Origin of the sequence: Streptococcus sp. 20925_1_44, assembly GCF_041432435.1 — a bacterium.
Lineage (GTDB): Bacteria > Bacillota > Bacilli > Lactobacillales > Streptococcaceae > Streptococcus > Streptococcus infantis.
This window is the reverse complement of sequence record NZ_JAPVZQ010000004.1, coordinates 1-57000: the sequence shown is the minus strand read 5'-3', so window position 1 is coordinate 57000 and position 57000 is coordinate 1. Positions and strand designations below refer to the sequence as shown.

The window sequence follows — 57000 nt, the reverse complement described above, 5'->3', positions numbered from 1 at the left end:
TCCACATGGAGATAAACCACTAAAAAGTCAGCCTCACCAGAAATTTTCTCAACTGTTAGCTCTCTGGCTCCACCACCACGTTTGACAATAGATGGATAGGCTTGGTTTGCTTGTTCGAGTAGCTCTGCTTTCTGACTCAAAATAGCCTGACATGCTTTATCCCTATCTGGAACCTGATAAAGAGCTACTTGACCAATCATTTGACGTTGATGAACCTGAGCAGTAAAACCACCCGCACGTTTAATAATCTTACTAGCAAAACTAGCTGCAGCAACGACAGATGGCTCTTCGGTCACATAAGGAACTGTGTACTCTTGACCGTTTACCAACACTTCTGGAACTACAGAGTATGGAAGTGAGAAGGTCCCCACTACATTTTCACTCAGTTGGTCCGCAACTGCTATACTAAGATTTTCATTTTGCTCAAGACTTTCTTGGGCTTCCATAGAAGTAAGCGCCTGAGACTTAACGAACTCAAGGCGCTCTTGAATTGATTTTTTAGCAAATCCATTCCAATTTTTTTTCATTATTTTTCAACCTTGCTGTAGCGACGTTGGTGTTCTACAATCTCAACCAGAGCATAGTCCTGTCCTTCATAGCCTGACATGGTTGCAGAACCTGACTCATCCAAGTTTGCTTCCTCAAAGAAGATTCGTTCATAATCAGCTACGCTCAATGCTTGACGCTGGTCTAGCAATTCTAAGCGATTTTTCTGCAATTGCTGTTCATAGCCTTCAACCAATTCCACACTGAAGAACTCAGATACAGCACCGCTTCCGTAGCTATAGAGAGCTAGCTTGTCCCCTGCTTTGAGACTATCAGAGTTTTCAAGAAGAGACAAGAGTCCTAAAAAGAGTGAACCTGTATAGATATTCCCAACTTTTTGGCTGTAAATAATGGACTCATCAAAGTGTTTTTGAAGTAAATCCTTTTTCTCTTGAGGTAGAGATTTATCAAGAATTTTTTTCAATCCCTTGAGAGCTAGCTTTGGATATGGCAAATGGAAACAAATAGCTTCAAAATCATTCAAGTCGCAATCATAACGCTTTTGGTACTCTTCCCAAGTCGTTTTTAAGCTATCCAAATACTGCTGTGTTGAGTAGACTCCATTTACAAATGGGGTCGTTGAATAATTTGGACGCCAAAAGTCCATGATATCACGAGTCTGCGCAACGTTATCGTTGTTGAAGACCATAACACGTGGATTTTGACTAATCAACATGGCAACACAACCTGCTCCTTGAGTTGGTTCCCCAGGAGTTTCGACACCATATTTTGCAATATCACTAGCTAGTACCAAAACTTTTGATTTAGGAGAATTTTCTACGTGTAACTTAGCATAGTGAAGGGCCGCAGTTGCACCATAGCAAGCTTCTTTGATTTCAAAACTACGAGCAAAAGGTTGAATTCCAAGTAGACCGTGTACAAAAACCGCAGCCGCCTTACTTTGATCGACTCCAGATTCTGTCGCTACGATAACCATATCAATCTCTTGCTTCTCTTCTTCAGTCAGGATAGAATTTCCTGCACTGGCAGCCAAGGTCACAATATCCTCTGTTAAAGGAGCAATACTCAATTCTTTTAAAAGGAGTCCTTTACTCAATTTTTCAGGATCAGTTCCTCGAGCTTCTGCTAAATCTTGTAATTTCAAAACGTATTGACTGGTCGCAAAACCAATCTTATCAATACCGATTTTCATATTTACCTCTATTTTTATCATTCATTGTAAAAATTCGTTCACCTCTATTTTATCATAATTGAGGTCAAATGAGCGAAAAAAGACTTGATTCCCCAAATCAAGTTCATTTCTATCGTCGTACTCATGTTCTTTCAACCACTCTACCAACGAAAAAATCGAGTTTTAGCTAGCTCGATTCTTTTTGAGATAATAATACAACTTGAGTATGACTGTCCCACTTGCCATTCCTATTGAAATAACAAGGGCCAACATCATCACCAACATTGCACTGGCAATGGCGTTTCTATAGTCACCTGTTACAAAAAATGAAGTCGTCCGATAAGAGAGATAACCTGGTACCAGCGGAGCTAAAATCGCCAAAGCAAACACAACGGCTGGTGTTTTGTAGATAATACTCATAATCTGACTGATACAAGAACCAATTACAGCGGCAATAAAGGTCGCCAAAATAACATTAGTTGGTTCCTTGAGTATTAGATAGAGAAGCCAGATTGACATTCCCAAAACTCCACCAGGAATGAGCATAGAACGTTGGACGTTTAAAACGATTAAAAAAGTGATAATAGCTAGCAGACTAGCTAAAGCCTGCAATAAAAATGTTGTTAGAGTCATATTAGTTCATGAGTAGGAGGGCGACAGAGGTGCCTGCCCCTAAGGCAAGGGTAACCAGCAAGGATTCAAACATCTTGCTCATACCAGAGTTAATGTGATTGGTCATAATATCTCGAACAGCATTGGTCAGGGCAATTCCCGGTACAAAAGGCATGACCGCACCTGCAATGACCAAATCAGCTGTCGAAGGAAAGCCAGAATAGCGCGCCCAAAATTGTGCAATCAAACCAAAAACAAGAGCACCTGCAAAAGCTGTCATAAAGGGAATACGAATAAATTTTTCTACGTAAAGAGAACAGGTGAAAGCAAATATGGTTGCCACTCCTGCACCAATGGCATCGTAGACATTCCCCCCGAACATGATAGAGAAGAAGGGAGCACTAAGGGTCGCTGCAGCAGTTAGCTGAACATTGGTGTAGGGAGATGCCTTAGCATTTAATTGCTTAAGTTGAATAAAGGCTGTCTCCAAATCAAGCTGTCCTGATACAAGCTGCCGTGAAATCTGGTTGACATCACACACCTTCTCAATATTATAAGCAGAGGAGGTTACTCGTTTCATTCGAGAGATATTTGTATTTTCAATGGAGAAAAAAATAGCTGCAGGCATGGCCAAAACATTACAATCCATGATGCCTTGTGAATGAGCAATTCGAATCATGGTGTCTTCGACACGATAGATTTCAGATCCATTGCGAAGCAGAATTGTTCCTGCTAACATAATGACATCAATGACTGCATTCAGTTTTTTTGATTCGTCCATGTTCCCCTCCTTTTTAAACTCTTTTTATTTTATCATAAATTTTAAGGAAAAAAAATCTTTGTCACAAAAACTGTGACAAAGATTGATTAGTTCTCACCATTATGGTTCTCTGAAGGAACATTAGATGATGGAGCTGTAGTAGTCTGTGGTTCTCTAATCTGTGGTGTTGTCTCTCCACGATATGGATTTCCTTGTGAAGGATTTGTTGTCGTTGTTGTTGTTTTCGGTTTGTAGATAGAAATCTTGATACGAGTTGTATTCAAATCTACACCTTCACCTGGTTTTGGACTCTGACTAACCACAGTATCCTCAATAGTCCCTTCTGGTGCTGTAGAAACCTCTACCACTTCAATATTCGCCTCTTTAACACCGACTATCTGAATCAAATTATTCTTGGTAAATTCAAGGCTTGATCCAATATAACTTGGCATAGGAACGCTAGTTATCTTCTTGGCTACTGTCAAGGTAATCTCTGTCGCCTTACTAAGATCATAAGTGGTTCCTTCTGGCAAGCTCTGTTTCATAACAAGACCTGCCTCTGTTTCACTTGATTCTTCTTCTACAACCTTGATGAGATTTTTAGGAACTTTTTTCCCTTTCAACTCTGCAATGACGTCTGTAGAATTGCGTCCAATATAATTTCCAATCTTAAATGATTGCTGACCTGAAGAGATAATGAGATTGACTTTAATACCTTCTTTACGAGACGAACCAGCATCTGGATCCGTTCGAATCACTCGGCCTTCTTCTACCGTATCACTAGCTTCAGACTTTTCCTCGCCAATTTCAAAATTAGCTTTTTTAAGTTTTTCCTTAGCTTCTGCTACAGTTTGTCCTGCAACATTTGGAATTTCAACAGTTGCTGGTGTTTTGGATACTATCCAAAAGAGAGAAGCCAAAACAAGTATAAAGCTAGCCAAAAGCACTAAATACCTCGCTTTAAAACGACGCTTCTTGACTGGTTTTGCAACAGTTTCTTTACTAGTTGCCTTTTGAGTCGGCTTTTGGCTCTGAGGACTTTCTTCCTTTGGTTGCACTTTAGGAATCGCTGTTAAAGTAGATTGTGAAATTTTCGGTAAGGTTTTTGTGTCAACTTTACTTGTATCTTCAAATACCAGCTTTGGTTCATTTCGACGGTTATAAGAAAGACTGCTCAATAAGTCAACATACATCTCTGAGACAGTTTGATAACGGTCTGTCAACTTTTTAGCTGTCGCTTTTATAACAACGTTTTCCAAGGATTGTGGTACTGATGGGTTTTCTGCAATGACCGAAGGAAGTGGTTTTTGGAAATGCTGAAGTGCAATCGTAACAGCACTATCTCCATCATATGGAATATGACCCGTTAACATTTCAAAGAAAATAATTCCCATTGCATAAATATCACTCTGTATGGTCGCCTTAGAACCACGCGCCTGCTCAGGTGATAGATAGTGAACAGAACCCAACATGGAGTTGGTCTGTGTCAAACTGGTTTCTGCAAAGGCCACTGCAATCCCAAAGTCAGTAACTTTTGCGGTTCCATCAGGAGTCAAGAGTATATTTTGAGGTTTTAAATCACGGTGAATAATCCCCTTTGCATGCGCCAAACGCATAGCCAAGAGAATTTGACCCATGATACGAACAGCTTCCTCGTTTGATAGAGGGTAGTGTTCTTTGATATAACGTTTGAGGTCAAGCCCAGCTACATATTCCATAGCTAGATATTGTTGACCGTCTTCTTCACCGATATCCGTAATTCGAACGATATGAGGATGATCTAGGTCCGCCATCGCACGTGCTTCACGCTGAAAACGTGCAACAGCGATTGGATCCGTTTGGTAGTTGGTCCTCAGGACCTTCACCGCTACCTCTTCCCCATCCAGAATCAAATCTTTGGCCAGGTAGACATCTGCCATCCCGCCACGGCCAATTTGTTTGATAATCCGATATCGTCCGGCAAATATCTTGCCGATCTGGATCATTCTGATTCCTCCTCAATCGCAATCAAGGCAACAGTAATGTTATCAAGCCCTCCGGCATTGTTTGCAAAACGTACTAAGGTTGCCGCCTTGTCTTCAAGTGAAATATCACTTGTCACGATGTCATAGATTTCACTTCCTGAAATCATATTCGTGAGACCATCACTGTTCATAACGATATAGTCACCAGGTTCCAAGCTCACAATTCCTAAATCAGGTTGAATCTCATCTTTTTGTCCAATAGACTGGGTGATGATATTTTTTTGCGGATGCGCTTCAGCTTCTTCAGGTGTTAATTGACCTGCCTTGAGTAACTCATTGACTAATGAATGATCACTCGTTAATTGGTGGTACTCTTCTCCACGAACCAAGCCGATACGAGAATCACCAATATGAGCATAGATGGCTTGGTTATCAATGATTGCAAGGGCTTCTAGAGTTGTACCCATACCTTTATATGCTTCATCACGCCCCAATTGATAAATCTTTTGATTTTCAATTTCTAGGTGTTCTGCAAACCATTCACGAACTTCATTCACGGTATCGATCTGAGTATCTACCCAGGCAACACCTAAATCCGTTACTGCCATCTCACTGGCAATATTACCTGCTCGGTGTCCTCCCATCCCGTCAGCCAAGATAATCATCGTACGACCGGCACGGTTGACAAAAAGATTGACATAGTCTTGATTATTTGTACGTTTCTGACCCACATCTGTTAATAATGAAATCTCCATTGTGTCAGTTCCTTCCTAATTGGATATCTTACGAAATTGGCTGATAAAGAATCCATCACTTCCATATAATTCTGGAGTGATGAGGATGCAGCCATCTTTTAGGATATCCTTGCATTCGTGTTCTAGTTTAACCTGCTCGAACTCTGGATGACTTTCTAAAAATGCTTGAACCACTTGAAAGTTCTCCTCAGAGACAATAGTGCAGGTACTATAAGTTATTATACCACCTTTACGTAGCGTTTGACAAACACTACCTAATATTTCCAACTGAATTTCCTGTAATGACGCGAAATCAGCAGTGTCTTTGTTGTATTTGATATCTGGTTTCCGACGCAATAGACCAATTCCTGAGCAAGGGGCATCAACAAGAATCTTATCAAATTGATCCTTACCAAAAAACTCGTGAACCTTTCGGGCATCCAATTTTTGTGTTTGAACACGGTCTGCTACGCCTAAACGCTGGGCATTCTCTTGAATCAAAGTGAGTTTATGGTCGTAGAGATCCAGAGCTGTTACCCGACCTGTCGTGAGATAAGAGGCCATATGGGCTGTTTTCCCACCTGGAGCTGCACAAGCATCCAAAACCTGCTCCTCTCCTTGTAAATCAAGAGTTGGAGCAACCAGTTGACTAGACTCATCCTGAATGGTAATAGCCCCCTCTGCAAACAAGTCATGACCCGCAAAATGCCCCTGCTCTTTAACCAGACCAGAAGCTGATAAAGCAGAATCACTTGCATCAATCAGAGCTTTAATTTCCTCTTTTCGGCTCAAATCTGTCACCCGGATACTGGCTTTATTACGTTTTAATAGACTTTCAAAAATCGCTTGCGCCCGTTCTTCCCCGTACTCTTCCTTGAGCTTAGAAACTAACCACACTGGCAAAGAGTAGGCGATAGAATCACGCTTGTTCTTACGCTTGATACTAGCAATATCTGGCAAACCTTCTCGCAAGATACGGCGAAGGACTGCATTGACCAGTTTTTCGCTACCTTTTTTACGAAGTTTAGCCAGTTCCACCGCTTCATTGACCACTGCATGATCAGGAAGCTTATCCAAGTATTGGAGTTGATAGACGCTCATGAGAAGCAAAACATAGAGCCAGCTGTCTAGCTTGTCTCTATCCTCAATAAAGTGAGACAAATACCATTCTAAAGTTAGTTTACGGGTTACAGTCCCGTAAACAAGCTCTGTCACCAAACCTTTGTCAGTTGCTGACAGTTGACTTCCCTTGAGGTGTTTATTTAAGGCGATATTGGAGTATGCTTGATTGATAAAAACATCCTCTAACACTACTAGAGATAGATTTCTAGCCGTTTCTACTTTAGTCACCAAATCGTTCTCCTACAGCCAATGTCCGTCCAACTCCGTTGAGGAAGGAAGCAATGTCCATTTTAGGTTTTCCTGCTGGTTGAACCTGTTTGAGAGATAGAGCTCCTTCTGCCGTTGCGACAATCAATTCTTTCTTACCGATGGAGAGTATCTCACCCGGATTCCCCTGACCTTCTACAGGCAAAGCTTCATAGATTTTGAAGCGTTCTCCCTTGAGGAAGGTATGAGCAACTGGCCATGGATTCATCCCACGGATTTGGTTGAAAAGTTGACGGTTGGTCTTGTTCCAGTCCAATTTTTCTTCCTCTGGTTTAATATTTGGTGAGAAAGTTACTTGGTTTGGATCTTGCGGTTGAGGCTGAATTTCACCAGCTATATAATCAGGTAGAGTATCCAAAAGCAAATCACGCCCAACAATGGCCAATTTTTCGAACAAGGTACCAACATTGTCCTCGTCAGTAATGGGAATACTGCGACGAGAAATCATGTCCCCTGCATCCATCTCCTTGACCATTTCCATAATGGTTACTCCTGCTTCTTCATCACCTTGAATCAAGGCATAATGGATAGGAGCTCCACCACGGTGCTTTGGAAGAAGCGAAGCATGAACGTTGACTGCAAAATCCATGCTATCAAGGAGTTTACTTGGGAGAAATTGTCCAAAAGCTGCAGTCACAATCCCGTCAGCTCCCAAATTCATGATAGCTTCCATTTCTGGACTACCTGATAATTTTTCTGGTTGGTAGATAGGTAGGCCTGCCTCTTTGGCAGCTTGTTTCACTGGGGTTTCCTGGATAACTTTTTTACGGCCGACAGCACGATCTGGCTGAGTTACAACCGCTACAATCTCGTAGCGGTCATCTGACAAAAGCCCCTTTAAAACAGTTGCTGAAAAATTGGGAGTTCCCATAAAGATTAGTTTTGTCATCTTTTCTCCTTCTATAAAAATTGTTGCGGTTCGTGGTCAATACTGAGACGAAGTTCGCTATTTTCACGTTCTTGAGTTAGAGCTAAGACCTGATTAAGGGTAGAAGCCAACTCATCTTCTAAACGGTATTTAATCAAAATTTGGTAGTGGTAGAGGTTATGAGTACGAGCGATAGGTTTTGGCGTCGGACCTAGAATTACACTAGCATCCGATAAACCTGACCGCAAAATCTCCATGACTTGATAAGCACGTCTAAGAACCTCTTCTTCTTTTTTATGAGATAAGGTGATTCCAATAGTAAAATAATAAGGTGGATAACCCAACTGACGTCTAATGCCCATTTCATAGGCATAGAAACCTTCGTAGTCCTGATCCTTGGCGAACCGAATGGCATAATGCTGAGGATTATAGGACTGAATCAAAACCTGACCTGCCTTTTCAGCACGACCGGCGCGACCTGCCACCTGGGTCAAGAGTTGGAAGGTTCTCTCAGAAGAACGGAAATCAGGCAGGTTCAAGGCTGTGTCCGCATTGAGAACACCAACCAAGGTCACATTTGGAAAATCCAAGCCCTTGGCAATCATCTGGGTTCCTAGCAATATGTCCGCTTCACCATTGCCAAATTGTTCAAGTAAAGCTTGGTGACTGCCCTTTTTACGAGTTGTATCCACATCCATGCGTAGAATGCGTGCCTCTGGAAAGAGTTCCGCTAGCTCATCATAAGCCTTCTGTGTCCCCGTTCCATAATAGCGAATGCTACGACTCTGACAGTTTGGACAGACATGTGGAATTTCCTTCGTAAAACCACAATAATGACAGTTCATAGTCTTAGTATCCATATGCAGCGTCAAGGAAATATCGCAGTTTGGACAGGTATCCACGGTCCCACATTCCCGGCACATGACAAAGCTAGAATAACCACGACGATTGAGCATGAGAACAACCTGCTCTTTTTTATCCAGTCGATCTTGAATTGCCTCAATCAGTGGTGGTGTAAAATTTGATGTTTCATTCTGCCCGATGTAATCACGGAAATCAATCAGTTGAACCTCAGGAATACTTGCTAAAGGATTGGCCCGTTGAGTCAGACGTAGATGTTGATAAACACCCTTACCAGCACGCGCACGGCTTTCTAGACTTGGTGTTGCAGAACCAAGGACTAGGGCAGCTTGATTGTACTGGGCACGTAAAAGAGCCACATCTCTAGCATGATAACGCGGATTACTATCTTGCTTGTAGCTAGCCTCATGCTCTTCATCGATAATGATAACACCTAGATTTTTCAAAGGTGCAAAAATAGCAGACCTGGCCCCAACAACTACCTGAGCATCTCCACGCTCCACCTTGCGCCACTCATCATACTTTTCACCATTGGACAAGCCTGAGTGTAGGATGGCAACTTGCTCACCAAAACGAGCAATAAAGCGCTCTGTCATTTGAGGTGTCAGAGAGATCTCTGGAACTAGAACGATCGCTGTTTTTCCCATGTCCAAGGCACCTTGGATAATCTGCAAGTAAACCTCGGTTTTCCCACTTCCAGTGATTCCTTGTAGAAGAAATGGAGGATGTTGCTTCCCAATCGCTCCAACAACCGCCTCACAGGCTTGTTTTTGCTCTGGGTTTAACTCTAAGGCTTGATTTGACTCGATTCCTTCAAAGTAGGTAGCTGAACGTTGAACTTCCTTTTGAAGAATCGTCAAAGCTCCCTGTTCCACAAAGAAGTTAACTTGTTCCCGTGAGTAATGTTCTAACAAAGCAGCCAAAGGAGTACTTTCTGGATGTGCTAATAAATAATCTCGCAGTTCCAATTTCTTCTTGGCACGGTTTGAGATTTCTAGCTTTTCTAATTTGTCAAGATTCACTTGAATCCAAGACTGTGTTTTAACCTTCTTCTGGTCTATAGCCTGATACTCTAACTTCAAAAGTCCTTTGCGAGTCAATCGCATCATCTCGGCCTGCTTTTCTAAGTCTAGAGATGAAAATGCTAAGGACTCTTGCGATCCAAACAAACGGTCTCTGTCTTTCTGACTCAAGCCTTCCAGAGGATAGAGGATTTTATCATAGCTAGAATTCAAAAATCCCGGAAGCATAGCTTTTAGAATAGAAATCTTGTATGAAAAAACTGACTTACGTAGTTCTTCGGCTAGCCAGAGTTGTTCCTCCGTTAAGACAGGAGAAAAGTCCAGCACCTCAGCAATTTCTTTCAAGTCCTCATCTGCCACATCTACATCAGATTCTTGTTCCATTCCAAGAACAATTCCCTGAATCAAGCGATTGGCCTTCCCAAAAGGCACATGAACCCGCATACCAACTTCCAGCATGTCTACAAATTCCTCAGGGACCTTATAACTGTATGGTTGGTCCGTCTGCATCAAGGGAACATCCACAATGATTTTTGCAATAGCCATATCCTCACCTCCTTCTCTACTTAAATTCTTTTAATTGATTGAGTATTCTTGCAATAGAAAAAATAAGATTGAGTCCCCCCAACCTTAAATTTTTTCACCTTCTTCTTTTTCTTTCGCGATTTGCTCTTTGATTTTCTTTTCTTCTTCTTCTCTCAAGCGTCTTTCTTCTTCGATACGACGACGAACAGCTTCGCGTTTTCCTTCTGGATCTGGATGGATAATGACATTTCCAGATTCAATTTCTTCTAAAGCACGGAGAGTAGCTTTTTCAGATTTGAATTCTTGAGTTGGAGGTGCTCCAGCTTCCAATTCGTGAGCACGTTTTGCTTCCAAGATTACGAGTGAATATTTTGATGGCACCTTATCAAGCAAGGTATCAATAGAGGGTTTAAGCATCATTTGTTTGTACCTGTTTTCTATAGTTTATCGAATAGTCGGAGACTTTGGTAGCATATCCTGATAATGACCGATAACACGATCCACACGGAAATGTTCAGCTTCAATCACACGTTTGACACGTTCTGCAGCAAGAGGAACATGGTCATTGACAATGGCATAGTCATACTCACGCATCAAAGCAATTTCTTCTTTGGCTTTTTCGATACGCTGGGCGATCACTTCTGCACTATCTGTACCACGGCCTACGAGACGGTCTTGCAATTCTTCCAAATCTGGTGGTGTCAAAAAGATAAAGACAGCATCTGGAACTTTTTTCTTGACCTGGAGAGCTCCCTGAACTTCGATTTCAAGGAAAACATCAATGCCCTTATCAAGGGTTTCATTGACATAAGTCAGAGGAGTACCGTAGTAGTTGCCCACATACTCTGCATACTCTAACATCTGTCCTTGACGGATCAATTCTTCGAATTCTTCACGCGTACGGAAGAAATAGTCAACTCCGTCTACTTCACCTGGACGTTGCGCCCGTGTTGTCATAGATACAGAATATTGGAATTGGTTTTCAGAACTCTCAAAAATTTCTCGTCTAACCGTTCCTTTTCCAACTCCTGAAGGACCTGAAAAAACGATTAGTAAGCCACGGTCTGCCATGATGTCTCCTTTGGATAGTTTGTGAAATGCTTTGGAAATTCATTCAGAATTCTCTTTGTGAAGGCATTTCTGCTTACTACAATCTTTCTATCTAGTGTAACAAAAAAGCAGTAATTTTTCAACTGCTCTTTCTTATTTATTTTGCATAATCAACTGCACGAAGTTCACGAATCACGGTTACCTTGATATTTCCTGGGTAATCGAGGTTGCTTTCGATTTTCTCACGAACTTTGTGAGCTAAGATTGTGACCTTATCGTCCTTGATTTGACCTGGATTTACCATGATTCGGATTTCACGACCAGCTTGAAGGGCAAAGCTATTTTGAACTCCTTCAAAGCTATTTGCAATCTCCTCTAAGTCATGGAGACGTTTGATGTAGCTTTCAAGTGATTCGCTACGAGCTCCTGGACGGGCTGCACTTAAGGCGTCCGCTGCAGCAACGAGAACTGCGATTACACTTTCAGGCTCTACATCACCATGGTGACTAGCAATGGTATTGATCACAACTGGGTGTTCCTTATACTTGCGAGCCAATTCTGTACCAATCTCAACGTGGCTACCTTCTACCTCACGGTCAATGGCTTTACCAATATCGTGAAGGAATCCTGCACGGCGGGCAAGAGCTGCATTTTCACCAAGTTCGCTAGCCATAATACCAGCCAACTTAGCCACTTCGATTGAGTGACGCAAGACATTTTGTCCGTATGAAGTACGGAACTGCAGGCGACCCATGATCTTCATCAAATCAGGGTGAAGGTTTGGTGCACCGATTTCGTAGGCTGCAGCTTCACCATATTCACGAATTCTGTTATCAATTTCTTGACGGTTTTTCTCAACCAACTCTTCGATACGAGCTGGGTGAATTCGTCCATCCTTGAGCAAGGTTTCCATCGTCATACGGGCAATCTCACGGCGGATAGGATCAAAACCTGACAAGGTTACCACTTCTGGCGTATCATCAATGATGACATCAACCCCTGTCAAACTTTCAAAGGTACGGATATTGCGACCTTCACGACCGATGATACGACCTTTCATAGTATCATCAGGCAGATGAACTGTCGAGTTGGTAGACTCAGCTACATACTCACCAGCAATTCTCTGCATGGCTTGGGACAGGATATCCTTAGCAAGCTTATCTGAACGTTCCTTGACTTCTTGCTCCGCCTCACGAATGCGGCTAGCAATTTCCTTGGTCAAGTCTTCTTCTGTTTGAGCTAAGATGATATCTTTTGCCTCTGACTGAGTCAGACTTCCGACACGCTCTAGTTCTGCTTGCTTTTGCTTTTCAATTTCCTCTAGTTGCTCTTCACGTGCATCAAGGTTTTTTGCTCTATCAGAAATACTTTGTTCTTTTTGTTCAAGTGTTTTTTCTTTGTTCGTCAAATTATCGTCTTTACGGTCAAGGCTCGTAGCTCTCTCCGTCAAACGACTTTCGATTTGCTTGAGTTCTTGACGCTCCGACTTAAATTCAGCGTCCACTTCTTCGCGGTATTTTCTGGCTTCCTCTTTAGCCTCCAATAGTGCTTCTTTTTTAAGGGATTTGCTTTCGCTCTTGGCTTCATTTAGTAATAAATCCGCTTCGCGCTCAGCTTGTCCTCGTAAATTAGTTGCTTCTTGTTCAGCATTTAAAAGCATCAACTCTGCAGCCTCTTGTGATGATTTCATCTTGACTGAGATGCTGACATATCCAATGACTAAACCAATGATGACGGCAAAAACAACTATAACAATTGTCATAATTTCCATGTTTTTACCTCAATTTATTTGTTTATCTGAATGACATACATTCTTATACATTTTACCACAAAAAAATATTTTTAACAAACCTTAAATGGAAGTTGTTATAGTTATTTTTAGGAGCATTATCTTCATTTTCCTTAGTAAAATAAGCTTCTTAAACCTAACTATTTTTTTAAAGAAATTTTTTATAAAAAATAAGAAAAAAGTCTACCTTTCAGTAGACTTAGTTAGTTTCAATTCTGATTGGCACTCGGCCGAAATTCTGTTCTGCTATACTAGGGTGTCCCAGTTGATAGATTTGGTCTGCCTTTTGGGTTATGGCATCCCAGGGTTCTTTACCGATTCGGCTGACGAGATTGACCTGCTCCCTGAGAGCTTTAAGGTGTTGTCTGCCTTTTTCGGTAAAACCAAGGACGTGAATACCTTCTGGCCAGTCACTTTCTCTAGCCTGCACCAAGATATAGGCCAAGAGGCGTCGCACACGCGCCTTGGTGTAGCGTTTGGTAGCCACTAACTCAACCAATTCCTCAATAGATTTTGCTATTTTGATGGCTTCCTTAATACGTACAGCCATCTCTTGATTGACCTGATAAATAGTACTTAAATCTGGATTTGACAAGATTTGATAGCGTAAAAGTGAAAAATAATCTTCCCAGCTCACCTTACTAGCATTTTCAAAGAGATTAACAGAAGGCATAAAGCGTTCTAAGAAACCTTGATCTGTTTGGTGCTGACGGATGGCTGTCGCCGAAGCAAAGTCCACATCCTTGTCCACAGAATGATATCCTGCTCCCTGACGTTGAATTGGATGAAGTTTGATATTTCTTCCAGCAACTGCCTTGGCGTAGGCAAGAGCTAAGACATGATTGGGCGTATCACCCGAAAAATCAAGACCTGCAAATTCCTTCCACATGGCTTGGGTTTTCTGAGGGTAGGAGAGTGAATCAGGTAGATTGTCCACAAAATTCTCCATCTCTTGACTACGCTCTGCATATAAGTTAGCAATTTTCTGGTAATCTAGAACTTCCTCTGTCCCAAAAGCTAGGCTGTCAATTCCCAAACGAGCCAAGAGTTCAACAGCACCTTGACCGAAAAAATCTGCCGCCTGAACACTGACTAAAAATGGCAATTCTACTACCAAGTCTGCTCCATTCTCTAGTGCCATTTGAGCCCTTGTCCACTTGTCCACGATAGCAGGCTCTCCACGCTGCATGAAATTCCCAGACATGGCAACGATTTTCAGCCCATCCGCCTGTTCTAGCAGGTATTTATGGCCATTATGAAAAGGATTGAACTCCGCTATAATACCTGTAATGGTCATGATGTTCTCCCTTTCTAATGACGAAATCTACGATACCACTCAGGCAATCTCCCTCTCCAGTTAAGCCATTGTTTTTCTCCTACTGGAAGGATTTCTGCTAGTTGTTCATTACTATAATTCTTTTGCAGTTCAGGATAAGCTATCAACATCGTTGGTCTATGGCATCCGGCAACCGTCATTGGCCATGTTCCATACATTAGCATATGTCGGATATCATCCTCCGATTTTATTTCATTTACTAACATATCAAAAAGTTTCTTAGACATATCGTAAACAACTAACTCTGAAAATACGGTTCCTTCTTCCTGAACATAAAAATATTGCCCATCTTTTTCCCAAAGCGTTCCATTTTGACGGATACGATTAAACTGCGATACTTCTTCCCAAGAATATTTTGATCGAACCATATCAACCTCCTACTTCTGTGCCACAAAAAACCAACGAGTACTGGTTTCTGTAGGCTCCTTATCCTCAAAGTCAGCATAAAGCTTGAAGGACTTAAAACCAGCTTGTTCTAGCAAAATATCATAGGTCAAGACTTCGTATGTTCGCTCCTCATGCACTTCATCGTGACGACTAAAAGAACCATCCGCTTCCTTGATAAAAAAGGTCAACTCATGCACGATAGAATGTGGTGCTGCATCCTCGTAGGTATCCCAAAGCATGGCAAAGTCTTCTGCATTTTCATGGTAAGAATAGCCTGGAAAAACTTCATCTGTCTGGTAAGTCGAATGCACATCAAAGATAAAGACCCCGTCCTCATTGAGAGCATTATAGACTTCTTTAAAGACATCCCCTACTTCCACCTCATCCTGCATGTAGCAGATAGAATCGGAATAACAGGTCACAAAGTCGTATTTACCAGCCTTGGACAAATCCAGCATATTGCCTTCCATAAAACCAATCTTTTGCTTGGCTGATGCCGCTCTCTTCTCAGCAATCTTCAACATGTCCGCGCTCAAGTCCAGTCCAGTCACTTCAAAACCAGCCTGAGAAAAGCGCACTGACTGGATGCCTGTCCCACAAGCCAGCTCCAAGAGTTTCTTTCTCTCCTTAGTCTTGGGCAAATGACGGAGGGAAAAATCCGTCCATTTATCGTATAAACTATCATCCATCACAGCATCGTAAACAGCCGCAAAGGTTTCGTAAGTTGCCATAATCATGATACCAAGAGCCTCCATGGCAAACACCACTCGCCCTATACCTTTCTATCTTTTTTTCTAAAATAAGCAAAGAAACCCAGTTGACTGCAACTGAGTTCAATTGTAACACTATAGTCTTTTCGTTTGCTTTTAGTACTAGGCAACGAATTGCAGGCATAACTAGAGTTAGGCAAAATGAGTTAACGCCGTAATAAAAGATAAAGGAAAAGACTATAAGGTTTCAGATAAATCTACTGATTCTGCCTCATGCCATAGTTTTTCTAGGTTATAGTGGGCACGCATTTCTTCTGAGAAGATATGCACAACGACTCCACCAAGGTCTAGCAAGACCCAGCCTCCAGCTGCATCACCTTCAACATGGCTACCTTTAAAGCCAGCTTGAGCTACTTTTTCACGGATATTTTCAGCGATAGCATCCAACTGACGGCTATTCATTGAGCTCGTGATGACAAAGTAATCTGTCACACTGGTCAATTCTTGTACGTCAAGTGCGAGGATGTCCTCGGCACGTTTCTCATCAGCCGCTTTCACGACTAGTTCTAGTAATTCTTTTTCGTTCATTTAGTCCTCTTTCAAATAGTGCACATAGGCGTTATAGGTTTCAAGGGTTTGGGGATAGATAGGCAATCCCTGGCGAGCCAAATGTTCCACAGTGCGAGCTGTTTCATAGGCTACTGCCTTATTGAGTGACAAACTTGCAATCTCACGCGCCTGGTCCACCCCTGGAAAAGCACGATTATGCTCGATGTAGTCTGCGACGTAGATAACCTTATCAAGGTCCGTCATCTGGCCAGCTCCAACTGTATGAATTTCAATAGCTCGCAGGATTTCAGAATCTTGTAAATCCAAATCTTCCTGAATCTTGTAGATACCGACCATGCCATGCCAGACATTATTGCCCCAGTTTTTAAGATCAGGGTCCATCTGATAACGGTCTATCAAGTCTAAAAACTCTTGATCTGATAGCTTTTTAGCATAGTCATGAAGGAGACCTGCCAAACCAGCTTTCTCAACATCCACACCAAAGCGCTGAGCCAATTCTATGGCTGCACGCTCTACACCCAGACAATGGGTTAGACGTTTCTCGGGTAGAAGCTCTGCCATTTTTCCCAACAATTCTTCACGCGAACAGTTGATATAGTCTTGGTATGCCAATCAGTAAAGCCCTTCTTTCTCGATATAGTCTAGCACTGGTTTGGGTAGGAGAAAGTTAGGGGTGCGACCTTGAGCGATGAAATCACGTACCATACTGGATGAAATATCCATGAGAGGCACATCCACCCAGATGACTGGATAAGAAGTCCCAGCCTTGTATCGTGGTCGCTGAACTCCTACAAACTGAACGAGGTCGACCAGTTCATCAATTCTATACCATTTGGGTAAATAGTCTACCATGTCAGCACCGATGATAAAGTAATAATCTGTATCTGGATTCTTCTCTGTCAGAATCTTCATGGTGTCGTAGGTGTAGGAAATTCCCTTACGCTCCAGCTCGATTTTCTCAATAGCTAAACCTTCGATTCCATCGATAGCCAATTCAAGCATCTTGAGGCGGTGGTGTTCAGAAATGGTTTCCTTTTTGTCTACGTGAGGTGGTTGGTATTCAGGCATAAGCAGAACTTGATCCAATCCCAACTGTTGGCGCACTTGGTCTGCGACGATAAGGTGGGCATTGTGAACAGGGTTAAAATTTCCCCCTAAGATTCCAACTTGCTTACGTTTTTTATCCTTGATTTCTGGCTCTAACTCCACTTTTGTAAAGGGAGTTAATAATTCGATTGCCATAGGCTAATCTCCTTTAGTCTTCTGTAAAAACAGTTTTTTGGAGTATATTTTTAGATTTCTTTAACTTTTTTTGAAATCTTACGATTTTCTTTCTTGCTTGATTGTTTATACAAAATCAAGATACGCCCAATTTTTTGTACTGTATCCACACCGATTTCTTCTTCCAAGATTTCAGCTACTTCGTGGATGTTTTCATCTGTGTTTTGCAAGAGAGTAACCTTGATCAATTCGCGGGCATCAAGTGCCTGACGAACGCTAGTTTTGATTTGGTCGTTGAGTCCATTTTTCCCGATTTGAATAATGGGTTTGAGGGTGTGTGCCTGGCTGTTGAGGAAGGCACGTTGTTTCGATGTTAATGACATAATTTCTTCCTTTTTGATAGTTATTTTAGGTGGTGGGGGACGGTCGGAACTAATTTCCAAAGATTTCATCTTTGAAAAATGGATTTCCTGACCTCACAATTGAGCCTAGGTCTCAATTGCGCCCCTTGCCAATCTATAGATTGGCAATCACACCACGGCAATAACTATCTCTACATGAGCTCACTTTGTTCGCTCAGTGATTTTATTTTAAATAATTGCTTTTCGTGTGACGACGGCGACGCCTTCTGGTGCCCATACGGCTACTTTGGCAGTTCCTGTTACACGAATCCAGCCTAGTCCTGAGATAACTAAGTCTGTCTTGTCTTTGATATTAAAGACATGCTCTACAAGTTTTGGAAAATCTTCTTTTTCCTTGCTATTTGGTGGTGTAAGGAGGGTTCCAAGGTGCTTTTCGTAAAAGTCACTCGCTCCTTCAAGCTTGGTACGATGAAGTTTGAGTTCATTGTCAAAGAAAGCTGTGAAACCTTGCTTTTCTCCTGCAATGAAATCAAAACGTCCCAAACCACCTAAAAAGAGAGTTTGCTCAGGATTGAGCTGGTAGGTTTTAGGTTTGATTTCCTTTTTAGGACTGACATACTTGAGGTTTTTGGCTGTCAAGTAGTGGGCCATCTGATGACGATGGATAATTCCCGGTGTATCATAGATATAAGAACCATCATCAAGTGGGATCTCAATCTTATCTAAGGTTGTCCCTGGGAAACGTGATGTTGTGATGACATTCTGGTCACCCGTAATTTCCTGGATAATGGCATTGATAAGAGTTGATTTTCCAACATTGGTAACCCCAACTACATAGACGTCACGACCCTTACGATAGTGCTCAATTTTATCAATGACTTCCTTGATAGCATACTTGTTTTGGGCTGAAGTCAGAACGACGTCAACAGGACGTAGACCTTCTTCATGGGCACGTTCCATGAGCCATTGACTAATCTTACCAGCCTTAACAGACTTAGGAAGGATGTCTTTTTTATTTCCAACCAAGAGAACATCGTTGCCTGATACAAAGCGAGGCAATCCTGGGATAACAGAACCATTAAAGTCAAAGATATCAATCACATTGACCACCAAGGCATCACTGTCTCCTACCTCGTGCAAGAGTTTTAGGAAATCATCATCCGTCAACTGGACATCTGTGATTTCATTGTAATGACGAAGACGGAAACAACGTTGGCAATAAACTTCACCAGTTTCCAAACCTTTTTTGAGTGCTGACTGAGGTGTAAAACCAAGACCAGTCTTATCTGTCGTCTGAATGGTTGCTCCACAGCCAATACAGAGAATTTCTTCCATAGTTAGATTCCTTTTTTATATGTGATAGGACCGTACTTTTCAGTGATTTTTTTCATGACACGGCGCTCACGAGCTCTGTTAATCTGTGTTTTGATAGAGTCGTGCTGCACCAAGGGCTTGACCAAAATCGAACGAATCCCTGCTCGGTGAGCAGCTCGAATATCCGTCATGAGTTGATCCCCAACCATGACCACTTCGTTTTTCTCATAGTGGAATTCCTTCATGGCGCGGTCAATCCCGAAAGTAAAGGGCTTCAAAGCCCAATAAACATAGTCAATCCCAAATTTTTCAACTGCACGTTGAACCCTTTTTTTAGAGTTATTGGACACCACGATGATACGAATACCTGCATCACGAAGGTCATGTAACCACTGTTTCATTTCTGGAGTCCCATCAGGATTATTCCAAGCAATCAGAGTGTTGTCCAAATCCACCAAAACAGCTTTGATCCCTTGGTTTTTCAGGCTTTGGACTGTCAAATCATAAACTGCTTCCACAGCAAAATCTGGCATGTAATTTTCAATCGCCATTCTGGCTCCTTCTCTTTTATTTTCTAGTAATTTTCTTCAGCCATTGAGATAAGGCCGCCCATAAAATCAAGCTAGCCATTAGGATATAAATCCAAGCATTTGGCTCTTCTGTAAATGGTAGAGGAACATTCATTCCGAAGAAACCTGTAATAACCGCAAGTACTGCTAGTAAGACGGAGATAATAGTCAAAACTGTCAAACTATCATTCAGGTTATTGTTTAGGATGTTGTTGTAAGAAGATGAGAGTTGTTGCAAGACTTGAGAAATCAAGTCTGTCATAGACACCAACTGATGGGCTTCAATCATTGCATCATCAAACTGCTCTCGTTCGACTTCATTAAATCTCCGATAAAGAGCATGGCCCTGGATATGTTCCAAGAGGAGTCGATTTTGTTTTGCCGCTGCTGTTAAGTAAACCATACCAGTCTCCAAGTCAGAAAGAGCAAAGAGGTTTTTCTTGGTTGTTCTCTGACGAAGTAAGCTGTTGACTTCATCTTTACTCTTATCCATCTTTTCAATGATTGGATAATAGGCGTTACTAATGATTTCTAGACTAGCAAAAAGAAATTTGTAAATAGAAAGCGACTCATGGCTATCTAGATAAGCTAACATCTGATCAATGACATAAGCATTCTTATGGTTGCTGATGGTAATCATTCGTTTGTTTTCAACGATAAAGGTCATGGGAATCGCTTCATAGTAATCCTTGTCCTTTTCTAAGTCCAGAACATTGTAGATAAAGGTCACAGTCCCATTCTCACGGTTGTAATCCATGTGGGCACGTTCATTTTTATCCAGCGCATATTCGATGGTTTCCTTATCCAATCCGTAGATTTCAGATAAATCTTCAAGATTTTTAATTTTTTCTACATCTAGATTAATCCAAACACAACCATTTCCTAATTGCTCATCTAAAAACATCGTTTCTCCTTTACCAAACTCCCTCTATTGTACCACAAATCAAGTAAAATTTCAGTTCAATTCGTCTCTTGAAAAATTGCTAACCACAGTAATATTACGGTTGGGAACAAAGTGGAGAGCCTGGTCTTCACCTCTTAGTTGAGTGGTTCGAATTCCGACACTAACTACTTTTCCCGATACAGTAATGGGACCATTTGTCAAAACAACTTCATCTCCTACATCCAACTGGCGTTCAAAGAGAATAAAGAAGCCATTGATAACATCTGATAAGAAGCCCTGCGCCCCCATACCAATTGCAACTCCGGCAATCCCAGCACCAGCTAGTAAACTGGATACAGGAAGTCCTAGGATAGACAAAATGCAGTAAACTAAAAAGAAATAAAGGGTGTAATTAAAAATATTTTCTAATAAACGCGAGATTGTCTTTTGTCGTCCTGCATCACGATTTGAATACTTAAGTGAAGGCTTGACAATTTTCTTGACAGCTGCGTGGAGAAGCTGTTTAGCTATGTAAAATAGCACAAATAAAATTAAAAGAGAAATCACTTTCGTTAAAAGATTCTCAAATACCGTTGTTAAATCTAGCTTATTAAAATAACTTTTAAAAAATTCTTGCATGTAAAACTCCTTTCTAATTATTATACCACAAAACGAAGTTGTGTCTGGCTTCATAAATATTCATTCTGCCTATACTATTATTAGATTCACTTGATTTCAAAACATATTTATACTATAATCAAACCACTACATGGAGAACAAATTATTTTCTCAATAACTCTCTTGGAATAGACCTTTCTACCTCACCTACTACTATAACTTTAAAGCATTTATCTCAAGGAAAGTATTCTATGTCTATCACACAACGCACTCTTAAACTAGTCCTAGCAACTTGTTTTGCTTGTTTACTAGCCTACTTTTTTGATTTGTCATCAGCTGTTTCAGCTGGTATCATTGCTATCTTGAGTCTTTCTGATACTCGAAGAAGCACGATCAAGCTAGCCCGCAATCGTCTTTTTTCAACTCTTCTAGCTCTCTTAGTTGGTGTTATTGCCTTTCAACTAACTGGTTATCATATCTGGAGCTTTGGACTTTACTTAGCAATCTATGTTCCTCTAGCCTATAAACTGGGTTGGGAAATTGGAATCACTCCTAGTAGCGTTCTGGTCAGCCATCTCTTAATCCAACAATCAACAACACCAGCACTTTTACTGAATGAGCTCTTACTCTTCCTAATCGGTACTGGATTTGCACTTCTGGTCAATCTCTACATGCCTTCACGTGAAAAAGAAATTCAACATTATCATACGCTTGTTGAAGAAAAACTCAGAGATGTTCTTCTACGGCTTTCTTACTATCTGAAAAGAGGAGATGGCCGTAATCAGGCTCAACTTGTAAATGAACTTGATCAATTGCTTGAGGATGCTCTTAAGCTAGTTTACCTCGATCACTCTGACCATCTCTTTCACCAGACAGATTATCATATCCACTACTTTGAGATGCGACAAAGACAAACGCGTATCTTAAGAAATATGGCTCAACAAATCAACACATGCCAACTAGCAGCTAGTGAGAGTTTGATTGTCGCTCAGCTCTTTTCAAAAACAGCTAGCCAATTGAGTCAAACAAATCCAGCCTATAACTTATTGAATGATATTGAGAGCTACCTAGAGGTGTTTCGCAAGCGATCTCTCCCTAAAACTAGAGAAGAGTTTGAGACACGGGCAACCCTATTACAACTCTTTCGTGAATTAGAACATTTTATCCAGATAAAAGTAGATTTCTACAACCGTTATTCTGACAAAAACAGTAACAAATAAAAACTTCTATCGGCAACTGAGTTGCTGATAGAAGTTTTTTGTTATGAATAGATTTAATTTTCGCGCTTCTTTCGAATCGACATGAGACTGATATCTCTCAAACTAAAGTAAGTAAGAGCCAGCATTCCCAATGTAATAAAGATTTCTGCTGGAAGTTGGAAAATCTGTAGGGCAGACAAGAGCAACAAGATTACGAGGGCAACAAGTCCAAAGACTAATATTACAACGTTGACCGTCCCCTTGATACTTTGAGGTGTCGCAAATACATAGAGTAGTAATAAGAGTATCCCTATGATTAAATAGACCATCTTTATCTCTTTCTAGCTCTTATTCAGCTGATTTTTTCTTTTTGTTTGCTTTCTCACGCTCTGCCTTGTTGAGGATTTGCTTACGCAAACGGATAGATTCAGGTGTTACTTCCATGTATTCATCATCGTTCAAGAACTCAAGTGATTCTTCAAGTGTCAAGATACGAGGAGTTTTGATAACCGCTGTTTGGTCCTTAGTAGCAGAACGAACGTTAGTCATTTGTTTTGCCTTCGTGATATTAACAGTCAAGTCATTTTCACGAGAGTTTTCACCGATGATCATTCCTTCGTAAACCTCAGTACCTGGGTTGACAAAGATAGTACCACGTTCTTCGATAGACATGATAGAGTAGGTTGTAGCCTTACCAGCATCGATCGAAACAAGGGCACCACGGTGACGTCCGCCAATTTCCCCTGGAATCAATGGCAAGTATTGATCGAAGGTATGGTTCATAATCCCGTAACCACGAGTCATTGACAAGAACTCAGTTGAGTATCCAATCAAACCACGCGCAGGAACTAGGAAGACCAAACGAGTTTGACCATTACCAGTTGAAATCATATCCAACATTTCACCCTTACGTTCAGAAAGGCTTTGGATAACAGATCCTTGGTATTCTTCTGGTGTGTCGATTTGCACGCGCTCAAATGGCTCACACTTCACACCATCGATTTCTTTGACGATAACTTCTGGACGAGATACTTGAAGCTCGTAACCTTCACGACGCATAGTCTCGATGAGGATTGACAAGTGCAATTCCCCACGTCCTGAAACTGTCCACTTATCTGGTGAGTCTGTTGGATCTACACGAAGAGATACGTCTGTTTGCAATTCTGCTTGAAGACGCTCTTCAACCTTACGAGAAGTCACCCATTTTCCTTCACGACCAGCAAATGGTGAGTTGTTAACCAAGAAGGTCATTTGAAGAGTAGGTTCGTCGATGTGAAGAACTGGAAGAGCTTCAACTGCATCTGTTGGAGTGATTGTTTCCCCAACGAAGATATCTTCCATACCTGATACGGCAATCAAGTCACCAGCCTTAGCTTCTTGGATTTCACGACGTTCCAAACCAAAGAAACCAAAGAGTTTTGTAACACGGAAGTTCTTGGTTGTACCATCCAATTTAGAAAGAGTAACTTGGTCTCCGACCTTAACAGTACCACGGAAGACACGTCCGATACCGATACGACCAACGAAATCATTGTAGTCCAAGAGTGACACTTGGAATTGAAGTGGCTCATCTGAGTTATCGATTGGAGCTGGAATGTGGTCAATAATGGTATCAAAGATTGGCGCCATAGTCTTTTCTTGGTCTGCTGGATCATCTGACAATGAAGATGTTCCGTTGATTGCTGAAGCATAGACTACTGGGAAGTCAAGCTGATCATCATCTGCACCAAGCTCGATGAAGAGTTCCAAAACTTCATCCACTACTTCTGCTGGACGAGCTGATGGTTTGTCAATTTTATTGATAACGACGATTGGGACAAGGTCTTGTTCCAAAGCTTTTTTCAATACGAAACGAGTTTGAGGCATAGTACCTTCGTAAGAATCCACTACTAAGACTACACCATCAACCATTTTCATGATACGTTCAACTTCTCCACCGAAGTCCGCGTGTCCTGGTGTGTCCATGATATTGATACGAGTTCCGTTGTAGGCAACTGCTGTATTCTTCGCAAGGATGGTAATTCCACGCTCTTTTTCAATATCGTTTGAGTCCATTGCACGTTCAGCTAATTCTGTACGCGCATCAAGAGTTTCAGATTGTTTTAATAATTCGTCAACGAGGGTCGTTTTCCCGTGGTCGACGTGGGCGATAATCGCGATGTTACGGATATCTTCTCTTAATTTTGTCATGATTTCCTCTGTTATATTCAAAAATTTATTTTCTAACTGAGCAATTATACCACAATTTTAAGCAAATGACTTAACTCAAGTAAGTGTAAATGTTTTCAAAAGAAAATTCATGACTTATCTTTTCTTTTCAAAAATCCCGACTTGTGATAAGATAGGCTGGTATGCGTTTAGATAATTTATTAGCCCAGGAAAAAATCAGTCGAAAAGCCATGAAACAGGCTCTCCTAAAAAAAGAAATTTTAGTTGATGGACTCCCTGCTAGTTCCCTTGCACAGAATGTTGATACGGGATTACAAGAGTTGATTTTTCAGGGTAGAAAAATCCAAGGATATGAGCACACCTATCTCATGCTTCACAAACCAAATTGTGTCGTGACAGCAAGCAAAGACAAGAAGCTCCCCACGGTTATGGATTTACTACCTCAATACCTCCAATCAGACCAACTCTATGCTATCGGTCGGCTAGATCGAGATACGACGGGGCTCCTCCTCTTAACGGATAATGGCCCTCTAGGTTTTCAACTTCTCCACCCTCAATATCATGTCGATAAAACTTATCAAGTTGAGGTGAACGGCTTGCTCACACCAGATCACATCCAGCAGTTCAAAAACGGGATTGTCTTTCTTGATGGAACTATTTGTAAACCTGCTCAGCTTGAGATTCTATCTTCAAGCCCTAGTCTCAGCCGAGCCACCATCACCATCTCTGAAGGGAAATTTCATCAGGTCAAGAAAATGTTCCTCTCAGTTGGTGTCAAGGTCACTGCCCTCAAACGAGTTCAGTTCGGAGATTTTCTATTAGATCCTGATCTAGCAGAAGGTCAATACAGACACTTGAATAAAGAGAAATTGAAAATTATTAAAAACTACTTAGAGAAAAGTGGATAAAACAAAAAAAGCTTTAAAACTAAAGCTTTTTTAGATTCTTGCTAAGCTATAAAATAAAGCGATGTCCACAATCCAGCTAAGGACAGAAACTACGATCCCCACGATACTTAGGATTCTTTCTCTTTTAAAGTCTAGACCAGATTCTTTTTGACTTGAATTAGCTATGACTAGTCCAACGATACCTAGAATCAGTCCTACTATTGGAGATGGCAATCCAAGGACGATAGATAGGATACCTAAAACAAGTGATGCTTTTTTCTTTTCTTGTGTATTCATATTATAAAACTCCTTAAATTTATTACAGATGCATTATACCATACAAAGCGATTTTATCTATTGTGAAATCAATTTTGTAGTATGAAAACTTCCCCCTGAGTCAAGAAGCATTAGAAATGATTCCTACCTATTTCGAGAAGATTGAATCAAACAAAAAAAGCTTTAAACATAAAGCTTTTTTGTTTTTGATTAGCCAAAAATCATTACGAGGGCTGCAATCCAGTTAAGTACAGAAATGACAATACCTACGATATTGAGAATTTTTTCTGTTTTATACACTAGTCCAGATTGTTTTTCGTGCGAATTAGCCAAAACAAGTCCAATGATACCCAAAATAAGACCTACGATTGGAGATAACAAACCAAGGACGATAGATAGGATACCTAAAACAAGTGATGCTTTTTTCTTTTCTTGCATAATAAAAACTCCTTAAATTTAATACAAATTAATTATATCATAAAAAGCTAGATTTATCTACAATTCAATAACTTTTTACAGAATATTAGCTAGTCTTAACCTTGCCTGTCCAAGAATCCAATCCGTAAGAAAGGATATAGATTTCTGAGAAACCTTGTTTTTTCAAGAAAAGTGCTGCATTGGTTACACGTTGCGCACGTTGGTTTTCATATAGAAGGACAGGTTTATCCTTGCGAAGAGCTGCAAGACTTGTCTTCAATTGATTTGAAGGAATATTACGAGCCCCGAGGATATGTTTTCTGTGGAAGTCAGCTGGCTCACGCAAGTCAATTAGCTGACCTGTACGAATCAAAGATTCAAACTCTGCATTGTCTACAATTTTTGCTGCACGGCGAATACGAAGATAGTTGTATCCCATCCATGCCAACATCGCCACTACAAGTCCCCATAATACCCAAGTTACCATAATATCTAATCTCCATTTTTTTCTAAATAGTCTAATTCTAGTTTGTGCTCTCTGCGAAGAACAGCCTCCGCTTCTAGATAATCCAGTTTATCCATCAAACCAGCATCATAGATTCGAGATAGTTCAATCTTCATTAATTCAATGTCATAAAGACGTTTGCCCATATAGACAAGAATACCGAACTGTTTGAGAAATTGTTGCACATCGTAGAGTGTTTTCATAGCTTTCATTTTAGCAAAAAATCAGAGTTTTTTCAATAGTTCCCTTGGAGGATTGCTCTTTTTACTATTATCTAGTTTTCTTCACACTATGACAAAGAAGAAAGCCTACTGTCATACCAACGATATTTTGCACAAGATTTGGGACGATTTCTGGTATGGCTGCTCCCCAACCATTCATCCAAGCCGATGCAAAAGCGTAACCTGCTACCATGATGATGGTTGCCAAGACTAATCCTAGCCACTGCCATTTCCCTTTAACACCTGCCAAATATCCCTGTGAACCATGGAAAATCAAGCTGAAGAACATCCACTGAGGGTAACCTGAAATCAGGTCAATTAGAAATCCCGCTAATCCTCCGACAACAGCTCCTTCGCGACTCCCAAAGTAAAAGGCCGTAAAGAATATTCCTGCATCCAAAAGTGTTAGAAATCCTGTTGGTGTTGGGATTTTTACGAAATAGCCCAAAACTACGGATAGAGCTGCTAGGATGGATACTAGGGCGATTTTACTTGTTTTGGTTTGCTTCATATTGTCTTACTCCATACTGATCTGCTTGTGCAATGGCACGGTAAACAAAGGCTTTGGAACTTTCAATTGCTGGTAAGAGCTCCTCTCCCTTGACTAACTGGCTGGCAATGCTCGATGCAAAGGTACAACCAGCACCAGCATTTTGTCCTTCTAAGACTGGATTCTCAAAAATGGTAAAATTCACTCCATCATAAAAGACATCCACAGCCTTATCCTGACTGAGACGATTTCCACCCTTAATAATCACTGCTGGCGCACCCAAGTCATGTAATTTCTGCGCTGCAGACTTCATATCTTCTAAGGTTTCAATCTTTTGACCTGCTAGCAATTCTGCCTCAGGAAGATTGGGTGTAATGACAGTCACATAAGGGAAAAAGCGAATCAACTCTTGACAAAGCTCGCTGACAGCAACATCATGCGTTTCCTTACAAACGAGAACTGGATCCAATACCACTGGAACTCCTGCGCGTTCCTTGATAAAGTTAAGAGCTTTCTCAGCAACACCAACAGTCGGTAAGAGACCAATCTTAATCCCTCCAAAGTCTACGCTCTTGAGACTATCCAACTGTTGTTGGAAAATAGTCTCATCTGTCGGAAAGACCTCAAATCCATTTTCTGTCAAAGCAGTTAAGCAAGTCATAGCTACAAAACCATGCAAACCATTCAAGGTATAGGTCGCAAGGTCAGCAGCTAGTCCACCACCACTAAAAATATCATTTCCTGAAAGTGCCAAAATACGATTATTCTTCATAACGAATCTCCTTCAAATACAAACCATTGGGTGCTGCAGTTGGACCTGCCAACTGTCTGTCTTTTTTCTCCAAAATCAGGTCAATCTGCTCTATCGGCATTCTGTTATTACCAATTTTCAGCAAGGTCCCGACCATATTTCGAATCTGCTTATAGAGGAAGCCATTGCCAGAGAAAGTAAAGGTCAAAAATTGACCGGTCTCGTCAACCCTAAGACTGGCTTCCGTGATTGTTCTTACCTTGTCCTCCACACTTGTTCCGGCAGCAGTAAAACCGGTGAAATCATAGGTTCCTTCTAATTTCTTCACAGCCTTTTGCATGCGTTCCACATCTAGTGGATAGGGATAGTGGGTGGCATAATGACGTCTCATAGGATTTTTAGGACGCCCTCTATCCACGATAAACTCGTAGGTCTTGCTATGCTTGGCATAACGGCAATGAAAATCATCAGTCACGATCTCAATCGAAATCACATCGATGTCTTCAGGACTTTGGGTATCAAGAGCAAAGCGAAGTTTTTCCTCATCCATCTGATAGGGGAGATCAAAGTGGATGACCTGCCCTAGAGCATGAACACCACTATCCGTTCGCCCTGCACCATGGATGGTAATGGCCTGCCCTTTATTTAATTTGGTTAAAGTTTTTTCAATTTCCTCTTGGACACTACGCGCGTGTGGTTGCCGTTGAAAGCCAGCAAAGGCGTAGCCATCATAGGAAATGATTGCTTTATATCTAGTCATGTATCTATTTTATCAAGAAAATTTCTCTGCAACAAGTTTGAAAACCAAAAATTGTACGGGTGCAGTTTTAGATATCAACTAGTCCTTACCTCGATTTTCTCATTATATATTTTCGTACAGGTACTTCAACCATTTGAACGATTTCAAAACCTTCTTTTTGGTAAAGATTGTGAGCTGTTTGATTTGCCTCGTAGACATTTAGAGAAATAGTATCTATGTCTTCATTTTCAAAGGCCAAACTAACAAATTTCCTTAAAGCCTGGCTACCTAATCCCTGCCCCTGTTTCTGAGGATTGATAAAAAATCTCCCGATATGAAGATTCCTGTCTTCTAGCCTGATTTTCTGGATAAGCCCCACAAACTCTTGTCCATCAAATATTGAAAAAATTCCTTCCAAATCTTGCAAGACTTGAATTGTCAAGGGAAAAGGAATCATTGGTCCCATCCATTGCTTCTGAAAACTTTCTCCCAAAGCATTAGACCAGCGACAAATGAGTTGGGCATTTTCTATCTGAAGTCCTTTTTCAAAGTGAATTTTCATATTTGCTCCTAAAATTTCTCCTTTATCCAACTATTATACTCTTTCTCTTATTTTTTCCGAATAAATAAGTATGATTCATCTTTACTTTTTTCTTGTTGGAGCTATTATTGCTTCCTTTCTAGGTCTTGTCATTGACCGCTTTCCTGAGCAGTCTATTATCTTTCCTGCTAGTCACTGCGATTCTTGTCAGACTCGTTTGAGACCACTGGATTTGATTCCATTTCTCTCACAGGTATTCAATCGCTTTCGCTGTCGCTATTGCAAGTCAAGCAATCCTGTCTGGTATGCCTTCTTTGAGTTATCTTTGGGACTGCTCTTTCTAGCTGAGTCTGTGGGATTTTTAACTTTGGGGCAAGTCATCTTGATAACTGCCGGCTTGACTTTGGGCATCTACGACTTTCGTCATCAGGAATATCCCTTGCTCGTCTGGCTGATTTTTCACTTATTCCTCATGTTTTTCTGTAGTTGGAATCTGGTCATGGCTTTCTTATTGATTCTTGGAATCATTGCTCACTTCATCGATATCCGCATAGGTGCAGGGGATTTTCTCTTTCTGGCCTCCTGTGCTCTTGTTTTTAGTCTTACTGAAATGCTGATTTTAATTCAATTCGCTTCCACAACCGGCATTCTAGCCTTTCTCCTACTAAAGAAAAAGAAAAGACTACCTTTTGTGCCTTTCCTCTTGCTGGCTGCTTGTATGATTATTCTTGGTAAGCTACTGCTTCTCGGATAAAGTCAGCGATTTCTGCTACTTGTCCTTCATGTAGAGCCTTAACAATCTCGGAACCGACGATGACGCCGTCTGATACTGCATTAAATCGTTCGACATCATCCTGTGTGGATACACCAAATCCTGTCAAGACTGGAATATCTGCCACTTGATGCAGTTGAGACAAGTGCTTGTCCAAGTCATCTCGGTAATTTCCTGATTTCCCTGTCACCCCGTTAATAGCAACAGCATAGACAAAACCTTCAGCCCCTTCAATGAGTTCCTTTTGACGCTCCATTCCTGTCGTCAAGCTGACAAGTGGAATCAAAGCAATGTCTGTATTCACCAAAAAGGGCTCTACAAAGTTAGCGTGCTCATGAGGCAGGTCTGGAATAATCAATCCCTTAACCGCTGTATCAGCAAGATCTCTGACAAATTTCTCCACACCGTACTGAAAGAGGGGGTTAAAGTAGGTCATGATAACAAGTGGAACTTCTGTTTCAATAGTCTTCAAAGTTTCAACTAGAGCCTGTGTAGAAGTACCATTAGCTAGACTGCGCAAGCCTGCTTCTTCGATAACTGGACCATCTGCAACTGGGTCTGAGAAAGGAACTCCCACTTCAATAGCAGACACACCCAAGTCTTCTAAAAAGTGGATTGTTTCAGCAAGTCCATCCAAACCTTTTTCATGGTCTCCAGCCATGATATAGGGAACAAAAATTCCCTTTTTTGCTGCTTTAAGAGTTGTCAGTTTTTCTGTTAAAGTCTTAGGCATGAGCTTCTCCCTTCTTTGCTGCATCTGCTTCCAAGCGGTCTTTAACTTGAACTACATCCTTGTCCCCACGACCTGATAGGCAGACAATCATAGACTTGTCTGGGCCAAGTTCTTTGGCCAATTTCACCGCAAAGGCGATGGCATGGCTAGATTCCAAAGCTGGGATAATTCCTTCTACACGAGACAAGAGTTGGAATCCTTCCAAGGCTTCCTCGTCTGTCACTGGTACATAGGTCGCACGTTTGATATCGTGGTAATGAGAATGTTCTGGACCGATACCAGGATAGTCCAAACCTGCTGAGATTGAGAAAGCTTCTAAGATTTGACCATGAGCATCTTGTAGCACATCCATAAGCGAACCGTGAAGAACACCTGGACGACCCTTGGTCAAGGTAGCTGCGTGGTGCTCTGTATCCACACCGAGTCCTGCTGCTTCAGCACCATACATAGCTACTGTCTCATCTTCCACAAATGGATGGAAGAGCCCGATGGCATTCGAACCACCACCAACACAGGCTACTAGGGCATCTGGCAGATTTTCACCTGTCAAATCACGGTACTGTTGCTTGGCTTCTCGTCCGATCACACTTTGGAAGTCACGAACAATTTCTGGGAAAGGATGAGGTCCCAAGGCAGAACCAAGGATATAGTGGGTATCATCGATATTTGCCACCCAAGAACGAAGGGCTGCATTGACTGCATCCTTGAGCACGCGAGATCCATCTGTCACAGCCTCTACCTTAGCTCCTAAAAGCTCCATGCGGAAAACGTTGAGGGCTTGGCGTTTGACATCTTCCTCGCCCATGTAGATGGTACATTCCATGTTAAAGAGTGCCGCAGCTGTTGCAGTTGCCACACCATGCTGACCGGCTCCTGTTTCAGCGATAATTTTCTTCTTGCCCATGCGTTTAGCCAGTAAAACTTGTCCTAAGGCATTGTTAATCTTGTGGGCGCCTGTATGGTTGAGGTCTTCACGTTTAAGGTAAATCTTGGCTCCGCCGATATGCTGGGTCAAGTTTTTTGCGTAGTAAAGAGGAGTTTCACGACCTACATACTGGCGCAAAAGTTGGTTTAACTCTTCTTGGAAACTTGGATCTGCCTGACTTTCACGATAAGCCTCTTCCAATTCCAATACTGCTGTCATCAATGTTTCTGGGACAAAACGTCCACCGAATTTTCCGTAAAATCCATCTTTATTTGGTTCTTGATATGCCATTCTTTACCCTCTCTATAAATCTTCTAATCTTTTCATGATCTTTTTGTCCGTCTGTTTCTACCCCACTTGATACATCTACTGCATAGGGAGTAAAGTGTTGAATTGCTTCTTCTACATTATCTTCGTTTAGCCCGCCTGCGATGAAGAAAGGCTGGGCTAGTTCTGTCGTATCCAGTCGACCCCAGTCAAAGGTTTGTCCACTCCCTGCGACAGGAGCATCAAAGAGTAGATAATCTGCCTGAGAATTGGGTACATGCCCCCTTTCATCGACCTGAACAGCCTGAATGCTGCCACAAGGTAAATTTTCAAATAGTTTATCTACTACCTGACCATGAACCTGCACCAAGTCTAAGCCAACCTTTTCAATCGCTTCTAGTAAGTCCGCCCGACTGGGTGAAACAAATACACCAACTTTTTGAATATGGCTAGGAATAAACTTAGCCAGCTCTATGGCTTGTTCTACGGTCACCTGTCTTTTGCTAGGAGCAAAGACAAAACCAATGTAGTCTGCTCCAGCCGACACAGCGGTTTTTACGGCTTCTTTGGTCGATAGTCCACAAATCTTAACCTTTGTCAATCTGCAACTCCTTGATTCTCTGGGCTACATCTTCTGCTTGCATGAGGGCTGTTCCTACTAAAATTCCGTTAAAGTATGGTGCTACTCGTTTTGCATCCTCCCCTGTAAAAATAGCAGATTCGGAAATGTAGAAGCAATCATCCTTAAAGTGTTTGGCCAAGTCTACGCTGGTCTGTAAGTCGACTTCAAAGGTTGTTAAATTGCGATTGTTGACACCAATAATTTGAGCTCCAAGTCTATGAGCCACTTCCAGTTCAACAAGATTATGAGTTTCCACCAAAACTTCTAGACCAAGATCTGTCGCGTAGTCGTAAAGCTCCTTCAGTCGTTTTTCAGATAAGGCCGCTACGATGAGCAATATGACGGTCGCACCTGCATTGCGAGCACGGATGATTTGCTTTTCATTGATGATAAAGTCCTTGTTCAGTGTCGGGATCTGTACCTGACTGGAAATCTCTCGCAGATAATTCAAATGTCCTTTAAAGAAAACCTCATCTGTCAGAACAGAAATCATAACCGCGCCGTTAGCCTCGTAAGTCTGGGCCTGTTGTACGATATCCACATCGAGATTGATATCACCTAGACTTGGACTTGCCTTTTTGACCTCAGCAATGATTTGCAAACGGTCTTGATGATTTTTTAAATATTCACTCAACCGATAAGTTTGACGCAAGGATTGAAGCTCCTCTCGCTCCATCTTTTCAACTTCACGCATCTTTTGCTCTAGGATACGTGATAAAAATTCCTGACTCATCTTTGATACTCCTGTAATAGTCTGAGTTTTTCAAGGGCCTTACCACTGGCAATTACTTGACGTGCCAATTCAACTCCGTCCTTGATACTGTCTGCTTTACCATTGGCGTAGAATCCTAGACCTGCATTTAAGACTGTTGTTTCCAAGAATGGACTTGGTTCGTTATTAAGAACACTGACAAGAATTGCTGCATTCTCATGAGCATTTCCTCCACGAATGTCTTCAATAGCAATGCGTTCCATTCCCAAATCTTCTGGAGTAAAGGTTGATAAAGTAATTTCACCATTTTCAAGAAGGGCAATGCTGGTAGTTCCATTCAACCCAGCTTCATCCAACCCTTCTGGACCAGCTACTACAATAGCACGTTTGCGACCCATGTTTTTCAAAACCTGAGCAGTACTTTCCAGAAGTTCAGGACGACTGATTCCTAGAAGCTGTGTTTCCAAGACCATTGGATGGATGAGCGGTCCTGTCAAATTCATGATGGTTGGAATTCCCAACTCCAAACGAGCTGGCATGATGTATTTCATGGCTGGGTGCATGTTTTTGGCAAAGAGAAAAACGATTCCTGTTTGGTCAAATACCTTACCCAATTGTGATGGTTTAAGGTCAATATTGATTCCCAAAGCTTGCAAGACATCTGCTGACCCAGATTTAGAGGAAATTGAACGATTACCATGTTTGGCCATGTGGATTCCTCCACCTGCCAAGACAAAAGCTGCAGTTGTAGAAATGTTGAAGCTAAATGACTTATCTCCACCTGTACCGCAGTTATCCATAGCATCTTGAATATTTGTTGGAATGTGTTGAGCATGTCCTCTCATAACTTGAGCGAGGGCTGTTCTTTCTTCAGGTGTTTCTCCCTTCATTTTAAGAGCTAAAAGTAGTGAAGCGATTTGTGCTTCTGTCACTCGCCCTGTCACGATGCGTTCGATCACATCTGTCATTTCAACACTTGATAGGTCTTCAAAGTTTGCTAATTTTTCAATAATTTCTTTCATTTTGTGTTCCTCACTTTACAACTTTCTCGATAAAATTCTGAATAGAAGATAGACCATCTGGCGTTCCAATACTTTCTGGATGATACTGCAAGCCATAAATCGGCAAGGTTTTGTGTTGAATCCCCATAATAGCTTGGTCATCTGTCGAACGAGCTGTCACTTCAAACTCTTCTGGCATCTCTTCAATTAAAATACTGTGGTAACGCATTACTGGACGACCATCCTCAATACCTTGATAGAGAACTGATGGAGTCTCAAATCGAATCTGGCTTTGTTTACCGTGCATAACTTTAGGAGCCAAGCCCAACTTACCACCAAAGACTTCTGCGATGGCTTGGTGCCCCAAACAAATCCCTAGAATAGGTTTCTTACCTGCAAAATCACGAATCATTTCTTCCATTTTCCCAGCATCAGCTGGCCAACCTGGACCGGGAGAAAAGACCAGTCCATCTGCCTTTTCAGCATGTTCATAAAGATGTGGGTCATCATTTCTCAAAACTTCAACAGGAGCGAAATTCCCGATATATTGAGCCAAGTTATAGGTAAATGAATCGTAATTGTCAATCAATAAGATCATGGTCTTAGTTCTCCAATTCTAGTCATAGATTTAGCTTTGTTAATCGTTTCTTGGTATTCGTTCTGAGCGATGGAATCATAAACAATTCCTGCACCAGCCTGTACGTAGGCTATTTTATTTTTAAGAATCATGGTTCGAATAGCAATGGCGAAATCCATATCTCCAGTTGCTGATAAGTAACCGATAGCTCCTGCATATATGCCTCGCTTCTCTGTTTCTAGTTCATAGATGCGTTTCATGGCCCGAATCTTTGGTGCTCCCGATACTGTTCCTGCCGGAAGTGTCGCCTTCAAGGCATCCATGGCAGTCAGTTCTGGTAATAAACGTCCTTTAACCACGCTGGTCAAATGCATGACATAGCGGAAAAGTTCGACTTCCATATACTTAGTTACTTGGACACTTGCTGTTTCAGCAATTCTACCGATATCATTTCGTCCCAAGTCCACCAACATTCGGTGTTCTGCCGTTTCCTTTTCATCAGAAAGTAGATCATTTGCAAGTGCTGCATCTTCCTCGTCATTAGTGCCTCTAGGTCGCGTACCTGCAATTGGATTGGTTGTCACGATACCATTCTTGACGGAAACCAAGCTCTCAGGACTGGCACCTATGATTTGATAATCTCCAAAGTCGTAAAAGTAGAGGTAATTTGATGGATTGGTCACTCGAAGATTTCTGTAGAAGTCAAAAGAATTTCCAGTTACCTCTGCGGAGAAGCGCTGGCTGAGCACACATTGGAACATATCTCCATTGCGAATCAAGTCGCGAACTGTTTCTACCATTTCTTCAAATTTCTGAGGTTCAATATGTGGTCTAAACTGAAGTGGAGAAACATCCAAATCTTCAAATTCATTTGGAGCAGGGATTTTCAACTCTTCTAAAACCTGATTTAAAGCCACTTCTAGTTCTTCATTACTACGTTCACTGTAGAGAGCATCCTCGATGACATGAATTTTTTCTTTCTTATGGTCAAAAACTATGTAACTCTCATAAACGAAGAAATGCATATCTGGTGTCCCAATCGTATCCTCAGGGAGCTGGCCAATTTCTTCATAGAGAGAAATCATATCGTAGCCAACAAAGCCAATAGCTCCACCACCAAAAGGTAGGTCTGAATGGTGCTGACTCTTATGAGTCACCTCATAAAGGAAATCCAAGGGATCACGATCAATCACTTGACCATTTTGATAAAGGACTCCATTTTCGAACTTAATCTCAAAAACTGGATTATAGGCTAAGATAGAAAATCGAGCATTTTCCTTTTCTCTTGGGATACTTTCAAGTATGACCTTGTGTTTTCCGTTTAAGCGCATATAAGCCAAGATTGGTGATAAAACATCTCCATGAATGATTCTTTCCATTGTAATTTCCCTTTCGATTCGTATCTTTATAGAATTTTAGTTTTAATTTATCTTTTTCTATTTCCCTTAAATAGTGCGGACGGGAGCAACTTTCTCCGAAATTTCATCCCTAATTTTTGAGCCATGTGTCTCAAAAATTCCGTCCTAGAGAAGCATCTTTGCTTCTCTAGGATACCACCATGGCGGGAAATAGCGGTTCAATGCTCACTTCGTTCGCAAATATTTTATGGAAATCTACCTATTGATGAAACATAATTTAAAACTGATAGCCATATCTACGATAAATATAGAAAAATCCCCACGCAAAATAACTTGCGTGAGGACGAAATTCGCGGTGCCACCTCAATTATAGGATTTCTCCTATCTCTCATTCCTGTCTCAGATAGCTCCTGTAACAGGTTGTGCGATAAAGGGCACTCCCTTGAGAATTATGTTTTCTTCTCTCATTTCAGATGGACCCAACCTTACAGCTTTCTCTGCTTGTTTTCAGCAACCACAAGCTCTCTGTGAGAGAAATCTCTGTATCTTTTCCATCTTTTATTTTTTAGCTTCAAGGTAGTCTGCAATGGCAGCTACGTCCTTGTCTCCACGACCAGAGACATTGATGATAATAATCTCATCTTTACTTAGTTTTGGTGCGCGTTTGACTGCTTCAGCGATAGCATGTGAGCTTTCAATCGCCGGGATAATTCCTTCTGTTTTACTTAATAAAAGTAAGGCTTGAACAGCTTCTTCGTCTGTCGCTGCTACATATTCTACTCGACCAGAGTCTTTAAAGAAGGCATGTTCTGGACCAACCCCTGGATAGTCCAAACCTGCTGAGATAGAGTAAACTGGCGCGAGCTCTCCATCTTCCTTAAAGACTGCATAGGTCTTCATCCCATCGACAATTCCGACACTACCCTTGGTCATAGTTGCTGCGTGTTTGTCGGTATCTAAACCATGACCAGCAGCTTCTACCCCAACCAATTTGACTTCTTCATCAGCTACATACTGTGAAAAAGCACCGATGGCATTAGAACCACCGCCCACACAGGCAATAACGTAGTCTGGCAGACGTCCTTCTTTTTCCAAGATTTGACGACGAGATTCTTCACTAATCACTTTTTGGAATTCATGAACAATAGTTGGATAAGGGTGTGGTCCAACAGCAGAACCTAAAACGTAGAAGGCTTCAAGGTCATTCATCCATGCTCCAAAGGCTGCATCAACCGCATCTTTGAGGGTACGAGTACCAGTTTCAACTGCGTGAACAGTTGCTCCCATCATCTCCATGCGGAAGACATTGAGACGTTGACGCTCCACATCTTCTGCCCCCATGTAGACATCACATGCCATACCAAACTTAGCTGCAGCAGCCGCAGTCGCAACACCGTGCTGGCCAGCTCCTGTCTCAGCAATGACACGCTTTTTACCCATGCGTTTTGCTAGAAGGATTTGTCCTAAAACGTTGTTAAGTTTGTGAGATCCAAGGTGGTTAAGGTCTTCACGTTTGAGATAAATCTTAGCTCCACCTAAATGATCTGTCAAGCTCTCTGCATAATATAGCGGTGTTTCGCGACCTGAATAATCCTTCAAGTAATGGCGAAACTCAGCTAAAAACTCTGGATCATCCTTGTATTTTTCAAAAGTCACTTCCAATTCATCTAGCAAAACCTGAATTGGTTCTGGTACAAAACTACCACCAAATTGTCCAAAATATCCTTTAGTTGTCATAAATTTTTCCTCCTTCTTTATGAATCCGGCTTTTTGTTTGCTTTTGGTAGTGAAATGGTCTGGGGGACCATTTCAGCCTTTACTAAAAGAACAAGTGAAACTTGAATATTACTCTCAGTTAACGCCCTATTAAAAGACAAACAAAATAACGGATAGAAAAAGCCCACACACGGAATCTACTTCCATGTGAGGGCGTTTGTAACGCGGTACCACCTCATTTGTAAAGAGAATATCCCCTTTACATCTCTGCCTTGTCTAACAACAAGTTGCACTGTAAGGTGTGCCTACCGAATTTTCATTGTTTCAAATTCACTTTTAAAATCAGCCCAATTTCACTAGTTCCAACCACCTGTTCGCAGTAACCACAGGCTCCCTGAAGATCAAAAATAATTACTTTTCTGATTTGTTGAGTTAATTATATGTTATTGTTTTTTCTTTGTCAACCGTTTTCACTAATTTTTTACTAATTTTTTTAATTATTTTTCTGAAGCGCCTAGAACTTCTTCAGAAACTCTGACAAAAGTCTCAATGATATAATCTACTTCTTCATCCGTTAATTTCGTGTGAAGAGGAAGCGTAATTTCATTTTCAAAGAAGGCATAAGCTCGTGGATAATCTGCCATATCAAAGCCAAGATTCTTATAAGCTGTTAAAAGAGGAAGTGGTTTGTAGTGAACGTTACTTGCGATTCCTGCCTTGGCCAATTCTTGGATGATTTGGTTGCGTTGTGCGAGACTCGCACCTTCTACATGGGTAATGTAAAGGTGACGACAAGATTCAACAGTATCTGTCTCATGAGCCAATGGATGGATAGGAGTTCCTGCAAATCCACGGTCATAGCGATCCACGATGTCCTTACGACGTTGTAGTAAGCCAGGATAACGATCTAGCTGAACCAGACCAAGTGAAGCCATGATATCTGTCATGTTGCACTTGTAGGCAGGAGTTACGATATCGTATTCCCATGAGCCCAGTTGCATCTTGGCAAGAGCATCTTTTGTTTGACCATGAAGGGAAAGGATTTGGAATTCCTTGTACATTTCTTCATCGTCAATCGCTGGATTGGCTTTCCAGGTCGCACTTCCTCCCTCAGCAGTTGTAAAGTTCTTGACTGCATGGAAAGAGAATGATGTAAAGTCGGCGATTGAACCGGCTGGTTGTCCCTTGTAGCTTGAACCTAAAGCATGGGCACTATCAGATACAATCACGATACGGTTAAAGGCCTTTTGCCACTTGCTAGCAGCTGTAAAGAGGTCGCGTTTCTTTTCTACAACTTGGAACAAACGGTCATAGTCACAGATAATACCTGCTAGCTCTACCGGTATGATGACTTTAGTCTTCTCAGTAATAGCTTGTTCCAGTTGATCATAATCCATCTCAAAGGTATCAGCTTGGATATCAACCATAACTGGTGTCGCACCGACGTGAGTAATAACACTGCATGATGCTGTATAAGTCATAGCTGGAACGATGACCTCATCGCCAGGCCCTACTTCAAGCACGCGCAAAATCAATTCAAGGGCTGCTGTTGCAGAGTTGAGGCAGACTGTCTTAGGTGTCTGAGTATAGAGAGATAAACGACGTTCTAACTCTTTTGTCTTAGGACCTGTTGTAATCCATCCTGAACGGAGGGTATCGGCTACTTCAGCAATTTCTGCTTCGGTAATATCAGGTGGTGAAAATGGAATATTGTAATTTGGCATTGATTTACTCCTTTAACTTGTGGCTACTTTATTTTAAAACTTCAACTACAGTCTGGAACATGATCTTGATATCTCCGAAGAAATTAAAATCACGTAGGTAGGCTAGGTTAAAGTGCATTTTCTCTGGAAGGACTCTTTCCACATAAGCCTGGTCAACCGTCATACCTTTTGCAGTCATTTGACTGATGATGGCATCCTCATCCTTATAGTTAATGCTGGCAAGGGAAGTAATCCCCGCAGGTAAGAGCAAGGTAGCCATCATTTCAGGACTATACTGCTCTGTGTAGCGTGGTACTTCTGGGCGTGTTCCTACAAAAGACATCTCCCCTTTGAGGACATTGACCAATTGCGGCAATTCATCCAAACGAACACGTCGAATGAAATTTCCAACTTTAGTGATACGACTGTCATTTGCAGAAGTTACTAAACTTCCTTTCTTGTCCGCATCGGTTACCATAGTCCGGAATTTCCAAATTTTGAAATGTCGGTTGTACTGGGTTACCCGCACTTGCTTGTATATAACTGGACCCTTGCTATCTAGCTTGATCCAGATGCTTAGAATCAGAAATACGGGTGAGGTCAAGATTAACAAGACTACGGCTAGAAACAAATCTAGACAGCGCTTGAAAATCAGTGAGCCTTTTCTTCTAGACACAAGCTGGTAGTATGGTTTTACCTCGCTCAATTGCATTTCTTGAGGTAACTCATCCCATTTCAGCATGCACATTCTCCTCTGTTTTTTATATATAATCTTTATTAACATTCTACATTATACCACAAAATGAAAGAGGCAGTGCAAGAAATCTGTGTTTTAAAGGAATTCTTCCTTAGGAAAGAGCCCCTGCCTGCAAACTATACATCTTGTGATAGGTTCCACCCAATGCTAGGAGTTCCTCGTGGGTTCCACTCTCAATGATTCGTCCCTTATCAAGAACATAGATACAATTAGCATCTTGAATGGTAGAAAGGCGATGGGCGATGGCAATGGTTGTCCGACCTTGTCTCATCTTAGCTAGGGAATTTTGGACCAGAGCTTCTGTTTCAGAGTCGATATTGGCTGTTGCTTCATCCAAAATCAGGATTTTAGGTTGACTGGCAACAGTTCTAGCAAAGGCAAGAAGCTGACGTTGACCAGTTGAAAAGCTCGAACCACGCTCAGATACAGGAGCATCATAACCTAAAGGAAGATCCTGAATGAAGGAATCTGCGTCGACAAATTCTGCTGCAGCCTTGACTTGGTCATCGCTGATATCTTGGTACATGGCGATATTGGACTTAATGGTCCCATGATAGAGGAAGGGGTCCTGTAGAACCAAACCGATGTTTTTTCTCAACTCCTCTTGACTATACTCTCGAATATCCACACCATCTAGGAGAACCCGACCTGACTGGAATTCATAAAAGCGCATCAGAACATTGATGATAGAAGATTTTCCCGATCCTGTATGTCCAACAAAGGCAATGGTTTCACCTTTATTGACAGTAAAGGAAATATCATCGAGAATTTGGTGTTTTCCATCATAGGAGAAGGACACATGTTCAAAGCGGATATTCCCTTCTTGAATCTCGGCTTGTCCATTTTCTTGGACCGGTTCATAGTTGGTCTCATCGATGAGTGCAAAAACACGACCTGCTGACACCATGGATGTCTGAAGAGTAGAAAAGTTTTGCGTTACCTCGATGAGCGGATCAAAGAGACGGTTGATGTACTGGATAAAGGCATACATAGTTCCTGCCGTTATTCCTAGATAAAGACCGCGATAGCCAAAGTAAGCCATCAAAACTGCATAGCCCAACAGTTTCAACAAACTCATAGCTGGACGTAAAAAGAGAGAATCCAAGGCTACTGAACGGTTAGCGTAGACTAGGTGTTCCTGGTTTATCTCATCAAACTCTTCTTGCAGGCGTTTTTCTTGGTTAAAGGCTTGAATAATACGAATTCCTTCGATATTTTCTGCCAGCTTACTGTTAATATCTGACAGTAGACTTCTGGTTTTTTCAATGACCTTGACCGATTTTTTACGGTAGAGATTGACCAAAAGGAAAATCAAAGGTAGGAAGAGCAAGACTAAAGCAGTCAGACGATAGTCCAGAACTAACATGGTATAAAGGGTCGTCACGAATATAAAGACTGCCGAGATAAAGCTAGATAAGATCCCCGAAAACATATCACTGATAGTCTCGGTGTCATTTGTCAAACGAGAGACAATAGAGCCTGCAGGCGTTTTATCAAAGTAAGACATACCTAGCTTTTCCATATTGGCAAAGGCATCACGTCGAATATCTCTAACAATGCTGTAGGACACACGCGCAAAAAGGAGATTCCCCACATATTGGACAATTGTTTGAAGAATGTAAAGTCCATAGTAGGCCAGCAAAACTGTAACAGCAAGCTGGTTGAAATTATGTAGATACTGGTCGATAAAGTGCGAAGCTACCAAGGGGATGATACTCTTGATAACAGTCGTCGTAAGGAGAAAAACGAGTGCTAAAAAGGTGAGGAGACTATAGGGCTTAAGATAAGACAACAAACGCTTCAATACAACCCATTGTTCTTGTTTATTCCGCATCTTCTTCTCCTTTCATTTCTAACTGCTGAGACTGGTAGGTTTGTGCATACCAACCATCCAAAGCGAGTAAGTCTTCATGCCTACCTCGTTCAATGATGCGACCATCCTGCATGACCAAAATCAAATCTGCATGAACAACTGCACTGAGACGATGTGCAGTGATGATAGTCGTTTTATCTTTGCGAGTTTCCTTGAGATTATCGATGATCGCGAACTCTGTCTTAGCATCCACAGCTGACAAGGAATCATCTAAAATCAAGATATCAGGATTTAAAATCATAGCCCGACTCATAGCCAGACGTTGCTTTTGTCCACCAGATAGACTAACACCTTTTTCCCCGATAACTGTATCAAATCCCTGGGGCATGGCTTGAATATCTTGATAGACTTGAGCCAACTTGGTTGCTTCTTCTACTTCTGAGAAAGGCAGGTCAGGATTCCCAAATCGAATATTGTCTAAGATAGAGCTTGCAAAGAGAAATTGGTCCTGTGGGACGTAACCCATCAAACTACGTAAGTCAGCTAGTAGATAGTCACGAATGTCATGGCCATTTAGATAAATAGCACCTTGGTCAACATCATACTCACGTAGGAGCAACTTAATCAAAGCGGTTTTTCCTGAACCAGTTTGCCCAACCAAACCCAGTGTTTGGCCTTTTTCGAGACTAAAGTAAATATCTTGCAGCGTCTCCTCGTCTTCAAAGGCAAAACGATCAATGGCATAGTCCAAACGCCCATTTTCAATCCCGTCAAGTGGAGATTCTGGATCTTTGACAGGTGATTCTTGGGACAAGAGACTCTCAATACGTTGGTAGGAAACTTTCCCTCTCTGAGTAATATTAAAGAGAAAACCAATTGCCATCAAAGGCCAGACCAGCATATCCAAGTAAGAGATAAAAGTGACCAGATTCCCAACAGTTACCTGCCCCGCTTGTACCATAAAGGCACCGACCAAAAGAGTTAAGGCATAAGAAGAACCAACAAAAAGCAAAACCATCGGGTCAAAGAGACTATCGTATTTCATGGTTTGCAGATTCTTTTGGAAGGTCAAATCATTAACTTCCTGAAAAGATGCCAATTCATCAGACTGATAGCCAAAGGATTTGGTTACCTTAATACCTGCTACAGACTCCTGAACCTTATTGTTGAGTTCAGAAAAGGCTGCTTGCGATTCGCCAAAAGCTTTATGGGTCTTTCTCCCCAGTCGACTAGTCGCATAGGCCATAAAAGGCAAGGGAAGAATAGCAACCAAGGTCATCTGCCAAGAAATACTAAAGAGCATGGTTAGTAAAGTCACCAAAGCTGTGATAGAAGCATCTACCGCAGACATGACACCTCCACCGGCTAGACGAGTCAGAGCATTGATATCATTGGTTGCGTGAGCCATCAAATCCCCTGTTCGATAATTCTGATAAAAAGCAGGCGACATTTTTGTAAAATGCTCAAATAGTCTTGAACGCATGATTTGTCCAAGTCGGTAGGAGGTTCCTAGGATATACATGCGCCAAACATAACGCAGGTAGTACATCCCGAAAGCCGCCAGCAGGAGATAAAAGAGATGAAGCAGGAGCTCATCTTGTGTTAATCGTCCCGAAGTAATGGCATCGATCACGCGCCCCATAACCATAGGTGGGATAAGGTTTAGTACAGAAACCAAAACCAAAGCTACAATTCCAACTAGGTAACGGCGTTTTTCTAACTTAAAAAACCACCAGAGTTTTTGGATGATGGACATAAAATTCCTTTCTAATGACAAATGGAAACCTGAGGCGACTGCCTCAGGTTTTTCCTATTCATAGGTGATGACACTAACTTAAACTTTGTCATATTTAGCGATAAAGATACTCAAAGGAGTAATATTTCATTTATTTTCAATCTTTTACATAAATCATTCTTTATTATATAGGAATGACCTGGATTTTTCAAACCATACGCTGGGGAATTCCTTCTTTTTCTGGTATAATATTGTCTATAATCTGAATGAAAAGGTAAATATTATGAAATTGATCTCATGGAACATTGATTCCCTCAATGCAGCATTGACGAGTGATTCTGCGCGTGCGAAATTATCACAAGATGTCCTCCAAACCTTGGTAGCCGAAGACGCTGATATCATTGCCATCCAAGAAACCAAGCTTTCTGCTACAGGGCCTACTAAAAAACATCTCGAGGTGTTAGAAGAACTCTTCCCTGGATATGAAAATACTTGGCGTTCCTCTCAAGAGCCTGCTCGTAAAGGATATGCTGGAACCATGTTTCTCTATAAGAAAGAACTCACTCCAACTATCAGCTTCCCAGAAATCGGTGCCCCTTCTACCATGGACTCGGAAGGACGCATCATTACCCTAGAATTTGATACATTTTTCGTGACTCAAGTTTACACACCAAACGCTGGTGATGGACTCAAACGCTTGGAAGAACGTAAAGTCTGGGATGTCAAATATGCAGAGTACTTGGCTCAACTAGACAAGCAAAAACCTGTCCTAGCAACCGGAGACTACAACGTTGCCCACAAGGAAATTGACCTTGCCAACCCAGCCAGCAACCGTCGTTCACCAGGATTTACAGACGAAGAACGTGAAGGATTTACAAACCTTTTAGCCAAAGGATTTACAGATACCTTCCGCCATATCCATGGCGATGTGCCAGAACGCTATACTTGGTGGGCACAACGCAGCAAGACTTCAAAAATCAACAACACAGGCTGGAGAATCGACTACTGGCTCACAAGTAACCGTGTAGCAGACAAGGTTACCAAGTCAGACATGATTGACTCAGGCGCACGCCAAGACCATACACCAATTGTCTTGGAGATTGAGCTCTAAGGAGAAAGCTAATGGACTATCAAGCTGTCATTCCTGAATTTGTAGTATCTGACCTCGAAAAGTCACGCCACTTCTACTGCGACTTGCTGGGATTTTCTGTCGAATACGAGCGTCCAGAGGAGAAATTTCTCTTCCTCTCGCTTGAAGACTGCCAACTTATGCTAGAAGAAGGCAGCACAGAAGAATTAGCCCAACTAACCTATCCTTTCGGGCGCGGTGTCAATATTTCCTTTGGCATTGAAGATGTCCCTCGACTCTATCAGAAACTAATCGAGTCTAACTATCCTATTCATCGTCCTTTGATCAAAAGAGAATTTCGTGTTGGTGAACAGTATATCTACCCCCATGAATTTGCAGTTTTAGACCCAGATGGTTATTTTTTAAGATTTAGTGAATAGAATAATAAAGCATTAGAGTGGGAAAGTAATAAGAAAAAGAGGCATGTGCCTCTTTTTTTGTTTCCTATATTCTCACCTGTCTATCTTCAGACCGTTGTCCTGTGACAAACATGGTGAAGGTTGCCTTGCAGACATTTCGGCCATCTTGGTTGATGATGTCAACATCGACGACACAAGTGGTACGTCCTTGATGGACACATTCTCCTTTGATAGTGAGAACATCCCCTAGATTTCCAGCTTTCAGATAGTTGATGGAAGACTGGAGTGTCACCCCGTCTAATCCTAGCGAAATCACCACAAGACCACTGATTTGGTCACATAGGGTAAATAGATAGCCTCCATGGGCATTTCCATAGTAGTTGAGTGAAGAGTCCACTACTTTTGTTGTCACCACCACGTGACCGTCTCTCATTTTTTCAATTTCGTAGTTTTCAAAGGCAGATATAGCGTCAAAGTGAAAATCTTTCATACGTTCCTCCTGATATTTCAAACGACACTATGATACTACTTTTCAAGACTCTACGCAAGAGAGAAGCACTTATTCGGGCAAAATACCAACCTGCTCTACAAAGCGCATAAAGGCAGGTTGTCCTTCTTCTGTTTGCTTGTAAACTCCTGCATCTTCCAAAACTTGAGCAAAGATTTTTCCAACAGATTCTTGGACGATATTAAGAGCTTGGTCTTTGTCAGTCAATCCAGGATGGGATTCTTTCAACTCATCTGCCCATTCTTGGTGATAATCTGCTACTGAAACATCCTCTCCGACTAGATAAGCTGCTACTTGCTCCACTTCTTCCTTCAAGCGTGGTGGCAAAATTGCCAAGCCCATGACCTCTATCAAGCCGATATTTTCCTTCTTGATATGTTGGACATCCTTGTGGGGATGATAGATACCATCTGGATGCTCGGGAGATGTTTGATTGTCCCGCAAGACCAAATCTAACTCAAACTGCCCATCTCTTTTACGTGCAATCGGTGTGATCGTATGATGCGGTGTTCCATTACTTTCTGCTAAGACCTGTACACTTGGGTCAGAATACTGACGCCAAGCCAGTAAGATTTTATCCGCTAGTTCTATCAACTCCTCTTTAGAATCCGAAGTTAGTCGAATCACGGACATAGGCCACTGAACAATCCCTGCTTTGACAGCTTCAAAACCTTCAAAGGTAAAGCTTTTCTGTAAAGGAGCCACTTCCATCGGGAATACATGGCGCCCACCTTGATAATGATCATGGGTCAGGATGGAGCCACCCACGATTGGCAAATCAGCATTTGAACCAGCAAAGTAGCCTGGAAACTGCCCCACAATTGCTAACAAACGTTCAAAACTTTGGCGACTAATGGCCATAGGACGATGCTTGCTATCTAGGAAAATACAGTGCTCATTAAAGTAAGCGTAAGGCGAATATTGGAAGCCCCACTCCTGCCCAGAAATATCAAAACGAATAATTCGGTGATTGCTTCTAGCTGGATGATTGACACGACCATGGTAGCCTTCATTTTCCATACAGAGCTGACATTGAGGATAGTTACTCGACTTAACCAACTTAGCTGCTGCAATCTCCTTTGGATCCTTTTCAGGCTTAGAGAGATTGATGGTAATCTCTAGTTCACCGTAGTCAGATGGTACACGATAAGCAATATTCTTTGCGATAGCCTTCAGTTTGATGTAGTCATTCTTCTGACTGAGTTGGTAGAAATCTGCAATTGCCTGCTCTGGTGACTTGGCATAGGTATTCCAAAAGTCACGATTAACCTGACTTGGACAAGGCGTTACCAAGTCCATGAGGTCAGCACCGAGAATCTCACGCGCAGCCTGACTATCTTCAATCGTTCCCAATCGAACGGCTTCCTCGACAAGCTGATCTTTTAGTTCAATCAAATCATCTTGGTCAGTCTCAACTTCAAGAACTCCATCTCCCACCAGTGCTAAAACACGATTGGTCAGATAGATCCGATCCAACTCTTCAAAGCTACTTTCTGCAATGACTTTGGTCACAAAATTTTCTACTAAGGTCACTAAATAACCTCCTTCTGACTATTCTAGGATGCGAGTTCCACCTGCCACTTCAGCGATATAGAAGCTTGGAGCGTAGCCAACGATTTCTTCATAGTGCTTGCCTACAGCTTCTTTAAAGGACTCAACAGCATCCTTTTGAACCAAGGCGATTGCACAACCACCAAAACCTGCTCCTGTCATACGAGCACCGAGAACACCTTCTTGAGCCCAAGCTGTATGAACAAGGGTATCTAATTCCAAGCCAGTTACTTCGTAATCGTGTTCCAGTGAAACATGAGAAGCATTCATCAAACGACCAAACTTGTCCAAATCTCCTGCTTGAAGAGCCGCTTGCGCTTTAAGCGTACGTTGGTTTTCAAGAACTGCATGACGCGCACGTTTCAAACGATTTTCGTCTTTGATCAGGTAGCTATATTCATCAAAAGCCCACTCATCCAATTCACCCAAGGTTTGAATATTTAAGGCCACTTGGAGTTCTTCTACTGCTTTTTCACATTCAGCACGACGTTCATTGTACTTAGAATCCGCAAGTTCACGGCGTTTGTTAGTGTTCATGATAACAACAACATTGTCCTTCAAATCAAGGGGAACCAAGTCGTATTCTAAACTATTTGTATCCAGATAAATGGCACGTTGATCTGCCCCCATACCGATAGCAAATTGGTCCATGATACCAGAGTTAACACCGATAAAGTTATTCTCTGTCAATTTTCCGATTTTAACCAAATCTAGACGGTCCAATTTTAGGTCAAAGAGGTATTCTGCCACGACACCTGTCAATAGCTCCAAAGAAGCTGAAGATGACAAACCAGCACCATTTGGGATATTCCCATAGACATAAAAATCAAAACCTTTATCAATCACATGCCCAGCTTCTTGCAAGAAATGAAGGACACCTTTTGGATAGTTGGTCCAGTTGTGCTCTTTCTCAAACTTAAGGTTAGCTAGAGGCACTTCGATGATGCCTTTGTCCTCAAAGTTTGCTGAGTAGAAACGCAAGACTTGGTCATTACGCTTACGAGCAGCTCCATAAGTTCCGAGTGAAATAGCTGCTGGAAAAACATGTCCACCGTTATAGTCAGTGTGTTCCCCAATCAAGTTGATGCGACCTGGTGAGAAGAAGGTTTGATCTGCTTCTTGACCAAAAACAGCAAGAAAATCCTTGCGAAGTGCTTCAGCAGTAAGATGTTGTGTCATATGAATTCTCCTTTGACGAATTGTTAGGTAAAAAATTTTACCTTGTAATCGTTTTCTTCTATTGTACCCAAGGGTTTTGCTCAGGTCAACATTTTTACCGAGATTTTACTAAACTATGAGTAAAAAGGAAGAAAAATATGCTATAATAACCTAAAAAGGAGGGAAATTATGGCTACACTCAAAGATATTGCTCAGTTAGCCTCTGTCTCGATCGCAACTGTATCCCGTGTCCTCAATCGCGATCAGAGTCTATCTGTGACAGAAGAAACCAGACATCGTATTTTAACCGTTGCCGAAGAACTAGGCTATACCAAACATCTCAAAACTGGTGAAAGTCACAAACTGAAACAAAAGATTGCCATCATCCAGTGGGTCAGTGAACAGGGAGAGTTGGAAGATCTCTACTACTACCAGATTCGACTAGGGATTGAAAATAGAGCTCAAGAATTAGATTATGATATTCTGCGCTATTTTAATGACCAGCCTTTCACGCTCAGTGAAGAAGTTATTGGAATTCTTTGTATTGGAAAATTTAGCCAAGCACAGATTGCCTCATTTGAAGAATATCAAAAACCTCTAGTTTTTCTTGATAGTGACACCATCGCCTTGGGCCATACCTGTGTCATTACAGATTTTAATAATGCTGTTAGACAGGTGGTTGATTACTTTTCAGACCACGGGCTTAAGAAGATTGGTATCTTATCCGGTCTTGAAACCACAACTGACCAAGAAGAAGTCATCGCAGATAAACGTTTAGATTACTTTAAATCCTATATGCAAGAAAAGAGAATTTTTAACGAAAAATTCATTTTCCAAGGTCAATTTACTGCCCAATCTGGATACGACTTGATGAAGGAAGCTATCGAAAAATTAGGAGAGAAGCTTCCTCAGGCCTTTTTTGCAGCTAGTGATAGCCTGGCAATTGGTGCCCTTCGAGCTCTTCAGGAAGCTAATATCAGCATACCTGAGCGCGTCAGCATTATTTCCTTTAATGATACTATTCTAACCAAGCAAGTGTTCCCACCACTTTCTAGTATCACAGTTTACACCGAAGAAATGGGACGAACAGGAATGGATATTTTGAACCGAGAAGTCCTTCACGGCCGTAAAATTCCAAGCTTGACCATGCTAGGAACCAAACTAACTTTAAGAGAAAGTACCTTGCATTAAGCACAACAACTGAACATAAAAAAATCCTAATAGAGATTTCAGTACTCTATTAGGATTTTCTTTTTTAATCCATCACAATCATAGATTTAATAGTCTTGCGTTCATCCATAGCCTTATAAGCTTGGTCGATATCTTCCAGTTTATAGCTTGAAGTAAAGACACGACCTGGACTGATATCACCATCCAGAACAGCTTTGAGCAAGAATTGCTTATCGTATGTTGTTGCAGAAGCTGCTCCACCCGCAACAGAAATATTCTGAGCAAAGGTCGAACCAAGGGCATGGTTATTATAGTGAGGCACACCAACAATTCCCATACGACCGCCATTATGAAGGACACCCAGTGCTTGCTCAACAGCCGCCTCAGTACCAACACACTCAAGTGCTGCATCTGCTCCTCCTCCGAGGATTTCACGCACCTTGGCAATGCCTTCTTCACCACGTTCGGCCACAACAGCTGTCGCTCCTGACTCCAAGGCCATTTGTTGTCGATCTTCGTGACGACTCATAAGGATAATTTGTGAAGCTCCACGCATCTTAGCTGCGATGACCGCACATTGACCAACAGCCCCATCCCCAATAACGACAACCTTGTCGCCTTTTTGCACATTGGCAACACGCGCTGCATGGTAACCGGTCGGCATGACATCAGCAAGTGTCAAAAGCGACTTGAGCATGCCTTCGCTATAATCTGAAGGTTGACCTGGAATTTTCACAAGTGCCCAATTGGCATAGTGGAAGCGGATATATTCAGCCTGGAAATTCCCTCCCAGGTTATTCCCAATATGATTGTCACAAGAACCATCAAATCCAGCACGACATGCGTCGCATACCCCACAGCCATGAGTAAATGGTACAATCACAAAATCACCGGGCCTGACTGTTGTAATGGCCTCTCCAGTTTCTTCAACGATCCCAATCGCTTCGTGTCCACTATTTTTGTGACCCTCTTTAATATCTGGATTACGATAGCTCCAAAGGTCCGAACCACAAACGCAAGCACGAACCACACGGATAATGACATCATCCGTCGCTTCGATCTGAGGACAATCAATATCTGCTAGACCAACTTGCCCAGCTTTAGTATAAATTACTGATTTCATAAAATTTCCTCTCTGAATCTAACTTACTTTTAGTATACACTTTTTATCAATCTTTCGCTCACTTATACTATAGCACATTAATGATGATGATCATGCCCATGACTTTGACTGGCTTCCAGCTCTTCCATATTTCTCTTGTGGGCTTGGTGAGTTGCTAGGTCTGCATCAACTTCAATGGTGATGTTTTGAAAGCCATAATCTTTGAGCATGGCACGGATTGCTTCTTTACAGACTTCCATGTGCTCCACCTTTTTGAGACAAACATGGACAATGGCATTTTTTTCCAAACCATCCATGGTCCAGAGGTTTAGCTGATTGATACTAGCAACGTGGTCCAGTTGCTCCAAATCACTCTTCACTTGCTGGATATCCACTCCTTCTGGCACAGCGTCTAGGAAAATCTTGAGTGTAGACCAAAAACGTGGAATAGCTTTTGAGAGAATAAAGATCGAAATGACAAGAGATAAGAGCGGATCCAGAATATACCAGTCGCTAAATCTCAGAACAATGGCCATCAGGATAACAGCCACCCACCCCAGAGTATCTTCTAGAAAATGAAGGCTCAAAATAGACTCATTCTTGGTTTTTCTCTTACGAACTACTAGACTTGCCAACACATTGATACTAACCGCTATGATTCCTAGCCAGAGGATTCCCTCATCATTGACAGGTTGTGGATGAAAGAGTTTCGTTATATTTTCTAAGATAACCAGAACAGAGCCTGTCATGAGAATCACAGCCGTTACCAAGGCACCTAGAAGGCTAAATCGTTTGTAACCCAAGGTATAGTGGCTGTCTTCTTCACGATTGGAGATAGTTTCAAGAAAGGCTGATACCCCAATTGCGATTGCATCTCCAAGATCATGGACAGAGTCAGCAAGAACCGCACTGGAACCAAAAATTCCTCCTGCGATAAACTCAACAATAGCATAACTCAAATTTAAGAAAAAAGCTAACCAAACTGCATGTTTTGTCTTCATAATCCTGTTTCCTCTGATATAATAGATTCATGAACATCCTGTTCACTATCATTATCTAACATTCATTACAGAAAGGATAGGAGCAAACTGTTTACTTTGTAAGATACGGAACAGTTTGTTCAAAGTGTCCATATGACTAGTCAAGATCGTCGCATTACCAAGACACGAAAAGCTATCTATACTGCTTTTTTACAATTACTAAATAAAAAAAGCTTTGAAACGATTACCGTTCAGGAGATAATAGACCTAGCAGATGTCGGTCGTTCCACCTTTTATAGCCATTATGAAAGTAAAGAAATACTCCTAGACGAGCTCTGCCGTTATCTCTTTCATCATCTTTTTGAACGCGAGAAAAATATATCTACAGAAGCTTATTTGTCCCATATCTTTTCACATTTTAAGAAAAACCAGGACCATGTCACCAGCCTCCTTTTCTCAAAAAATGACTACTTCCTCCGTCAATTACAGAAAGAGCTAGAACATCATGTTTACCCCATGGTAGCAGAGGACTTACAAGTTGCCTATCCTAATATTCCTGCTTCCTACCTCAAGCACTTTGTTGTAACTAACTTTATCGAAACATTGACCTGGTGGCTCAAAAAAGGGAAATCTTATAAGGAAGACCAAGTAGTGAGATTTTACTTAGACGTAATGGAAATGAACTCTAAAAAACTATAGATTCAAATACTAAATGAAAGGAAGAATCCTATGTACACCTTTATCTTTCTTGCACTCATCATTCTTATACTAACTCTGCCCTTCTCCCTCTATCACCTGATAGTGGCAGGTTTAGCTATTGCTCAAAAAAACTTTAACAGAGGGATCAAATGTATGTTCATGGGTAGTATCCTCCCGATGCTTTCTCTTTTCCTTCATTTCTATATGCCTATTATGTTTGAGATTTTTATCCCCATCATTTCTCTATTACTTTGGATAATCGGAATTTTCCTCATCTGTTACGGAGCCTATTGGAATGACAAACAGAAAGGCAGTTTTAAAAAGTCACACCATATCATCAGAATTACATTTGCTGTCTTGTTAACACTTATACTACTTTTAATCTAATTCAAAAACCCTATCTTGTCTTAAGCAAGATGGGGTTTTTGTTAGTATAAAGTATTTTCTACGTTTATTTTTGAAGAATTCCTTCTTGAAGGAGAAAGTCCCGTGCTACTTCTTCAGCAGACTTGCCTTCTACTCCGACTTGATAGTTCATCTGACTCATCTGGCTCTCGGTGATTTTACCAGCTAGTTTATTAAGGACTGCTTCCAACTCAGGATGTTTTTCGAGTAATTCAGCTTTCATCAGCGGAGCGCCTTGATAAGGAGGGAAGAGTTGTTTGTCATCCTCCAAAACCACTAAATCATAACGAGCAATTTCAGCATCTGTTGAGTACGCATCTGTAATTTGAATGTCACCTGACTGGATGGCTTGGTAGCGAAGAGCTGGTTCCATAGTGGCTACATTGAGTTTCAATCCATAAAGAGACTGCAAGCCCTTGTTTCCATCCTCACGGTCATTAAACTCCAGAGTGAATCCCGCCTTGAGCTGTCCTTCTACTTTTTTCAAGTCTGAAATCGTCTTAAGCCCATATTCTTGCGCAATTTTTTTAGGAACTGCTATAGCATAAGTATTTTGATAAGCCATGGGTTTAAGAAAGGCTAGTTGATCCTGTTTTGCAATACCATCACGAGCCACCTCGTAAACCTTTTCTGGGTCATGCCCAATTTGTGGAGATGATTGGAGGAGACTCTCTGTCACTGTTCCAGAAAATTCTGGATAGATATCAATGTCCCCTTTTTTCAGTGCTTGGTAAAGAAAGTCTGTCTTCCCAAAATTGGGTTTAACCGTCACCGTCATATCCGTATTTTCCTCGATGAGAATTTTATACATATTCATGAGAATCTCAGGTTCAGGTCCTAACTTCCCAGCAATGACGAGATTATTTTTCTCATTATGTGGAATGATGCTTGGAACATAACTAAGTCCCAAACCAAGGACCATGACAGCAAAGGTCGAAACAATCGTACGCAACTTTGCCTTTTCCAACCATTTGAGAATGACATTAAAGAGAATGGCCAAGATGGCTGATGAGATCGCTCCGATTAAAATGAGACTAGCATTCCGACGGTCAATTCCCAAAAGGATAAAGGAGCCCAATCCACCAGCTCCCACAAGAGCTGCTAGAGTCGCTGTCCCAATAATCATAACGGTCGCTGTTCGAACCCCCGATACAATGACAGGCATGGCAAGTGGAATTTCAAACTTCTTGAGTCGCTCCCACTTGGTCATCCCAAAAGCAATCCCTGCCTCCTCAAGACTTGGATCAATGCCATTCAGGGCTGTGATTGTATTTTCTAAAATCGGGAAAATAGCGTAAATGACAAGAGCTGTGAGGGCTGGTAAGGTTCCAATCCCCATGAAAGGAATAAAGAGCCCCAACAAGGCCATTGAAGGAATGGTCTGGAAGATACCTGCAACTTGTAGCACCCAGGTCGCTGCTTTTTTGTGACCATTTAGATAAACCGCAAGTGGGATAGTCAGAAAAATAGCGACCAATAAGGTCAAAAGAGATAATTGTAAGTGTTGCCCCAGAGCAGTTACCCATTCACTAAATCTCTCCTGAAAGGTTGAAATGAAATTAGACATGAAGGCCACCTCCAAACAAGTTTGCTACAAAGTCTGTCGCAGGTGCTTGTAAAATTGTTTTAGGTTTTGCAACCTGGCGTATTTCTCCATCCTGTAAAACAGCAATTCTATCTCCTAATTTCAAGGCTTCGTCTGTATCATGTGTTACGAAGATAGTCGTCATACCGAATTCTTTGTGCAATTTTTTAGTCAGAGCCTGCAACTGCTTGCGAGAAATGGCATCGAGAGCAGAGAAGGGCTCATCCATCAGCAAGATTCTTGGTTCCCCAATGATAGCCCTCACAATCCCAATCCGTTGTTGCTCCCCACCCGATAACTCACTAGGCATGCGCTTTGCATACTCTGCAGCAGGCAGACCCACCTTGTCCAATAGTTCTTCTGTTTTAGAGGCTATTTGGCTTTTAGTCCACCCTTTCATCTCTGGAATTAAAGCAATATTCTCAGCGACAGTCAAGTTAGGAAATAGGGCAATGGCTTGAAGGACATAGCCGGTAGAAAGACGTAATTCTCGTTCATCATAGTCCTTGATGCGTTTTCCATCCATATAGATATTGCCATCAGTCGGTTCCAAGAGACGGTTAATCATCTTGATCATGGTGGTCTTTCCAGATCCTGAAGGACCCACTAGCACCATGAATTCTCCATTTTCAATGCGGAGATTGACATCTTTTAAAATGTCCTTATCCGTATAGCGCAAGGCTACATGTTTGTATTCAATCATATTCTTCCTCACCATCTCCTTAAAAGCTAAGATCCTTATCTCACTTTTTATAAGGGTGTAATCATTATTATAATATTGTAATACTAGACATTACATCTGTCAACAATTTTGATTTGAAATCATATATAAGAAAAAGAGTTTGGCTAAGGCCAAACTCTCCATTACGATTGATTATTCTTCTTCCACCAAACGTTTAAACTCTGCTTGGATCTCTGTATTTTCTGTCGGTTTTAAGTACATGATTCCACCATTTGTCGTTGGTGAATGAAAAACAATCGCTTCTCCTGTGTTAGTTATCGCAAAAAAGTAACTATGAACATCCGGGTATTTATCCCAATTACTATAACGCTCTACAATTCGGTACTGGGCATTTCCTAGACCTGTATCCGTATACTCAGCATTCATTTTCTCACTTGGTCCATCATCCCTAAGTGTATAGAGGTGGTCAGCCCCCACATCTCCTCCTGAGATTCCCTTTTGGTAATTGGGTTGTCCTAGTCTTTCTCCCCACCCTTTTATGAAGGCTTCTAATTTAGCAGACTTGCTAGCATTCCAAGGAGCTTTTTGTTCTTCACTCGAAATAGTCTTGCTGCTAGTAGAGCTTTCAAATTTCTGCCAATCTAGTTGCTTTAAGTTCATTAATTCGGCTTCTGTCTTACCAAAGTCAGAGTGCAAACTTTTATTCCCAGGAACTCGAATATCCTGTTCTTGTAGTTTACTTGCAACTTGCTGGTTTAAATTCAGATGATAGAGTACTCCTCTACCTTCTCCTGTACCAGAGGACCAACTTAATTCCAGGATATCACCACCCTTATAGATATTCATAGAATTTCTAGCACCACCATGGCCGGCTACAAAACCTTCTGCTAAAAGAACCGGTTTCTCATTTACAAGATAATAAAGACCCGAAATAAAATAATCACCATTAGATTGCTCAACGCCTATTAATAATTCCTCTACACCATCTTGATTAAGATCCGCATAGGCATAACGCATCTTATCTGATTGAAAAACTGCATTTTCAAGAGACCAACTATTGATAGGACGTTCAGTGCCTTGTAAACTCTTATAGAGACCAGAAATTACATTTACATCCTTCGGTGTAGAAAGTATTTTTTGATAATTATCAAAAACTGGCTTGTAGAGTACTTTAAAATTTTTCTTAGACTCTACGGAAGTTTGTTCATTAGTATTTAATTGACTAACAGTTGTTGATAAACTAAGCCCCTGATTAGAATTTTCAGAGCTATGATTACTACAGCCAAACATAAAAAGACTCATGAATAAAACTAGCAAGCCTCCTAAAATACTCTTTTCTTCCATAACAAACTCCTTTATAGTTATCTAATTATTGTAGTGATTTCACTTACATTATATCAAATGTTTAAGAGTTATAAAAAGAATAATATAAGACTAAGACAATAAAAAAAGAGCCATAAAGCTCTTTAATTACGGAGAATAAGGGATTCGAACCCTTGCGCCAGTTACCCGACCTAACGATTTAGCAAACCGTCCTCTTCAGCCTCTTGAGTAATTCTCCTAT

General features: G+C 41.4%; 60 protein-coding genes, 1 tRNA gene and 2 other annotated features (1 of these 63 only partly in view). Of the genes, 7 read left to right on the top strand and 54 right to left on the bottom strand.

Annotated features, from left to right (window positions below; translation table 11 throughout):
• The 23 genes from O3643_RS05930 to O3643_RS05820 all read right to left on the bottom strand — a co-directional run.
• A protein-coding gene (locus O3643_RS05930) for a hydroxymethylglutaryl-CoA reductase, degradative (protein ID WP_371500508.1) crosses the window boundary here: on the bottom strand, positions 1-527 show its 5' end (the start). 748 nt of this gene lie to the left of the window's left edge; the window shows 527 of its 1275 coding nt (coding positions 1-527); the start codon lies at positions 525-527; the stop codon falls past the left edge of the window.
• Complete coding sequence (locus O3643_RS05925) at positions 527-1699, bottom strand: hydroxymethylglutaryl-CoA synthase (RefSeq protein ID WP_074324859.1); 1173 nt, start codon at positions 1697-1699, stop codon at positions 527-529. The genes O3643_RS05930 and O3643_RS05925 overlap by 1 nt, the downstream gene beginning before the upstream one ends.
• Before the next feature lie 162 nt (positions 1700-1861).
• Positions 1862-2311 carry a threonine/serine exporter family protein gene (locus O3643_RS05920; protein WP_371500506.1) on the bottom strand — a complete coding sequence of 150 codons (450 nt, stop codon included), beginning with the start codon at positions 2309-2311 and terminating at the stop codon, positions 1862-1864.
• Position 2312: 1 nt separating this feature from the next.
• The gene (locus O3643_RS05915) at positions 2313-3071 is read right to left on the bottom strand and encodes a threonine/serine exporter family protein (protein ID WP_281137855.1); all 759 of its coding nucleotides are present in this window, start codon (positions 3069-3071) and stop codon (positions 2313-2315) included.
• Positions 3072-3157: 86 nt separating this feature from the next.
• Positions 3158-5035, bottom strand: coding sequence for a Stk1 family PASTA domain-containing Ser/Thr kinase (gene pknB, locus O3643_RS05910; protein WP_371500504.1), 1878 nt, complete (start codon positions 5033-5035; stop codon positions 3158-3160).
• Positions 5032-5769: a Stp1/IreP family PP2C-type Ser/Thr phosphatase gene (locus O3643_RS05905; RefSeq protein ID WP_045615317.1), complete on the bottom strand. Its 738-nt coding sequence runs from the start codon at positions 5767-5769 to the stop codon at positions 5032-5034. Before O3643_RS05905 ends, pknB begins: the two co-directional genes overlap by 4 nt.
• Positions 5770-5784: 15 nt before the next feature.
• Positions 5785-7098 (bottom strand): 16S rRNA (cytosine(967)-C(5))-methyltransferase RsmB, encoded by a 1314-nt coding sequence (gene rsmB / locus O3643_RS05900; RefSeq protein WP_371500502.1) that lies wholly within the window; start codon positions 7096-7098, stop codon positions 5785-5787.
• A complete protein-coding gene (fmt, locus tag O3643_RS05895) occupies positions 7091-8026 on the bottom strand; it encodes a methionyl-tRNA formyltransferase (protein ID WP_371500500.1) in 936 nt (311 codons plus the stop codon). The genes rsmB and fmt overlap by 8 nt, the downstream gene beginning before the upstream one ends.
• A gap of 11 nt (positions 8027-8037) precedes the next feature.
• Complete coding sequence (locus O3643_RS05890) at positions 8038-10434, bottom strand: primosomal protein N' (protein ID WP_371500498.1); 2397 nt, start codon at positions 10432-10434, stop codon at positions 8038-8040.
• Positions 10435-10518: 84 nt separating this feature from the next.
• Positions 10519-10833, bottom strand: a complete 315-nt coding sequence (gene rpoZ, locus O3643_RS05885; protein ID WP_314943841.1) for a DNA-directed RNA polymerase subunit omega — start codon at positions 10831-10833, stop codon at positions 10519-10521.
• 24 nt (positions 10834-10857) lie between these two features.
• Positions 10858-11484: a guanylate kinase gene (gmk, locus tag O3643_RS05880; RefSeq protein ID WP_000775049.1), complete on the bottom strand. Its 627-nt coding sequence runs from the start codon at positions 11482-11484 to the stop codon at positions 10858-10860.
• A gap of 136 nt (positions 11485-11620) precedes the next feature.
• Positions 11621-13234 carry a ribonuclease Y gene (locus tag O3643_RS05875; RefSeq protein WP_004251393.1) on the bottom strand — a complete coding sequence of 538 codons (1614 nt, stop codon included), beginning with the start codon at positions 13232-13234 and terminating at the stop codon, positions 11621-11623.
• A 217-nt stretch (positions 13235-13451) separates the two neighbouring features.
• On the bottom strand, positions 13452-14549 hold the full coding sequence (locus tag O3643_RS05870) for a nucleotidyltransferase (protein WP_371500495.1): 1098 nt from the start codon (positions 14547-14549) through the stop codon (positions 13452-13454).
• Positions 14550-14563: 14 nt separating this feature from the next.
• On the bottom strand, positions 14564-14956 hold the full coding sequence (locus tag O3643_RS05865) for a hypothetical protein (protein ID WP_223332577.1): 393 nt from the start codon (positions 14954-14956) through the stop codon (positions 14564-14566).
• Positions 14957-14965: 9 nt separating this feature from the next.
• A complete protein-coding gene (locus O3643_RS05860; RefSeq protein WP_371500755.1) occupies positions 14966-15706 on the bottom strand; it encodes a class I SAM-dependent methyltransferase in 741 nt (246 codons plus the stop codon).
• A 216-nt stretch (positions 15707-15922) separates the two neighbouring features.
• Positions 15923-16273, bottom strand: a complete 351-nt coding sequence (rsfS, locus tag O3643_RS05855; protein WP_371500493.1) for a ribosome silencing factor — start codon at positions 16271-16273, stop codon at positions 15923-15925.
• Positions 16274-16867 (bottom strand): bis(5'-nucleosyl)-tetraphosphatase (symmetrical) YqeK, encoded by a 594-nt coding sequence (gene yqeK / locus O3643_RS05850; RefSeq protein ID WP_371500491.1) that lies wholly within the window; start codon positions 16865-16867, stop codon positions 16274-16276.
• Positions 16868-17497: a nicotinate-nucleotide adenylyltransferase gene (locus O3643_RS05845; protein WP_371500489.1), complete on the bottom strand. Its 630-nt coding sequence runs from the start codon at positions 17495-17497 to the stop codon at positions 16868-16870.
• 50 nt (positions 17498-17547) lie between these two features.
• Positions 17548-17859 (bottom strand): ribosome assembly RNA-binding protein YhbY, encoded by a 312-nt coding sequence (gene yhbY / locus O3643_RS05840; protein ID WP_000060171.1) that lies wholly within the window; start codon positions 17857-17859, stop codon positions 17548-17550.
• Positions 17860-18066: 207 nt separating this feature from the next.
• Entirely contained in the window at positions 18067-19173 is a 1107-nt protein-coding gene (gene yqeH, locus O3643_RS05835; RefSeq protein ID WP_371500487.1) for a ribosome biogenesis GTPase YqeH, read from the bottom strand.
• A 2-nt stretch (positions 19174-19175) separates the two neighbouring features.
• The gene (locus O3643_RS05830; RefSeq protein ID WP_371500485.1) at positions 19176-19703 is read right to left on the bottom strand and encodes a YqeG family HAD IIIA-type phosphatase; all 528 of its coding nucleotides are present in this window, start codon (positions 19701-19703) and stop codon (positions 19176-19178) included.
• Between the two features lie 16 nt (positions 19704-19719).
• The gene (locus O3643_RS05825; RefSeq protein ID WP_371500483.1) at positions 19720-20625 is read right to left on the bottom strand and encodes a magnesium transporter CorA family protein; all 906 of its coding nucleotides are present in this window, start codon (positions 20623-20625) and stop codon (positions 19720-19722) included.
• 51 nt (positions 20626-20676) lie between these two features.
• The gene (locus O3643_RS05820; protein WP_006152683.1) at positions 20677-21243 is read right to left on the bottom strand and encodes a mechanosensitive ion channel family protein; all 567 of its coding nucleotides are present in this window, start codon (positions 21241-21243) and stop codon (positions 20677-20679) included.
• Between the two features lie 230 nt (positions 21244-21473).
• On the opposite strand from O3643_RS05820, the gene O3643_RS05815 reads away from it, so the two are divergent.
• Positions 21474-22442 (top strand): aromatic acid exporter family protein, encoded by a 969-nt coding sequence (locus tag O3643_RS05815; RefSeq protein ID WP_371500480.1) that lies wholly within the window; start codon positions 21474-21476, stop codon positions 22440-22442.
• Positions 22443-22495: 53 nt separating this feature from the next.
• On the opposite strand, the gene O3643_RS05810 is transcribed toward O3643_RS05815, so the two are convergent.
• Together O3643_RS05810 and typA are read right to left on the bottom strand one after the other, a co-directional pair.
• On the bottom strand, positions 22496-22750 hold the full coding sequence (locus O3643_RS05810) for a DUF3165 family protein (protein ID WP_004251425.1): 255 nt from the start codon (positions 22748-22750) through the stop codon (positions 22496-22498).
• 19 nt (positions 22751-22769) lie between these two features.
• On the bottom strand, positions 22770-24611 hold the full coding sequence (gene typA / locus O3643_RS05805; RefSeq protein ID WP_004251427.1) for a translational GTPase TypA: 1842 nt from the start codon (positions 24609-24611) through the stop codon (positions 22770-22772).
• Between the two features lie 161 nt (positions 24612-24772).
• On the opposite strand from typA, the gene O3643_RS05800 reads away from it, so the two are divergent.
• Positions 24773-25498, top strand: coding sequence for a pseudouridine synthase (locus O3643_RS05800; protein WP_371500478.1), 726 nt, complete (start codon positions 24773-24775; stop codon positions 25496-25498).
• A 30-nt stretch (positions 25499-25528) separates the two neighbouring features.
• Here O3643_RS05800 and O3643_RS05795 read toward each other — a convergent pair whose 3' ends face one another.
• The 8 genes from O3643_RS05795 to O3643_RS05760 form a co-directional block, all read right to left on the bottom strand.
• Positions 25529-25774 carry a DUF4190 domain-containing protein gene (locus tag O3643_RS05795; protein WP_371500476.1) on the bottom strand — a complete coding sequence of 82 codons (246 nt, stop codon included), beginning with the start codon at positions 25772-25774 and terminating at the stop codon, positions 25529-25531.
• Positions 25775-25963: 189 nt separating this feature from the next.
• Complete coding sequence (locus O3643_RS05790) at positions 25964-26191, bottom strand: hypothetical protein (RefSeq protein WP_004251438.1); 228 nt, start codon at positions 26189-26191, stop codon at positions 25964-25966.
• An 85-nt stretch (positions 26192-26276) separates the two neighbouring features.
• Positions 26277-26657 (bottom strand): rhodanese-like domain-containing protein, encoded by a 381-nt coding sequence (locus O3643_RS05785; RefSeq protein WP_004251440.1) that lies wholly within the window; start codon positions 26655-26657, stop codon positions 26277-26279.
• A 5-nt stretch (positions 26658-26662) separates the two neighbouring features.
• Positions 26663-26887 (bottom strand): YqgQ family protein, encoded by a 225-nt coding sequence (locus O3643_RS05780; protein ID WP_024053574.1) that lies wholly within the window; start codon positions 26885-26887, stop codon positions 26663-26665.
• Positions 26888-26945: 58 nt separating this feature from the next.
• On the bottom strand, positions 26946-27407 hold the full coding sequence (locus O3643_RS05775; protein ID WP_371500473.1) for an ECF transporter S component: 462 nt from the start codon (positions 27405-27407) through the stop codon (positions 26946-26948).
• Positions 27385-28158 (bottom strand): bifunctional hydroxymethylpyrimidine kinase/phosphomethylpyrimidine kinase, encoded by a 774-nt coding sequence (locus O3643_RS05770; RefSeq protein WP_371500471.1) that lies wholly within the window; start codon positions 28156-28158, stop codon positions 27385-27387. The genes O3643_RS05775 and O3643_RS05770 overlap by 23 nt, the downstream gene beginning before the upstream one ends.
• On the bottom strand, positions 28148-28897 hold the full coding sequence (truA, locus tag O3643_RS05765; protein ID WP_371500469.1) for a tRNA pseudouridine(38-40) synthase TruA: 750 nt from the start codon (positions 28895-28897) through the stop codon (positions 28148-28150). The genes O3643_RS05770 and truA overlap by 11 nt, the downstream gene beginning before the upstream one ends.
• Positions 28898-28982: 85 nt before the next feature.
• Positions 28983-29438 carry a GNAT family N-acetyltransferase gene (locus O3643_RS05760; protein WP_371500467.1) on the bottom strand — a complete coding sequence of 152 codons (456 nt, stop codon included), beginning with the start codon at positions 29436-29438 and terminating at the stop codon, positions 28983-28985.
• 70 nt (positions 29439-29508) lie between these two features.
• Between O3643_RS05760 and O3643_RS05755 the strand changes: the two genes are divergently transcribed.
• Positions 29509-30171: an A24 family peptidase gene (locus O3643_RS05755; protein ID WP_371500465.1), complete on the top strand. Its 663-nt coding sequence runs from the start codon at positions 29509-29511 to the stop codon at positions 30169-30171.
• Here the strand turns inward: O3643_RS05755 and trpA are convergent.
• From trpA to O3643_RS05695, 12 genes are all read right to left on the bottom strand, one after another.
• On the bottom strand, positions 30140-30922 hold the full coding sequence (trpA, locus tag O3643_RS05750; RefSeq protein ID WP_371500463.1) for a tryptophan synthase subunit alpha: 783 nt from the start codon (positions 30920-30922) through the stop codon (positions 30140-30142). The two genes, O3643_RS05755 and trpA, sit on opposite strands and share 32 nt — an antisense overlap.
• Positions 30915-32138: a tryptophan synthase subunit beta gene (trpB, locus tag O3643_RS05745; protein ID WP_223332552.1), complete on the bottom strand. Its 1224-nt coding sequence runs from the start codon at positions 32136-32138 to the stop codon at positions 30915-30917. The genes trpA and trpB (O3643_RS05745) overlap by 8 nt, the downstream gene beginning before the upstream one ends.
• Complete coding sequence (locus O3643_RS05740) at positions 32116-32715, bottom strand: phosphoribosylanthranilate isomerase (RefSeq protein WP_371500461.1); 600 nt, start codon at positions 32713-32715, stop codon at positions 32116-32118. The genes trpB (O3643_RS05745) and O3643_RS05740 overlap by 23 nt, the downstream gene beginning before the upstream one ends.
• Positions 32702-33469, bottom strand: coding sequence for an indole-3-glycerol phosphate synthase TrpC (gene trpC, locus O3643_RS05735; protein WP_061863618.1), 768 nt, complete (start codon positions 33467-33469; stop codon positions 32702-32704). Before trpC ends, O3643_RS05740 begins: the two co-directional genes overlap by 14 nt.
• Positions 33466-34470 (bottom strand): anthranilate phosphoribosyltransferase, encoded by a 1005-nt coding sequence (trpD, locus tag O3643_RS05730; RefSeq protein WP_036759294.1) that lies wholly within the window; start codon positions 34468-34470, stop codon positions 33466-33468. The genes trpC and trpD overlap by 4 nt, the downstream gene beginning before the upstream one ends.
• A gap of 10 nt (positions 34471-34480) precedes the next feature.
• Positions 34481-35047 carry an aminodeoxychorismate/anthranilate synthase component II gene (locus O3643_RS05725; RefSeq protein WP_371500458.1) on the bottom strand — a complete coding sequence of 189 codons (567 nt, stop codon included), beginning with the start codon at positions 35045-35047 and terminating at the stop codon, positions 34481-34483.
• Positions 35044-36405 (bottom strand): anthranilate synthase component I, encoded by a 1362-nt coding sequence (trpE, locus tag O3643_RS05720; protein ID WP_371500456.1) that lies wholly within the window; start codon positions 36403-36405, stop codon positions 35044-35046. Before trpE ends, O3643_RS05725 begins: the two co-directional genes overlap by 4 nt.
• 315 nt (positions 36406-36720) lie before the next feature.
• Positions 36721-36952: a binding site (T-box leader), on the bottom strand.
• Entirely contained in the window at positions 36943-38121 is a 1179-nt protein-coding gene (gene trpB / locus O3643_RS05715; RefSeq protein WP_371500454.1) for a tryptophan synthase subunit beta, read from the bottom strand. (Overlaps the previous feature by 10 nt.)
• A 185-nt stretch (positions 38122-38306) precedes the next feature.
• Positions 38307-38537 (bottom strand) — a binding site (T-box leader).
• A 60-nt stretch (positions 38538-38597) separates the two neighbouring features.
• Positions 38598-39824 carry a DegT/DnrJ/EryC1/StrS family aminotransferase gene (locus O3643_RS05710; protein ID WP_371500452.1) on the bottom strand — a complete coding sequence of 409 codons (1227 nt, stop codon included), beginning with the start codon at positions 39822-39824 and terminating at the stop codon, positions 38598-38600.
• Positions 39825-39852: 28 nt separating this feature from the next.
• Positions 39853-40545: a sugar transferase gene (locus O3643_RS05705; protein WP_320694006.1), complete on the bottom strand. Its 693-nt coding sequence runs from the start codon at positions 40543-40545 to the stop codon at positions 39853-39855.
• A gap of 106 nt (positions 40546-40651) precedes the next feature.
• Complete coding sequence (locus O3643_RS05700) at positions 40652-42394, bottom strand: ABC transporter ATP-binding protein (protein ID WP_371500449.1); 1743 nt, start codon at positions 42392-42394, stop codon at positions 40652-40654.
• Positions 42384-44129 (bottom strand): ABC transporter ATP-binding protein, encoded by a 1746-nt coding sequence (locus tag O3643_RS05695; RefSeq protein WP_371500447.1) that lies wholly within the window; start codon positions 44127-44129, stop codon positions 42384-42386. The genes O3643_RS05700 and O3643_RS05695 overlap by 11 nt, the downstream gene beginning before the upstream one ends.
• A gap of 262 nt (positions 44130-44391) precedes the next feature.
• Between O3643_RS05695 and O3643_RS05690 the strand changes: the two genes are divergently transcribed.
• Positions 44392-45219 carry an exodeoxyribonuclease III gene (locus O3643_RS05690; protein ID WP_371500445.1) on the top strand — a complete coding sequence of 276 codons (828 nt, stop codon included), beginning with the start codon at positions 44392-44394 and terminating at the stop codon, positions 45217-45219.
• A gap of 11 nt (positions 45220-45230) precedes the next feature.
• Positions 45231-45617 carry a bleomycin resistance protein gene (locus O3643_RS05685; RefSeq protein ID WP_371500442.1) on the top strand — a complete coding sequence of 129 codons (387 nt, stop codon included), beginning with the start codon at positions 45231-45233 and terminating at the stop codon, positions 45615-45617.
• Between the two features lie 64 nt (positions 45618-45681).
• Here the strand turns inward: O3643_RS05685 and O3643_RS05680 are convergent, their stop codons facing one another.
• The 3 genes from O3643_RS05680 to O3643_RS05670 all read right to left on the bottom strand — a co-directional run bounded on the left by O3643_RS05680 (position 45682) and on the right by O3643_RS05670 (position 48834).
• Complete coding sequence (locus O3643_RS05680) at positions 45682-46086, bottom strand: PaaI family thioesterase (RefSeq protein ID WP_006152721.1); 405 nt, start codon at positions 46084-46086, stop codon at positions 45682-45684.
• Positions 46087-46155: 69 nt separating this feature from the next.
• A complete protein-coding gene (locus O3643_RS05675; protein ID WP_371500440.1) occupies positions 46156-47637 on the bottom strand; it encodes a UDP-glucose--hexose-1-phosphate uridylyltransferase in 1482 nt (493 codons plus the stop codon).
• Positions 47638-47655: 18 nt separating this feature from the next.
• Positions 47656-48834, bottom strand: a complete 1179-nt coding sequence (locus tag O3643_RS05670; protein ID WP_371500438.1) for a galactokinase — start codon at positions 48832-48834, stop codon at positions 47656-47658.
• A gap of 168 nt (positions 48835-49002) precedes the next feature.
• On the opposite strand from O3643_RS05670, the gene O3643_RS05665 reads away from it, so the two are divergent.
• Positions 49003-50004, top strand: a complete 1002-nt coding sequence (locus tag O3643_RS05665) for a LacI family DNA-binding transcriptional regulator (RefSeq protein WP_371500436.1) — start codon at positions 49003-49005, stop codon at positions 50002-50004.
• Positions 50005-50068: 64 nt separating this feature from the next.
• Here O3643_RS05665 and O3643_RS05660 read toward each other — a convergent pair whose 3' ends face one another.
• Both O3643_RS05660 and O3643_RS05655 read right to left on the bottom strand, forming a co-directional pair.
• Positions 50069-51106, bottom strand: a complete 1038-nt coding sequence (locus tag O3643_RS05660) for a zinc-binding dehydrogenase (RefSeq protein ID WP_371500434.1) — start codon at positions 51104-51106, stop codon at positions 50069-50071.
• 77 nt (positions 51107-51183) lie between these two features.
• Positions 51184-52086 (bottom strand): cation diffusion facilitator family transporter, encoded by a 903-nt coding sequence (locus O3643_RS05655; RefSeq protein ID WP_371500431.1) that lies wholly within the window; start codon positions 52084-52086, stop codon positions 51184-51186.
• Between the two features lie 132 nt (positions 52087-52218).
• On the opposite strand from O3643_RS05655, the gene O3643_RS05650 reads away from it, so the two are divergent.
• Positions 52219-52764: a TetR/AcrR family transcriptional regulator gene (locus tag O3643_RS05650; protein ID WP_371500429.1), complete on the top strand. Its 546-nt coding sequence runs from the start codon at positions 52219-52221 to the stop codon at positions 52762-52764.
• 451 nt (positions 52765-53215) lie between these two features.
• Here O3643_RS05650 and O3643_RS05645 read toward each other — a convergent pair whose 3' ends face one another.
• The 4 genes from O3643_RS05645 to O3643_RS05630 all read right to left on the bottom strand — a co-directional run bounded on the left by O3643_RS05645 (position 53216) and on the right by O3643_RS05630 (position 56997).
• Entirely contained in the window at positions 53216-54736 is a 1521-nt protein-coding gene (locus tag O3643_RS05645) for an ABC transporter permease/substrate-binding protein (RefSeq protein ID WP_371500427.1), read from the bottom strand.
• On the bottom strand, positions 54729-55457 hold the full coding sequence (locus O3643_RS05640; protein ID WP_371500425.1) for an ATP-binding cassette domain-containing protein: 729 nt from the start codon (positions 55455-55457) through the stop codon (positions 54729-54731). Before O3643_RS05640 ends, O3643_RS05645 begins: the two co-directional genes overlap by 8 nt.
• A gap of 171 nt (positions 55458-55628) precedes the next feature.
• Positions 55629-56780 carry a DUF4767 domain-containing protein gene (locus tag O3643_RS05635; protein WP_371500423.1) on the bottom strand — a complete coding sequence of 384 codons (1152 nt, stop codon included), beginning with the start codon at positions 56778-56780 and terminating at the stop codon, positions 55629-55631.
• 129 nt (positions 56781-56909) lie between these two features.
• Positions 56910-56997 (bottom strand) — tRNA-Ser (locus O3643_RS05630).
• Positions 56998-57000 lie beyond the last annotated feature (3 nt).

Excerpts from the sequence above, each read along its gene's own strand:
- O3643_RS05860 (WP_371500755.1), bottom strand. The coding sequence starts at position 15,706 with ATGGCAACTTACGAAACCTTTGCGGCTGTTTACGATGCTGTGATGGAT.
- O3643_RS05780 (WP_024053574.1), bottom strand. The coding sequence starts at position 26,887 with ATGAAAGCTATGAAAACACTCTACGATGTGCAACAATTTCTCAAACAG.
- O3643_RS05640 (WP_371500425.1), bottom strand. The coding sequence starts at position 55,457 with ATGATTGAATACAAACATGTAGCCTTGCGCTATACGGATAAGGACATT.
- trpA (WP_371500463.1), bottom strand. The coding sequence starts at position 30,922 with ATGCCTAAGACTTTAACAGAAAAACTGACAACTCTTAAAGCAGCAAAA.
- O3643_RS05795 (WP_371500476.1), bottom strand. The coding sequence starts at position 25,774 with ATGAATACACAAGAAAAGAAAAAAGCATCACTTGTTTTAGGTATCCTA.
- O3643_RS05705 (WP_320694006.1), bottom strand. The coding sequence starts at position 40,545 with ATGCTGAAATGGGATGAGTTACCTCAAGAAATGCAATTGAGCGAGGTA.
- O3643_RS05845 (WP_371500489.1), bottom strand. The coding sequence starts at position 17,497 with ATGGCAATCGAATTATTAACTCCCTTTACAAAAGTGGAGTTAGAGCCA.
- trpD (WP_036759294.1), bottom strand. The coding sequence starts at position 34,470 with ATGAAAGAAATTATTGAAAAATTAGCAAACTTTGAAGACCTATCAAGT.
- trpB (WP_371500454.1), bottom strand. The coding sequence starts at position 38,121 with ATGACAACTAAAGGATATTTTGGACAATTTGGTGGTAGTTTTGTACCA.
- O3643_RS05925 (WP_074324859.1), bottom strand. The coding sequence starts at position 1,699 with ATGAAAATCGGTATTGATAAGATTGGTTTTGCGACCAGTCAATACGTT.
- O3643_RS05800 (WP_371500478.1), top strand. The coding sequence starts at position 24,773 with ATGCGTTTAGATAATTTATTAGCCCAGGAAAAAATCAGTCGAAAAGCC.
- O3643_RS05820 (WP_006152683.1), bottom strand. The coding sequence starts at position 21,243 with ATGCAAGAATTTTTTAAAAGTTATTTTAATAAGCTAGATTTAACAACG.
- trpE (WP_371500456.1), bottom strand. The coding sequence starts at position 36,405 with ATGGAAAGAATCATTCATGGAGATGTTTTATCACCAATCTTGGCTTAT.
- O3643_RS05915 (WP_281137855.1), bottom strand. The coding sequence starts at position 3,071 with ATGGACGAATCAAAAAAACTGAATGCAGTCATTGATGTCATTATGTTA.
- O3643_RS05755 (WP_371500465.1), top strand. The coding sequence starts at position 29,509 with ATGATTCATCTTTACTTTTTTCTTGTTGGAGCTATTATTGCTTCCTTT.
- O3643_RS05660 (WP_371500434.1), bottom strand. The coding sequence starts at position 51,106 with ATGAAATCAGTAATTTATACTAAAGCTGGGCAAGTTGGTCTAGCAGAT.
- O3643_RS05770 (WP_371500471.1), bottom strand. The coding sequence starts at position 28,158 with ATGAAGAATAATCGTATTTTGGCACTTTCAGGAAATGATATTTTTAGT.
- trpB (WP_223332552.1), bottom strand. The coding sequence starts at position 32,138 with ATGGCATATCAAGAACCAAATAAAGATGGATTTTACGGAAAATTCGGT.
- O3643_RS05875 (WP_004251393.1), bottom strand. The coding sequence starts at position 13,234 with ATGGAAATTATGACAATTGTTATAGTTGTTTTTGCCGTCATCATTGGT.
- yhbY (WP_000060171.1), bottom strand. The coding sequence starts at position 17,859 with ATGTCATTAACATCGAAACAACGTGCCTTCCTCAACAGCCAGGCACAC.
- O3643_RS05785 (WP_004251440.1), bottom strand. The coding sequence starts at position 26,657 with ATGGTAACTTGGGTATTATGGGGACTTGTAGTGGCGATGTTGGCATGG.
- O3643_RS05830 (WP_371500485.1), bottom strand. The coding sequence starts at position 19,703 with ATGGCGATTGAAAATTACATGCCAGATTTTGCTGTGGAAGCAGTTTAT.
- O3643_RS05870 (WP_371500495.1), bottom strand. The coding sequence starts at position 14,549 with ATGACCATTACAGGTATTATAGCGGAGTTCAATCCTTTTCATAATGGC.
- O3643_RS05825 (WP_371500483.1), bottom strand. The coding sequence starts at position 20,625 with ATGTTTTTAGATGAGCAATTAGGAAATGGTTGTGTTTGGATTAATCTA.
- O3643_RS05815 (WP_371500480.1), top strand. The coding sequence starts at position 21,474 with ATGTCTATCACACAACGCACTCTTAAACTAGTCCTAGCAACTTGTTTT.
- rsfS (WP_371500493.1), bottom strand. The coding sequence starts at position 16,273 with ATGAACGAAAAAGAATTACTAGAACTAGTCGTGAAAGCGGCTGATGAG.
- O3643_RS05775 (WP_371500473.1), bottom strand. The coding sequence starts at position 27,407 with ATGAAGCAAACCAAAACAAGTAAAATCGCCCTAGTATCCATCCTAGCA.
- O3643_RS05635 (WP_371500423.1), bottom strand. The coding sequence starts at position 56,780 with ATGGAAGAAAAGAGTATTTTAGGAGGCTTGCTAGTTTTATTCATGAGT.
- pknB (WP_371500504.1), bottom strand. The coding sequence starts at position 5,035 with ATGATCCAGATCGGCAAGATATTTGCCGGACGATATCGGATTATCAAA.
- O3643_RS05920 (WP_371500506.1), bottom strand. The coding sequence starts at position 2,311 with ATGACTCTAACAACATTTTTATTGCAGGCTTTAGCTAGTCTGCTAGCT.
- yqeH (WP_371500487.1), bottom strand. The coding sequence starts at position 19,173 with ATGGAAGAAATTCTCTGTATTGGCTGTGGAGCAACCATTCAGACGACA.
- O3643_RS05655 (WP_371500431.1), bottom strand. The coding sequence starts at position 52,086 with ATGAAGACAAAACATGCAGTTTGGTTAGCTTTTTTCTTAAATTTGAGT.
- O3643_RS05865 (WP_223332577.1), bottom strand. The coding sequence starts at position 14,956 with ATGGTTCGATCAAAATATTCTTGGGAAGAAGTATCGCAGTTTAATCGT.
- O3643_RS05725 (WP_371500458.1), bottom strand. The coding sequence starts at position 35,047 with ATGATCTTATTGATTGACAATTACGATTCATTTACCTATAACTTGGCT.
- O3643_RS05645 (WP_371500427.1), bottom strand. The coding sequence starts at position 54,736 with ATGTCTAATTTCATTTCAACCTTTCAGGAGAGATTTAGTGAATGGGTA.
- O3643_RS05760 (WP_371500467.1), bottom strand. The coding sequence starts at position 29,438 with ATGAAAATTCACTTTGAAAAAGGACTTCAGATAGAAAATGCCCAACTC.
- rpoZ (WP_314943841.1), bottom strand. The coding sequence starts at position 10,833 with ATGATGCTTAAACCCTCTATTGATACCTTGCTTGATAAGGTGCCATCA.
- O3643_RS05790 (WP_004251438.1), bottom strand. The coding sequence starts at position 26,191 with ATGCAAGAAAAGAAAAAAGCATCACTTGTTTTAGGTATCCTATCTATC.
- O3643_RS05680 (WP_006152721.1), bottom strand. The coding sequence starts at position 46,086 with ATGAAAGATTTTCACTTTGACGCTATATCTGCCTTTGAAAACTACGAA.
- trpC (WP_061863618.1), bottom strand. The coding sequence starts at position 33,469 with ATGAGTCAGGAATTTTTATCACGTATCCTAGAGCAAAAGATGCGTGAA.
- typA (WP_004251427.1), bottom strand. The coding sequence starts at position 24,611 with ATGACAAAATTAAGAGAAGATATCCGTAACATCGCGATTATCGCCCAC.
- O3643_RS05905 (WP_045615317.1), bottom strand. The coding sequence starts at position 5,769 with ATGGAGATTTCATTATTAACAGATGTGGGTCAGAAACGTACAAATAAT.
- fmt (WP_371500500.1), bottom strand. The coding sequence starts at position 8,026 with ATGACAAAACTAATCTTTATGGGAACTCCCAATTTTTCAGCAACTGTT.
- O3643_RS05700 (WP_371500449.1), bottom strand. The coding sequence starts at position 42,394 with ATGCGGAATAAACAAGAACAATGGGTTGTATTGAAGCGTTTGTTGTCT.
- O3643_RS05710 (WP_371500452.1), bottom strand. The coding sequence starts at position 39,824 with ATGCCAAATTACAATATTCCATTTTCACCACCTGATATTACCGAAGCA.
- O3643_RS05685 (WP_371500442.1), top strand. The coding sequence starts at position 45,231 with ATGGACTATCAAGCTGTCATTCCTGAATTTGTAGTATCTGACCTCGAA.
- O3643_RS05665 (WP_371500436.1), top strand. The coding sequence starts at position 49,003 with ATGGCTACACTCAAAGATATTGCTCAGTTAGCCTCTGTCTCGATCGCA.
- O3643_RS05890 (WP_371500498.1), bottom strand. The coding sequence starts at position 10,434 with ATGGCTATTGCAAAAATCATTGTGGATGTTCCCTTGATGCAGACGGAC.
- O3643_RS05810 (WP_004251425.1), bottom strand. The coding sequence starts at position 22,750 with ATGGTCTATTTAATCATAGGGATACTCTTATTACTACTCTATGTATTT.
- O3643_RS05695 (WP_371500447.1), bottom strand. The coding sequence starts at position 44,129 with ATGTCCATCATCCAAAAACTCTGGTGGTTTTTTAAGTTAGAAAAACGC.
- O3643_RS05670 (WP_371500438.1), bottom strand. The coding sequence starts at position 48,834 with ATGACACAACATCTTACTGCTGAAGCACTTCGCAAGGATTTTCTTGCT.
- gmk (WP_000775049.1), bottom strand. The coding sequence starts at position 11,484 with ATGGCAGACCGTGGCTTACTAATCGTTTTTTCAGGTCCTTCAGGAGTT.
- O3643_RS05650 (WP_371500429.1), top strand. The coding sequence starts at position 52,219 with ATGACTAGTCAAGATCGTCGCATTACCAAGACACGAAAAGCTATCTAT.
- truA (WP_371500469.1), bottom strand. The coding sequence starts at position 28,897 with ATGACTAGATATAAAGCAATCATTTCCTATGATGGCTACGCCTTTGCT.
- O3643_RS05690 (WP_371500445.1), top strand. The coding sequence starts at position 44,392 with ATGAAATTGATCTCATGGAACATTGATTCCCTCAATGCAGCATTGACG.